At 72.4% G+C, this 57,671-nt stretch carries 47 protein-coding genes, 1 tRNA gene, 1 rRNA gene and 1 pseudogene (1 of these 50 running past the window's edge); 33 read left to right on the top strand and 17 right to left on the bottom strand.

What is annotated here, in order from left to right; translation table 11 throughout:
- Positions 1–157: 157 nt before the first annotated feature.
- The 3 genes from rrf to ACH499_RS11955 all read left to right on the top strand — a co-directional run bounded on the left by rrf (position 158) and on the right by ACH499_RS11955 (position 1,207).
- Positions 158–274, top strand: a 5S ribosomal RNA gene (rrf, locus tag ACH499_RS11945).
- A gap of 116 nt (positions 275–390) precedes the next feature.
- Entirely contained in the window at positions 391–1,053 is a 663-nt protein-coding gene (locus ACH499_RS11950; RefSeq protein WP_399015508.1) for a DegT/DnrJ/EryC1/StrS family aminotransferase, read from the top strand.
- 78 nt (positions 1,054–1,131) lie between these two features.
- Positions 1,132–1,207, top strand: a tRNA-Thr gene (locus ACH499_RS11955).
- Positions 1,208–1,263: 56 nt separating this feature from the next.
- Here ACH499_RS11955 and ACH499_RS11960 read toward each other — a convergent pair.
- Positions 1,264–4,023 (bottom strand): SpoIIE family protein phosphatase, encoded by a 2,760-nt coding sequence (locus tag ACH499_RS11960; protein ID WP_399015175.1) that lies wholly within the window; start codon positions 4,021–4,023, stop codon positions 1,264–1,266.
- 370 nt (positions 4,024–4,393) lie between these two features.
- Between ACH499_RS11960 and ACH499_RS11965 the strand changes: the two genes are divergently transcribed.
- The 10 genes from ACH499_RS11965 to ACH499_RS12010 all read left to right on the top strand — a co-directional run bounded on the left by ACH499_RS11965 (position 4,394) and on the right by ACH499_RS12010 (position 19,190).
- Complete coding sequence (locus tag ACH499_RS11965) at positions 4,394–9,874, top strand: HAMP domain-containing protein (protein ID WP_399015177.1); 5,481 nt, start codon at positions 4,394–4,396, stop codon at positions 9,872–9,874.
- Positions 9,875–10,195: 321 nt separating this feature from the next.
- The gene (locus ACH499_RS11970) at positions 10,196–10,870 is read left to right on the top strand and encodes a response regulator (RefSeq protein WP_365593854.1); all 675 of its coding nucleotides are present in this window, start codon (positions 10,196–10,198) and stop codon (positions 10,868–10,870) included.
- A gap of 141 nt (positions 10,871–11,011) precedes the next feature.
- Positions 11,012–13,747, top strand: a complete 2,736-nt coding sequence (locus tag ACH499_RS11975) for a DNA translocase FtsK (RefSeq protein ID WP_356203149.1) — start codon at positions 11,012–11,014, stop codon at positions 13,745–13,747.
- Positions 13,748–14,021: 274 nt separating this feature from the next.
- Positions 14,022–14,873, top strand: a complete 852-nt coding sequence (locus ACH499_RS11980) for a helix-turn-helix domain-containing protein (RefSeq protein WP_399015180.1) — start codon at positions 14,022–14,024, stop codon at positions 14,871–14,873.
- A 93-nt stretch (positions 14,874–14,966) separates the two neighbouring features.
- A complete protein-coding gene (gene rimO / locus ACH499_RS11985; RefSeq protein WP_399015182.1) occupies positions 14,967–16,439 on the top strand; it encodes a 30S ribosomal protein S12 methylthiotransferase RimO in 1,473 nt (490 codons plus the stop codon).
- On the top strand, positions 16,436–17,212 hold the full coding sequence (gene pgsA, locus ACH499_RS11990) for a CDP-diacylglycerol--glycerol-3-phosphate 3-phosphatidyltransferase (protein WP_399015184.1): 777 nt from the start codon (positions 16,436–16,438) through the stop codon (positions 17,210–17,212). The genes rimO and pgsA overlap by 4 nt, the downstream gene beginning before the upstream one ends.
- Positions 17,209–17,754 (top strand): CinA family protein, encoded by a 546-nt coding sequence (locus ACH499_RS11995; protein WP_356203156.1) that lies wholly within the window; start codon positions 17,209–17,211, stop codon positions 17,752–17,754. Before pgsA ends, ACH499_RS11995 begins: the two co-directional genes overlap by 4 nt.
- A gap of 109 nt (positions 17,755–17,863) precedes the next feature.
- On the top strand, positions 17,864–18,244 hold the full coding sequence (locus ACH499_RS12000) for a helix-turn-helix transcriptional regulator (RefSeq protein WP_356203158.1): 381 nt from the start codon (positions 17,864–17,866) through the stop codon (positions 18,242–18,244).
- 182 nt (positions 18,245–18,426) lie between these two features.
- Positions 18,427–18,897, top strand: coding sequence for a Dps family protein (locus ACH499_RS12005; RefSeq protein WP_399015187.1), 471 nt, complete (start codon positions 18,427–18,429; stop codon positions 18,895–18,897).
- Positions 18,894–19,190 (top strand): hypothetical protein, encoded by a 297-nt coding sequence (locus ACH499_RS12010; RefSeq protein WP_399015190.1) that lies wholly within the window; start codon positions 18,894–18,896, stop codon positions 19,188–19,190. Before ACH499_RS12005 ends, ACH499_RS12010 begins: the two co-directional genes overlap by 4 nt.
- A gap of 199 nt (positions 19,191–19,389) precedes the next feature.
- On the opposite strand, the gene ACH499_RS12015 is transcribed toward ACH499_RS12010, so the two are convergent.
- The gene (locus ACH499_RS12015) at positions 19,390–20,229 is read right to left on the bottom strand and encodes an Fpg/Nei family DNA glycosylase (protein WP_399015192.1); all 840 of its coding nucleotides are present in this window, start codon (positions 20,227–20,229) and stop codon (positions 19,390–19,392) included.
- 18 nt (positions 20,230–20,247) lie between these two features.
- A complete protein-coding gene (locus ACH499_RS12020) occupies positions 20,248–25,203 on the bottom strand; it encodes an ATP-dependent helicase (RefSeq protein ID WP_399015194.1) in 4,956 nt (1,651 codons plus the stop codon).
- A 93-nt stretch (positions 25,204–25,296) separates the two neighbouring features.
- Between ACH499_RS12020 and ACH499_RS12025 the strand changes: the two are divergent.
- The 3 genes and pseudogenes from ACH499_RS12025 to ACH499_RS12035 form a co-directional block, all read left to right on the top strand.
- Positions 25,297–26,046, top strand: a pseudogene (locus ACH499_RS12025) (AraC family transcriptional regulator); the annotation flags it as partial.
- 113 nt (positions 26,047–26,159) lie between these two features.
- A complete protein-coding gene (locus tag ACH499_RS12030) occupies positions 26,160–26,987 on the top strand; it encodes an AzlC family ABC transporter permease (protein ID WP_399015196.1) in 828 nt (275 codons plus the stop codon).
- Positions 26,984–27,292 (top strand): AzlD domain-containing protein, encoded by a 309-nt coding sequence (locus ACH499_RS12035; RefSeq protein WP_356203169.1) that lies wholly within the window; start codon positions 26,984–26,986, stop codon positions 27,290–27,292. The genes ACH499_RS12030 and ACH499_RS12035 overlap by 4 nt, the downstream gene beginning before the upstream one ends.
- A 15-nt stretch (positions 27,293–27,307) precedes the next feature.
- Here the strand turns inward: ACH499_RS12035 and ACH499_RS12040 are convergent, their stop codons facing one another.
- Complete coding sequence (locus tag ACH499_RS12040; protein WP_356203170.1) at positions 27,308–28,252, bottom strand: hypothetical protein; 945 nt, start codon at positions 28,250–28,252, stop codon at positions 27,308–27,310.
- An 80-nt stretch (positions 28,253–28,332) separates the two neighbouring features.
- Between ACH499_RS12040 and ACH499_RS12045 the strand changes: the two genes are divergently transcribed.
- Both ACH499_RS12045 and ACH499_RS12050 read left to right on the top strand, forming a co-directional pair.
- Positions 28,333–28,527, top strand: coding sequence for a DUF3046 domain-containing protein (locus ACH499_RS12045; protein ID WP_356203172.1), 195 nt, complete (start codon positions 28,333–28,335; stop codon positions 28,525–28,527).
- Positions 28,528–28,626: 99 nt separating this feature from the next.
- The gene (locus tag ACH499_RS12050; protein WP_356203173.1) at positions 28,627–29,901 is read left to right on the top strand and encodes an AI-2E family transporter; all 1,275 of its coding nucleotides are present in this window, start codon (positions 28,627–28,629) and stop codon (positions 29,899–29,901) included.
- A 70-nt stretch (positions 29,902–29,971) separates the two neighbouring features.
- Here ACH499_RS12050 and ACH499_RS12055 read toward each other — a convergent pair whose 3' ends face one another.
- Positions 29,972–30,172, bottom strand: coding sequence for a DUF2191 domain-containing protein (locus tag ACH499_RS12055; RefSeq protein WP_399015199.1), 201 nt, complete (start codon positions 30,170–30,172; stop codon positions 29,972–29,974).
- 276 nt (positions 30,173–30,448) lie between these two features.
- On the opposite strand from ACH499_RS12055, the gene recA reads away from it, so the two are divergent.
- The gene (gene recA, locus ACH499_RS12060) at positions 30,449–31,570 is read left to right on the top strand and encodes a recombinase RecA (protein ID WP_356203177.1); all 1,122 of its coding nucleotides are present in this window, start codon (positions 30,449–30,451) and stop codon (positions 31,568–31,570) included.
- 3 nt (positions 31,571–31,573) lie between these two features.
- A complete protein-coding gene (gene recX / locus ACH499_RS12065; RefSeq protein WP_399015203.1) occupies positions 31,574–32,440 on the top strand; it encodes a recombination regulator RecX in 867 nt (288 codons plus the stop codon).
- Positions 32,441–32,565: 125 nt separating this feature from the next.
- Here the strand turns inward: recX and ACH499_RS12070 are convergent, their stop codons facing one another.
- The 8 genes from ACH499_RS12070 to ACH499_RS12105 all read right to left on the bottom strand — a co-directional run bounded on the left by ACH499_RS12070 (position 32,566) and on the right by ACH499_RS12105 (position 38,988).
- Positions 32,566–32,970: a rhodanese-like domain-containing protein gene (locus ACH499_RS12070; protein WP_399015205.1), complete on the bottom strand. Its 405-nt coding sequence runs from the start codon at positions 32,968–32,970 to the stop codon at positions 32,566–32,568.
- The gene (locus ACH499_RS12075) at positions 32,967–33,506 is read right to left on the bottom strand and encodes a cysteine dioxygenase (protein ID WP_399015207.1); all 540 of its coding nucleotides are present in this window, start codon (positions 33,504–33,506) and stop codon (positions 32,967–32,969) included. The genes ACH499_RS12070 and ACH499_RS12075 overlap by 4 nt, the downstream gene beginning before the upstream one ends.
- A 76-nt stretch (positions 33,507–33,582) precedes the next feature.
- Positions 33,583–33,669: a putative leader peptide gene (locus ACH499_RS12080; RefSeq protein WP_311605579.1), complete on the bottom strand. Its 87-nt coding sequence runs from the start codon at positions 33,667–33,669 to the stop codon at positions 33,583–33,585.
- Between the two features lie 142 nt (positions 33,670–33,811).
- On the bottom strand, positions 33,812–35,443 hold the full coding sequence (locus tag ACH499_RS12085; RefSeq protein ID WP_399015209.1) for an FAD-dependent monooxygenase: 1,632 nt from the start codon (positions 35,441–35,443) through the stop codon (positions 33,812–33,814).
- 176 nt (positions 35,444–35,619) lie between these two features.
- Positions 35,620–36,498, bottom strand: coding sequence for an amino acid ABC transporter permease (locus ACH499_RS12090; RefSeq protein WP_399015212.1), 879 nt, complete (start codon positions 36,496–36,498; stop codon positions 35,620–35,622).
- Entirely contained in the window at positions 36,495–37,160 is a 666-nt protein-coding gene (locus ACH499_RS12095) for an amino acid ABC transporter permease (RefSeq protein WP_356203186.1), read from the bottom strand. The genes ACH499_RS12090 and ACH499_RS12095 overlap by 4 nt, the downstream gene beginning before the upstream one ends.
- 85 nt (positions 37,161–37,245) lie before the next feature.
- Positions 37,246–38,082, bottom strand: coding sequence for a glutamate ABC transporter substrate-binding protein (locus tag ACH499_RS12100; RefSeq protein ID WP_356203188.1), 837 nt, complete (start codon positions 38,080–38,082; stop codon positions 37,246–37,248).
- Between the two features lie 129 nt (positions 38,083–38,211).
- Complete coding sequence (locus tag ACH499_RS12105; RefSeq protein ID WP_356203189.1) at positions 38,212–38,988, bottom strand: amino acid ABC transporter ATP-binding protein; 777 nt, start codon at positions 38,986–38,988, stop codon at positions 38,212–38,214.
- Positions 38,989–39,289: 301 nt separating this feature from the next.
- Between ACH499_RS12105 and ACH499_RS12110 the strand changes: the two genes are divergently transcribed.
- Positions 39,290–39,976 carry a response regulator transcription factor gene (locus ACH499_RS12110; protein WP_356203191.1) on the top strand — a complete coding sequence of 229 codons (687 nt, stop codon included), beginning with the start codon at positions 39,290–39,292 and terminating at the stop codon, positions 39,974–39,976.
- 9 nt (positions 39,977–39,985) lie between these two features.
- Positions 39,986–41,410 (top strand): HAMP domain-containing sensor histidine kinase, encoded by a 1,425-nt coding sequence (locus ACH499_RS12115; RefSeq protein ID WP_356203193.1) that lies wholly within the window; start codon positions 39,986–39,988, stop codon positions 41,408–41,410.
- Between the two features lie 12 nt (positions 41,411–41,422).
- On the opposite strand, the gene ACH499_RS12120 is transcribed toward ACH499_RS12115, so the two are convergent.
- On the bottom strand, positions 41,423–42,418 hold the full coding sequence (locus tag ACH499_RS12120; RefSeq protein WP_399015215.1) for a TAXI family TRAP transporter solute-binding subunit: 996 nt from the start codon (positions 42,416–42,418) through the stop codon (positions 41,423–41,425).
- A gap of 90 nt (positions 42,419–42,508) precedes the next feature.
- Between ACH499_RS12120 and ACH499_RS12125 the strand changes: the two genes are divergently transcribed.
- Complete coding sequence (locus tag ACH499_RS12125; RefSeq protein WP_356203195.1) at positions 42,509–42,955, top strand: MazG nucleotide pyrophosphohydrolase domain-containing protein; 447 nt, start codon at positions 42,509–42,511, stop codon at positions 42,953–42,955.
- A gap of 18 nt (positions 42,956–42,973) precedes the next feature.
- On the opposite strand, the gene ACH499_RS12130 is transcribed toward ACH499_RS12125, so the two are convergent.
- Both ACH499_RS12130 and ACH499_RS12135 read right to left on the bottom strand, forming a co-directional pair.
- Positions 42,974–44,200, bottom strand: coding sequence for a cation:proton antiporter (locus ACH499_RS12130; RefSeq protein ID WP_356203196.1), 1,227 nt, complete (start codon positions 44,198–44,200; stop codon positions 42,974–42,976).
- Positions 44,201–44,204: 4 nt separating this feature from the next.
- On the bottom strand, positions 44,205–44,690 hold the full coding sequence (locus ACH499_RS12135) for a TrkA C-terminal domain-containing protein (RefSeq protein WP_356203197.1): 486 nt from the start codon (positions 44,688–44,690) through the stop codon (positions 44,205–44,207).
- 164 nt (positions 44,691–44,854) lie between these two features.
- On the opposite strand from ACH499_RS12135, the gene ACH499_RS12140 reads away from it, so the two are divergent.
- The 4 genes from ACH499_RS12140 to ACH499_RS12155 all read left to right on the top strand — a co-directional run bounded on the left by ACH499_RS12140 (position 44,855) and on the right by ACH499_RS12155 (position 48,982).
- Positions 44,855–45,958 (top strand): HAMP domain-containing sensor histidine kinase, encoded by a 1,104-nt coding sequence (locus tag ACH499_RS12140; protein ID WP_399015218.1) that lies wholly within the window; start codon positions 44,855–44,857, stop codon positions 45,956–45,958.
- Complete coding sequence (locus tag ACH499_RS12145; protein WP_356203200.1) at positions 45,958–46,617, top strand: response regulator transcription factor; 660 nt, start codon at positions 45,958–45,960, stop codon at positions 46,615–46,617. Before ACH499_RS12140 ends, ACH499_RS12145 begins: the two co-directional genes overlap by 1 nt.
- Before the next feature lie 77 nt (positions 46,618–46,694).
- The gene (gene miaB, locus ACH499_RS12150) at positions 46,695–48,212 is read left to right on the top strand and encodes a tRNA (N6-isopentenyl adenosine(37)-C2)-methylthiotransferase MiaB (RefSeq protein WP_399015220.1); all 1,518 of its coding nucleotides are present in this window, start codon (positions 46,695–46,697) and stop codon (positions 48,210–48,212) included.
- A gap of 50 nt (positions 48,213–48,262) precedes the next feature.
- Positions 48,263–48,982, top strand: a complete 720-nt coding sequence (locus tag ACH499_RS12155) for a class III extradiol dioxygenase subunit B-like domain-containing protein (RefSeq protein ID WP_399015222.1) — start codon at positions 48,263–48,265, stop codon at positions 48,980–48,982.
- Between the two features lie 244 nt (positions 48,983–49,226).
- Here the strand turns inward: ACH499_RS12155 and ACH499_RS12160 are convergent, their stop codons facing one another.
- Positions 49,227–49,502 carry an antitoxin gene (locus ACH499_RS12160; protein WP_356203205.1) on the bottom strand — a complete coding sequence of 92 codons (276 nt, stop codon included), beginning with the start codon at positions 49,500–49,502 and terminating at the stop codon, positions 49,227–49,229.
- 480 nt (positions 49,503–49,982) lie between these two features.
- Between ACH499_RS12160 and miaA the strand changes: the two genes are divergently transcribed.
- The 6 genes from miaA to hflX all read left to right on the top strand — a co-directional run.
- Positions 49,983–50,921, top strand: a complete 939-nt coding sequence (gene miaA / locus ACH499_RS12165) for a tRNA (adenosine(37)-N6)-dimethylallyltransferase MiaA (protein ID WP_399015224.1) — start codon at positions 49,983–49,985, stop codon at positions 50,919–50,921.
- Positions 50,922–51,028: 107 nt separating this feature from the next.
- Positions 51,029–51,529, top strand: a complete 501-nt coding sequence (locus tag ACH499_RS12170; protein WP_356203326.1) for a hypothetical protein — start codon at positions 51,029–51,031, stop codon at positions 51,527–51,529.
- A 98-nt stretch (positions 51,530–51,627) separates the two neighbouring features.
- Entirely contained in the window at positions 51,628–52,497 is an 870-nt protein-coding gene (gene dapF, locus ACH499_RS12175; RefSeq protein WP_399015226.1) for a diaminopimelate epimerase, read from the top strand.
- 216 nt (positions 52,498–52,713) lie between these two features.
- Positions 52,714–54,882 carry a RelA/SpoT family protein gene (locus ACH499_RS12180; protein WP_399015228.1) on the top strand — a complete coding sequence of 723 codons (2,169 nt, stop codon included), beginning with the start codon at positions 52,714–52,716 and terminating at the stop codon, positions 54,880–54,882.
- A gap of 87 nt (positions 54,883–54,969) precedes the next feature.
- The gene (locus ACH499_RS12185; protein ID WP_399015230.1) at positions 54,970–56,505 is read left to right on the top strand and encodes a M1 family metallopeptidase; all 1,536 of its coding nucleotides are present in this window, start codon (positions 54,970–54,972) and stop codon (positions 56,503–56,505) included.
- Positions 56,506–56,651: 146 nt separating this feature from the next.
- On the top strand, positions 56,652–57,671 hold the 5' portion of the coding sequence (gene hflX, locus ACH499_RS12190; protein ID WP_356203212.1) for a GTPase HflX. Its footprint extends 474 nt past the window's final position; 1,020 of the gene's 1,494 nt are visible here — the first part of the coding sequence; its start codon is at positions 56,652–56,654; the stop codon falls past the right edge of the window.

The following is a 57,671-nucleotide window of genomic DNA, read 5'->3' on the forward strand; positions in this document are numbered from 1 at the left end:
GTTGATAGGCCGGATCTGGAAGCACCGTGAGGTGTGGAGGTGACCGGTACTAATAGGCCGAGGGCTTGTCCTCAGTTGCTCGCGTCCACTGTGTTGGTTCTGAAACCACGAACAATCTGACCGTGTTGGTCCCGGTTGGTTGTCTGTTTCATAGTGTTTCGGTGGTCATAGCGTAGGGGAAACGCCCGGTTACATTCCGAACCCGGAAGCTAAGCCTTACAGCGCCGATGGTACTGCAGGGGGGACCCTGTGGGAGAGTAGGACGCCGCCGAACAATTCTTCAAAAAGGGTTGGACCCCGGACTTCGGTTCGGGGTCCAACCCTTTTTTGTTGTGCGTCACTTGACGTTCACATTGCGCAACCACCATCGTCGGCATGGGTACTGCTGCAATGCTCAGGGCCGCCGGCGTCGGGCTCGGTGACGAGATCGTCGTCCCCGCCTTCGGGAACGCGGAGATCGCCGAGGCCGTGGTGCAGGTCGGTGCGACGCCGGTGTTCGCCGACATAGATCCGGCGACGTACTGCCTCGACACCTCCGCGGTGGAGGCGGCGCTGACTCCACGGACCGCGGCCGTCGTCGTCGTACACCGCTTCGGGCGGCCGGCGGACATGGCCCGGCTGCACGAGGTCGGACAGCGGCACGGCCTGCTCGTACTGGAGCACGGGGAGTCCGAGGCGCCCTACGACGAGATAGCGCAGCGCAGGCAGCGGGCGGCTTATCTGGACGGCAAGTTGAAGGGGGTGCGCACCCCGGACGGGGGCGACGGGCACACCTACCAGCAGTACGTCGTGCGTGTTCCCGGCAACGGCCGGCCCGACCGGGACGCGTTCGCCCGCGCCGTACGGGGCAGGGGAGTCGAGTGCCGCGTACCGGTGAAGACGCCTGTGCACCGCATGCCCGGCTTCCGGGCCTGTGTCTCGCTGCCGGAGACGGAACGGGCGGCCGACGAAACGCTCGCGCTGCCCGTGGAAGCGGCGCTGACGAAACGGGACATGCAGAGGATCGTGTCGGCGTGCAACGCGCTGGGCGGGCTTCTTCAGCCGGCGCTCTGAGAACCGTGTTGGGAGCACCCCGGTGTTCGGGGTATGATCTATTCCGTTGCCGCGAGGGAAACCTCGAAAAGGCGACAGGCCCCTATAGCTCAGTCGGCAGAGCGTCTCCATGGTAAGGAGAAGGTCAACGGTTCGATTCCGTTTGGGGGCTCCACAGCGGAAAGGCCCCGCCCATTCGGGCGGGGCTTTCTCATGCCCTGATCCGGTGGCTCAGTCCGTGTGGGGCTCCGGTACGCGCATGGCGAGGATCGCCATGTCGTCCGACGGGGCGTCCGACGCGAAACGCTCCACGGCGCGCATGATGCGGGCCGCCACCGCGCCCGCCGTCAGGCCCGTGCAGGTGGTGAGGACGTCGGCGAGGCCGTCGTCGCCCAGCATGCGGCTGCCCTCACGGCGCTCCGTCACGCCGTCCGTGACGCAGAGCAGGACATCGCCCGGGTCGAGGGTGACCGTCTGCTCGTAGAGCTCCAGGTCCTCGATCACGCCGAGCAGCGGCTGGGGTTCGGCTGCCGGTTCCACCGTGCCGTCCTGGCGCAGGCGCAGCGGCAGGGGGTGGCCGGCGCAGACGACCTTCAGCTCGGCGCTGCCGTCCTCCTGCGGGCGCATCTCGCCGTAGAGCAGGGTGAGGAAGCGGCTGCGTGCGCCCTCGTCGAGGATGGCCGAGTTGAGACGCTCCAGGACAGCGGGACCGCTCAGGCCCTCCCGGGCGAGCAGGCGCAGGGCGTGCCGGGCCAGGCCCGTGACGGCCGCCGCGTTCGGGCCCGTACCGCAGACGTCGCCGATGGCGAAGCCGTAGGCGCCGTCGCTGATGGGGAACAGGTCGTAGAAGTCGCCGCCGACCTCGTTGCCCTCGCCGGCCGCGCGGTAGATGACCTCCACCTCGACGCCGTCGATCAGGGGCAGCTCGGGCGGCAGCAGGCTGCGCTGGAGGGACTGGCTGATCGCCGTGCGCTCCGAGTACAGGCGGGCGTTGTCCAGGGCCAGGGCGGCGCGGCGGGACAGATCCTCGGCCAGCTCCAGGATCTCCTGGCGGAAGTGCTCGTCGGCGGGCTTGCCGAGAGTGAGCATGCCGATGACGCGGTTGCGGGCCACCAGGGGGAGGACCACCGTCTCGCCGCCGACGGCGGAGGCCGTGGCCAGCGTCGGGCCGATGCCGGAGCTGACCTGCCCGGTGGGGCCGCCGCTCAGGCCCAGGCTGCGCATGGACGTGCGCAGCGCCGCCTGGTGGGCGACCTCGCCGGGCGCCGACCAGACCCGGGCGCCCGGGGTGGGCACCGGATCGGGCGGGGAGATCTTGGAGAGGAGGGACTTGATGCCGTCGATCAACTCCTCGTCCTCGTGCAGGACGTACGAGAGATACGGCTCCGAGGCCTGGTCGGCGATCGTGTAGACGGCACACCAGGTGGCCAGGGTCGGGACCGTCATCTGTGCCATCAGGGCCAGCGTCTGATCGCGGTCCAGGGTGCCGGCGAGGAGGTCGGACGCCTCGACGAGGAAGCTGAGCGAGCCGCGGCGCAGGCGCTCCAGCTCGCCCAGGCGGGCGGACTCGACGGCCAGGGCGATGCGGTCCGCGGCGAACTGGAGGCGCAGCGCCTCCTCGTTGGAGTAGCGGCCCGCGGACTCCGCGGCGACACCGAGGGAACCGGTGAGACGGCCCTCGACCTTGAGCGGGACGGTGACGACGGAGCGCATCCCCGTGCCGTTCAGCAGCGGGACGGCACCGGGGACCGCCGTGAGGTCGTCGTGGACGGCGGGCATGCGCGCCGAGCCGTAGCGGCCGGGGCCCGCCTCGACGGGGACGCGGGCGAAGCGCTGGCGGGCGGAGGGCAGACCGGTGGAGGCGCGGACCTCCAGCTCCGTCTCGTCGTCGGTCGCCAGCAGCAGGAACGCCGCGTCGGCGTCCAGCATGTCGCGGGCGCGTTCGACCGTGCGCTGGAGGAGGCCGTCGAGGTCGTCCGGGGCGGGTGAGCCGATGAACACCTCGAACGGGTCGGTGCTCTGGCCCTCGGAGGAGGAGCCGGTGTCGGAGGCGGGCACCCGCAGGGGCGTCTGCAGCACGGCGCGCTCGTGGTCCCGCACGAGGAGGCAGACCGTGGAGGGCTCGCCGCCGGCGTCCCGGACGCGCAGGTGGGAGGCGTAGACCGGCGTGACCCGGCCGTCGGCTCGCCTTATGCCGTAGCTGCCCTCCCAGCGGGAGAGCTCGAGCGCCTCGACGACGCCGGTGCTGGTGCCCGGGGTGTGCGGCCAGGCGGCGAGGTCGGTCAGGGGCTTGCCGGTGACCTGCTCGGCCGGGTAGCCGAAGAGTTCCTCGGCGTCCTCGTTCCAGGCGGTGATGGCGCCGGTGCGGTCGATCTGGACGACGGCGACGCGGACGCGGCCGTCGGCGACCGGCAGCAGCTCCGCGGGGAGGGAGGGGCCGGCGCTGCGGGTGCCGACCGGGCGGTCGGGCAGGGCGAGCTGGAACCAGACGTTCTTGTGCGTGGGCGTGTACTCGACGCCCCAGCGGCCGGCCAGGGCGGCGCAGAGCTGGAGACCGCGGCCGCCCTCGCGGTCGGGGCTGCCCATGTTGACGGCCGAACCCTGGATCGGCACCTCGCGCTCCGGGTAGCGGTCGGCCACCTCGATGCGTACGCCGTCGTCGCTGCGCAGGCAGACGACGTCGGCGGAAGTGCCCGCGTGCACCACCGCATTGGTCACCAGCTCGCTGGTGAGCACCACCGCGTCGTCCACGACGTCGGCGTGGCCCCAGCCCTGGAGCGTGTCGCGGACGAAGGAACGTGCGCTCGCCACCGATCGTCCGACGGGCTCGAAACTGGCGGCCGCGCGCGCGGTGATCACAGAACTCCTCGACCCTCTCTCCACGTGCACGTGCACACCTTCGTGGCCGGCCGGCTCGTGCCGCTGCTGCGGCAGGCCGTCCGTCGGCCCGGGATCCGGGGGCTGCTCCCCCGGGATCAGTCCGGTGGTCATGTGTCCGGCCGCCCCTCCGTGCCCGCTCGTCTCCGTACCACCGTCCAGGCCGGACAGAACCGGCACGGCTGGACAGCCGCATGCAAGGTTACTTACCTACACCGCCCTCGCGGATGCCGGTCTGCAGTGTTTCCGCCCAGAGGGTGTGCGGACGATGTGCGAAGCTGCCGAACTGTTATGGCCTGGTTCGGCCGGGGTGAAACACTGGGCAGGCTTCCTGTGTGCGTCCCGGCAGGCCGCATGCCGGCCGGGCAGGACGGGCAGCAGCCCTGGCGGCGGTCCGGCGGCACGGGAAGCACACGGTAGTAACCGGGCACCGTGAGGTGCACCGGGCACAGCGGTAACGGTCGACCCCTGCGGGAGGGACACAGTGGAGTCTGGCGCAGCGACGCGGGCCACGAAGACGCGCGCGAAAGGCGGACAGTCCCTGAGTAAGCAGGGCAGGACACGCGGTGGGACGACCACGGTCGACACCGCGGCGCTCAACCGGCTGCTCGCGGCCCTCGTGGCCATGCGGGAGGGCAATTTCCGCAAGCGGCTCACGGTGTCCGGGGACGGCGTGATGTCGGAGATCGCCGCGGTCTTCAACGAGGTGGCCGCGCGCAATCTGCACCTCACCGGCGAACTGGCGCGGGTGCGCCGGATGGTCGGACGCGAGGGCAAGCTCACCGAGCGGCTGGAGACGGGGGCCTGCGAGGGGTCCTGGGCGGCGGCCATCGACAACTCGAACGCGCTCGTGGACGACCTCGTACGTCCCGTCTCCGAGGTCGGCCGGGTGCTGTCGGCGGTGGCGGACGGCGATCTGTCGCCCCGCATGGAGCTGCGGGCGCAGGCGCCGGACGGGGCGGGGCACCCGCTGCGCGGCGAGTTCCTGAAGGTCGGGCGGACCGTGAACAACCTGGTCGACCAGTTGTCGACGTTCACGGACGAGGTCACGCGCGTGGCCAGCGAGGTCGGCACCGAGGGCAAGCTCGGCGGGCAGGCGCAGGTGCGCGGCATGTCCGGCTCGTGGAAGGACCTCACGGACTCCGTCAACACTATGGCTTACCGGCTGACGGCGCAGGTGCGGGACATCGCGTTGGTGACGACGGCGGTGGCCAAGGGCGACCTGTCGCGGAAGGTCACGGTGCACGTGGCCGGCGAGATGCTGGAGCTGAAGAACACCGTCAACACGATGGTGGACCAGCTGTCCGCCTTCTCCTCGGAGGTGACACGCGTCGCCCGGGAGGTGGGCACCGAGGGCGCCCTCGGCGGTCAGGCCCAGGTGCCCGGGGTGGCCGGGGTGTGGAAGGAGCTCACCGACTCCGTCAACACCATGGCCGGCAATCTCACCGCCCAGGTGCGCGGGATCTCCGAGGTGACGACCGCGGTCGCCAACGGTGACCTGTCGCGGAAGGTGACGGTGCCGGCCCGCGGCGAGGTCGCGCAGCTCGCCGAGACGATCAATCAGATGACCGAGACACTGCGGATCTTCGCGGACGAGGTCACGCGCGTGGCCAACGAGGTCGGTGCCGAGGGGCGGCTCGGCGGCCAGGCGAACGTGCCGGGCGCGGCGGGTACGTGGAAGGACCTCACCGATTCGGTGAACACGGTCTTCCGGAACCTGACCACGCAGGTGCGGGACATCGCCGCCGTGACGACGGCGGTGGCCAACGGTGATCTGTCGCAGAAGGTCACCGTCGACGTGGCCGGCGAGATGCTGGAGCTGAAGAACACCGTCAACACCATGGTGGACCAGCTCTCCGCCTTCGGTGCCGAGGTCACGCGGGTGGCCCGGGAGGTCGGTGTCGAGGGCGAGCTGGGCGGCCAGGCGCAGGTGCCGGGCGCGGCGGGCACCTGGAAGGACCTCACGGACTCCGTCAACACGGCGTTCCGCAACCTCACCGGTCAGGTGCGGAACATCGCCCAGGTGACGACGGCGGTGGCCAACGGTGATCTGTCGCAGAAGGTCACCGTGGACGTCTCCGGCGAGATGCTCCAGCTCAAGAACACCGTGAACACGATGGTGGACCAGCTCTCCAGCTTCGCCGACCAGGTCACGCGGATGGCGCGGGACGTGGGCACGGAGGGCCGGCTCGGCGGTCAGGCCCGGGTGGACGGCGTGTCGGGCACGTGGAAGGAGCTCACGGACTCCGTCAACTCGATGGCGGGGAACCTGACGTCCCAGGTGCGCAACATCGCGCAGGTGACGACGGCCGTGGCGCGCGGTGACCTGTCCCAGAAGATCGACGTCGACGCGCGCGGGGAGATCCTGGAGCTCAAGAACACCATCAACACGATGGTGGACCAGCTCTCGTCGTTCGCCGAACAGGTCACCCGCGTCGCGCGCGAGGTGGGCACGGAGGGGCGCCTCGGCGGTCAGGCGCAGGTGCCCGGGGTCGCCGGTGTGTGGCGTGACCTGACCGACTCGGTGAACGGCATGGCCGGCAACCTCACCGCGCAGGTCCGCAACATCGCGCAGGTCGCCACGGCGGTCGCCCGCGGTGACCTGTCCCAGAAGATCACCGTGGACGCGCGCGGGGAGATCCTGGAGCTGAAGAACACGCTGAACACGATGGTGGACCAGCTCTCGTCGTTCGCCCAGGAGGTCACGCGCGTGGCCCGTGAGGTGGGCACCGAGGGCATCCTGGGCGGCCAGGCGGAGGTGCAGGGTGTCTCCGGCACCTGGAAGGACCTCACGCAGTCCGTGAACGGCATGGCCAACAACCTGACCATGCAGGTCCGCAACATCGCCGAGGTGACCACGGCCGTCGCCAAGGGCGACCTGTCGAAGAAGATCACCGTCGACGCCAAGGGCGAGATCCTCGAACTGGTGACGACGGTCAACACGATGGTCGACCAGCTCTCGTCCTTCGCGGAGCAGGTCACGCGGGTGGCCCGTGAGGTGGGCACCGAGGGCATCCTCGGCGGTCAGGCGCACGTGCCGGGCGTCGTGGGCATCTGGAAGGACCTCAGCGACAACGTCAACCTGATGGCGAAGAACCTCACCGTGCAGGTGAGGAACATCTCCCAGGTGGCCGCCGCGGTCGCCAACGGCGACCTGACGCGGACGGTGACGATCGAGGCGCGCGGTGAGGTCGCGCAGCTCGCCGAGACCTTCAACACCATGGTGAAGACGCTGAGTTCGTTCGCCGACCAGGTCACCAAGGTGGCCCGCGAGGTGGGTACGGACGGCATCCTCGGCGGTCAGGCGCACGTGCCGGGTGTCTCCGGTACGTGGAAGGACCTCACCGAGTCGGTGAACCAGATGGCGTCCAACCTGACCGGTCAGGTGCGCAACATCGCCATGGTCACGACCGCCATCGCCAAGGGCGACCTGACCAAGAAGATCGACATCGACGCGCGCGGTGAGATCCTCGAGCTGAAGACCACGATCAACACGATGGTCGACCAGCTCTCCTCCTTCGCGGAGGAGGTGACCCGGGTGGCCCGCGAGGTGGGTACGGAGGGCCAGCTCGGCGGGCAGGCGCGGGTGCGGGACGTGGACGGCACCTGGCGGGACCTGACCGAGTCCGTGAACGAGATGGCCGGGAATCTGACCCGGCAGGTGCGTGCCATCGCGCGCGTGGCGACCGCGGTGACGCGAGGCGACCTGAATCTGAAGATCGACGTGGACGCCTCCGGGGAGATCCAGGAGCTCCAGGACTACATCAACAAGATGATCGCCAACCTGCGCGACACCACGATCGCCAACAAGGAGCAGGACTGGCTCAAGGGCAATCTCGCCCGCATCTCGGCGCTGATGCAGGGACGCAGGGACCTCCAGGACGTGGCCTCGCTGATCATGAGCGAGCTGACGCCGGTGGTCTCCGCGCAGCACGGCGCGTTCTTCCTCGCCATGCCGCTGGTGGACGGCCAGGAGCTCGCCGCCGACCACGACGACCAGTACGAGCTGCGGATGCTGGGGTCGTACGGCTACTCGATGGGCTCGATGCCGACGTCGTTCCGTCCGGGGGAGGCGCTGGTCGGGACGGCCGCCCAGGAGAAGCGCACGATCCTCGTGGAGAAGGCGCCGACCGGCTATCTGAAGATCTCCTCCGGCCTCGGGGAGGCGCCGCCGGCCCAGGTGATCGTCCTGCCGGTGCTGTTCGAGGGGAAGGTGCTCGGCGTCATCGAGCTGGCGTCCTTCACCCCGTTCACGCAGATCCAGAAGGACTTCCTCAACCAGATCGCCGAGATGATCGCGACGAGCGTCAACACGATCTCCGTCAACACCAAGACGGAGGTGCTGCTGAAGCAGTCGCAGGAGCTGACCGAGCAACTGCGCGAGCGGTCGGCGGAGTTGGAGCAGCGGCAGAAGGCCCTCCAGTCGTCCAACGCCGAGCTGGAGGAGAAGGCCGAGCTGCTGGCGCAGCAGAACCGCGACATCGAGGTGAAGAACACCGAGATCGAGGAGGCCCGGCAGGTCCTGGAGGAGCGCGCCGAGCAGCTCGCGGTCTCCATGCGCTACAAGAGCGAGTTCCTGGCCAACATGTCGCACGAGTTGCGTACGCCGCTCAACTCCCTGCTCATTCTGGCCAAGTTGCTCGCCGACAACGCCGACGCGAACCTCTCCCCGAAGCAGGTCGAGTTCGCGGAGACCATCCACGGCGCCGGATCCGACCTGCTCCAGCTCATCAACGACATCCTCGACCTGTCGAAGGTCGAGGCGGGCAAGATGGACGTCTCCCCGACACGGATCGCGCTCGTCCAGCTCGTCGACTACGTGGAGGCCACCTTCCGGCCGCTGACCGCGGAGAAGGGCCTCGACCTGTCGGTGCGGGTGTCGCCGGAGCTGCCCGCCACCCTCCACACCGACGAGCAGCGGCTCCTCCAGGTGCTGCGCAACCTGCTGTCCAACGCGGTGAAGTTCACCGACTCCGGAGCGGTCGAGCTGGTCATCCGGCCGGCGCGGGACGACGTGCCGCAGGCCATCCGGGAGCAGTTGCTGGAGGCCGGTTCGATGACCGACCCGAACGGCGAGCTGATCGCGTTCTCCGTGAGCGACACGGGTATCGGGATCGCGGCCAGCAAGATGCGGGTGATCTTCGAGGCGTTCAAGCAGGCCGACGGCACCACCAGCCGCAAGTACGGCGGCACGGGCCTCGGGCTGTCCATCTCGCGGGAGATCGCGCAGCTCCTCGGCGGTGAGATCCACGCGCAGAGCGAGCCGGGCCGCGGTTCGACGTTCACGCTGTACCTGCCGCTGCACCCGAGCGAACTTCCCCCGCACGGATACCAGCAGTCCGCCGCCCTGGAGGCGGGTGAGCTGCTGGCGGCCGCGAACGCTCCCGAGCGGCTGCCCGAGCTGCCGGCGGCGACGGGGGAGACGCAGACCGAGGCGCAGTCGTACCAGGACGCGCGGCACGGTGCCGGCGCGCTGTTCCGGCGCCGGCGCAGGTCCGTGCCGGAGTCCGGGGAGCAGATCGCCGCGCCGGAGCAGCGGCCCGAGGGCGAGCGGGAGCCGGCGCCGCGCCCGCACCGCGGTATCCGGTTCGGCGGCCAGAAGGTGCTCATCGTCGACGACGACATCCGCAACGTCTTCGCCCTCACCAGCGTCCTGGAGCAGCACGGTCTGTCCGTGCTGTACGCCGAGAACGGCCGGGAGGGCATCGAGGTCCTGGAGCAGCACGAGGACGTCGCGGTGGTCCTGATGGACATCATGATGCCCGAGATGGACGGGTACGCGACAACCACGGCGATCCGCCGGATGCCCCAGTTCGCGGGGCTGCCGATCATCGCGCTGACCGCCAAGGCGATGAAGGGCGACCGGGAGAAGGCGATCGAGTCGGGGGCCTCCGACTACGTCACCAAGCCCGTCGACCCCGACCACCTGCTGACGGTGATGGACCAGTGGATGCGGGAGGGGTGAGCGGCACGTCCGGGCGGTGTGCGAACGTGGTGTGGGGGAGCACGGCGGGAACCCCGCCGTTCACCCGAAGTCGCCGTCCCGGTGTGCCCGGAGCCGTGTAGAGGCGCGGAATCGGGGGAACCTTCTGGTCTCCCGCCGCGTTTCTGCTATGTGCACAGTGACATCGCGGTGACAGGGTGTGGCGACGGGCGGGGTGCGGCTACGATGACCGGCACAAGGACGGGCGGCGCAAGGGAGTCGTCCCCTGGGGCGGCGCCCGCCGGTGCTGTCCCAAGTCCTGCGGACAGGGGAGGCCCCACGCCGGGGCGAGGAGGGCGGGCCATGGTGCAGAAGGCCAAGATCCTCCTGGTCGATGACCGGCCGGAGAATCTGCTGGCGCTGGAGGCGATCCTCTCGGCGCTCGATCAGACGCTGGTGCGGGCATCGTCCGGGGAGGAAGCGCTCAAAGCGCTGCTCACGGACGACTTCGCGGTGATTCTGCTGGACGTCCAGATGCCGGGCATGGACGGTTTCGAGACCGCGGCCCACATCAAGCGGCGGGAGCGGACGCGGGACATCCCGATCATCTTCCTCACGGCGATCAACCACGGCCCGCACCACACCTTCCGCGGGTACGCGGCCGGCGCGGTGGACTACATCTCCAAGCCGTTCGACCCGTGGGTGCTGCGCGCGAAGGTCTCCGTCTTCGTCGAGCTGTACATGAAGAACTGCCAGCTCCGCGAGCAGGCGGCGCTGCTGCGCCTCCAGTTGGAGGGCGGCGGCAGGGCCGCGGGCACCGAGCCCAAGGAGCCGGCGGGGCTGCTCGCCGAACTGTCGGCGCGGCTGGCGGCCGTCGAGGAACAGGCCGAAGCGCTCTCCAAACAGCTCGGTGACGAGTCCGCGGACGCGGCGGCGGTGGCCACGGCCGCGCATCTGGAGCGCAAGCTCACGGGCCTGCGGCGAGCGCTGGACGCCCTCGAGCCGGGTTCCTCCGAAGGCCCGGCAGCGGTCACCTGAGTCGCGCGGCGCGTCGTTCCGTGAGGGCGTGTCAGCGCCCGTACCCGCGCCGTCAGTTCCGTACCCACGGGCCGGCGACACGAACGGGTGAAGCGGCAGGCACACGTGTCGACAGCCGTCTCCCCCGGTAACCTCACACCTATGGCCTCACGTCCCTCCGCAGCCAAGAAGCAGCCCGCCAAGAAGGCGGCGGCTCCCGCGAAGGCCCCGGCGAAGAAGGCCGCAGCGAAAAAGGCCCCCGCCAAGAAGGCGCCCGCCAGGAAGACCGCGGCGAAGAGGGCCCCGGCCGCCCCGGCACCCAGCCCCACCGGCGGTGTCTACCGCATCGCACGCGCCCTCTGGCTCGGCATCGCGCACGCCGTCGGCGCGGTCTTCCGAGGCATAGGCCAGGGCGCGAGGAACCTCGACCCGGCCCACCGCAAGGACGGCGTCGCCCTGCTGCTCCTCGGTATCGCGCTGATCGTCGCCGCCGGTACCTGGGCCGACCTGAAGGGCCCCGTCGGCGACCTCGTCGAGATCCTGGTGACCGGGGCCTTCGGCCGGCTCGACCTGCTCGCCCCGATCCTTTTCGGTGCCGTCGCCGTCCGGCTGATCCGGCACCCCGAGAAGCCCGAGGCCAACGGCCGGATCGTCATCGGCCTGTCCGCCCTCGTCATCGGCGTGCTCGGCCAGGTCCACATCGCCTGCGGATCCCCGGCCCGCAGCGCCGGCATGCAGGCCATAAGGGACGCCGGCGGCCTGATCGGCTGGGGCGCGGCGACCCCCCTGTCGTACACGATGACCGACGTGCTGGCCGTGCCGCTGCTGGTGCTGCTCACCGTCTTCGGGCTCCTGGTCGTCACCGCCACCCCCGTCAACGCCGTCCCGCAGCGGCTGCGGCAGCTCGGCGTGCGGCTCGGCCTCGTCAGCGACCCCGTGGCGGAGGACTTCACCGACGACGACGAGCGCTACGACGAGCAGTGGCGCGAGGCGCTTCCCGCGCGTCCCCGCAGGCGCGGTGCCCCGGCCGCCGAGCCGTACGACCCCGACGGCGTCGAGCAGGAGGCGCTCGCCCGGCGCCGCGCCCGGCCCCGCCGGTCCGCCGCGCCGCAGCCCGACGGGAACCGGCCGATGGACGCCGTGGACGTCGCCGCCGCGGCGGCAGCCGCGCTCGACGGCGCCGTGCTCCACGGGATGCCGCCGTCGCCGCTGGTCGCCGACCTCACCCAGGGCGTGGGCACCGGGGACCGCGAGCCCACCACCCCCACGCCGGTGCCGGCCGCGCGGCCGCAGCCGGGCAAGCTCAGGAAGGACGCCGCCGAGCGGACCCCGGCCGCCGGAGGCGTTCCCGACCTCACCAAGACCCCGCCCCCGCAGGAGCGCGAACTGCCGCCGCGCGCCGAGCAGCTCCAGCTCTCCGGGGACATCACGTACTCCCTGCCGGCCCTGGACCTCCTCACGCGCGGCGGGCCCGGGAAGGCGCGCAGCGCCGCCAACGACGCCGTGGTCGACTCACTGACCACCGTCTTCACCGAGTTCAAGGTCGACGCGGCCGTCACGGGCTTCACCCGGGGCCCGACGGTCACGCGGTACGAGGTCGAGCTCGGCCCCGCCGTGAAGGTCGAGCGGATCACGGCGCTGACCAAGAACATCGCGTACGCCGTCGCCAGCCCCGACGTGCGGATCATCAGCCCGATCCCCGGCAAGTCCGCGGTCGGCATCGAGATCCCCAACACCGACCGGGAGATGGTCAACCTCGGCGACGTGCTGCGACTCGCGGAGTCCGCCGAGGACGACGACCCGATGCTGGTCGCCTTCGGCAAGGACGTCGAGGGCGGCTACGTGATGCACTCCCTGGCGAAGATGCCGCACATGCTGGTCGCCGGCGCCACCGGTTCCGGCAAGTCGTCCTGCATCAACTGCCTGATCACCTCGATCATGATGCGGGCGACCCCGGAGGACGTCCGGATGATCCTCGTCGACCCCAAGCGGGTCGAGCTGACCGCGTACGAGGGCATCCCGCACCTGATCACGCCGATCATCACCAACCCGAAGCGGGCCGCCGAGGCCCTCCAGTGGGTGGTGCGCGAGATGGACCTGCGTTACGACGACCTCGCGGCCTACGGCTACCGGCACATCGACGACTTCAACCGGGCCGTGCGCGAGGGCAGGGTCAAGCCGCCCGAGGGCAGTGAGCGCGAGCTCCAGCCGTACCCGTACCTGCTGGTGATCGTGGACGAGCTGGCCGACCTGATGATGGTCGCGCCGCGGGACGTCGAGGACGCGATCGTGCGGATCACGCAGCTCGCGCGCGCGGCCGGCATCCACCTGGTGCTCGCCACGCAGCGGCCGTCCGTCGACGTGGTCACCGGTCTGATCAAGGCGAACGTGCCCTCGCGGCTGGCCTTCGCCACGTCCTCGCTCGCCGACAGCCGCGTCATCCTCGACCAGCCCGGCGCCGAGAAGCTGATCGGCAAGGGCGACGGCCTCTTCCTGCCGATGGGCGCGAACAAGCCGACCCGTATGCAGGGCGCCTTCGTGACGGAGGAGGAGGTCGCGGCCGTCGTCCGGCACTGCAAGGAGCAGATGGCGCCCGTCTTCCGGGACGACGTCGTCGTCGGCACCAAGCAGAAGAAGGAGATCGACGAGGACATCGGCGACGACCTCGACCTGCTGTGCCAGGCGGTCGAACTGGTCGTCTCCACGCAGTTCGGGTCGACGTCCATGCTCCAGCGCAAGCTGCGCGTCGGCTTCGCCAAGGCGGGACGGCTGATGGACCTGATGGAGTCGCGGAACATCGTCGGACCGAGCGAGGGCTCGAAGGCGCGGGACGTCCTGGTGAAGGCGGACGAGCTCGACGGTGTGCTGGCGGTGATCCGGGGCGAGTCCGAGGGGTAGGTCCGAGGGGCCGGCGAGGGGGCGCGCGGGGCCCTCGCGCGGCCGGTCACCGCGGTCGGCGGGCCGGCCCCGCCCCACCCGCCGGGGTTCCCCGGGCAACCGTTTCCCCACCCCGTACGTCAACTTGGGGGAAGGGGCAAAGAGGTACACCGCCGTCGGGACACGAACGCATACCGATGGCGTACAAGTCCCCCCGTCCGGTTGCCCCACCCGTTCGTACCCCCCCTAGACTGAACGTCCAGCACAGGCGGCTAAACGCTCGAAAGGCGCCCCCGTGTCCATCGGCAACTCCCCTGAAGACGAGCGTCCGACCGAAGACGTGTCCCACGACGTATCCGAGGAAGCCCGCCCCTCCGTCGGCCGCGCCCTGCAACAGGCCCGCGTCGCCGCCGGGTTGACCGTCGACGACATCAGCGGCGCCACCCGCGTGAGGGTCGCCATCGTGCAGGCCATCGAGGCGGACGACTTCACGCCCTGCGGCGGCGACGTGTACGCCCGCGGGCACATCAGAACGCTGGCCAAGGCCGTCCGGCTCGACCCTGCCGAGCTCGTCGCGCAGTACGACGCCGAGCACGGCGGACGTCCGGCGGCCACGCCGGCCGCGCCCCTGTTCGAGGCGGAACGGATCCGTCCCGAGCGGCGCGGCCCCAACTGGACCGCGGCCATGGTCGCCGCGATCGTCGTCGTGATCGGCTTCGTCGGGTTCACGCTCGTCAAGGGCGGCGACGAAGGCGGCTCCGAGGCGAGCGTCGCCGAGGGCGCCCGGCCGACGGCCGGGAAGTCGGCCCCGGCGACGGCCCAGCCCAAGAAGCCCACCGACCCGAAGCCCGACCCGACCGACAGCGCGATCGCCGCCGCGCCCCGCGACAAGGTGACCGTCAAGGTCAGCGCCCCCGAGGGACGCAGCTGGATCTCGGCCAAGGACCACAGCGGCCGGCTGCTCTTCGACGGCCTGCTCGAACGGGGCGATTCCAAGACCTTCCAGGACAACGAGAAGGTCGACCTCGTCCTCGGTGACGCCGGTGCCATCGAGCTGTACGTCAACGGCAAGAAGATCGAGGACGACTTCCGGCCGGGTGCCGTGGAGCGCCTGACGTACACGAAGGGCGATCCGCAGGTCGGATGAGCGGCCCGGGAGGGACGAGCGCGTACGGGGTTGGCCGGGATCGGCCAACCCCGTCGACGTGGGGCGTCGGCGGGACGAAGTAGTCTTGAGCCCATGCCTGAAAGCCGTACCGTCGCACTCGTCACCCTTGGCTGCGCCCGTAACGAGGTGGACTCGGAGGAGCTCGCAGGCCGTCTGGAGGCGGACGGCTGGAAGCTCGTGGAGGACGCCGAGGAAGCGGACGTCGCCGTCGTGAACACGTGCGGCTTCGTCGAGGCCGCCAAGAAGGACTCCGTGGACGCCCTCCTGGAGGCCAACGACCTCAAGGGCCACGGAAGAACCCAGGCCGTGGTCGCCGTGGGCTGCATGGCCGAGCGGTACGGCAAGGAACTCGCCGAGGCCCTCCCGGAGGCCGACGGCGTCCTCGGCTTCGACGACTACGCCGACATCTCCGACCGGCTCCAGACCATCCTCAGCGGCGGCGTCCACGCCGCCCACACCCCGCGCGACCGGCGCAAGCTCCTGCCGATCAGCCCCGCCGAGCGTCAGGAGGCCGGCGTCTCCGTCGCGCTGCCCGGGCACGGCCCGGCCGACCTGCCCGAGGGCGTCGCCCCCGCCTCCGGTCCGCGCGCACCCCTGCGCCGCCGCCTGGACGGCTCCCCGGTCGCCTCGGTGAAGCTGGCCTCCGGCTGCGACCGGCGCTGCTCCTTCTGCGCCATCCCCTCCTTCCGCGGCTCCTTCATCTCGCGCCGCCCCAGCGACGTCCTGAACGAGACGCGGTGGCTGGCCGAGCAGGGCGTCAAGGAGATCATGCTGGTCTCCGAGAACAACACCTCCTACGGCAAGGACCTCGGCGACATCCGCCTGCTCGAGTCGCTGCTGCCCGAGCTGGCCGAAGTCGACGGCATCGAGCGGGTGCGGGTCAGCTACCTCCAGCCGGCCGAGATGCGCCCCGGCCTCATCGACGTGCTGACCTCCACGCCGAAGGTCATGCCCTACTTCGACCTGTCCTTCCAGCACTCCGCGCCGAACGTGCTGCGCGCGATGCGCCGCTTCGGCGACACCGACCGCTTCCTGGAACTGCTGGACACCATCCGGAGCAAGGCCCCCGAGGCCGGTGTGCGCTCCAACTTCATCGTCGGCTTCCCGGGCGAGTCCGAGGCCGACCTCGCGGAGCTGGAGCGGTTCCTCAACCACGCCCGGCTCGACGCCATCGGGGTCTTCGGCTACTCCGACGAGGAGGGCACCGAGGCCGCCACGTACGACGGCAAGCTGGACGAGGACGTCGTCGCCGAGCGGCTGGCACGCGTGTCCCGACTCGCCGAGGAACTCGTCTCGCAGCGGGCCGAGGAGCGCGTGGGATCGACCGTGCGGGTACTCGTGGAGTCCGTGGACGAGGAGGAGGGTGTCCACGGGCGCGCGGCGCACCAGGCGCCGGAGACGGACGGCCAGGTGCTCCTCACGAGCGGCGAAGGTCTCCGTCCCGGTCGTATGGTCGACGCGAAGGTGGTCGGTACGGAGGGTGTCGACCTGGTGGCCGAGCCGCTGCCGGGCACGCCCCCGCGGAGCGAGGAGGCGGCCAGATGACCGGAGTCCCGGCGTCCGCGGCGGGCGGCTCCTCCAGCACGCCGCGGACCGGGCCGCGCGGCGCCACGGGAGCGTCCTCGCAGGAAGCGGCGGACCGCAGGGCTCCGGGTGCCTCCGCGGAGCGGGGCGCGACCGAGGGCGGTGCCGCCGGGCGGAGCGGGAAGATCGCGGCTGCGGCCGTCAACCAGGCGAGCGTGTGGAACGTCGCCAACCTGCTGACGATGCTGAGGCTGCTCCTGGTGCCGGCGTTCGTCGCGCTGCTGCTGGGCAACGGCGGGTACGACCCGGCCTGGCGTTCGTTCGCCTGGGCGGCCTTCGCCATCGCCATGATCACCGACCTCTTCGACGGGCATCTGGCCCGCACCTACAACCTCGTCACCGACTTCGGGAAGATCGCCGACCCCATCGCCGACAAGGCGATCATGGGGGCGGCGCTGATCTGTCTGTCCGCGCTGGGCGACCTGCCGTGGTGGGTGACGGCCGTCATCCTGGGCCGGGAGCTGGGGATCACCCTGCTGCGTTTCCTGGTCATCCGGTACGGCGTCATCCCCGCGAGCCGCGGCGGCAAGCTGAAGACCCTCACCCAGGGCGTGGCCGTCGGCATGTACGTCCTGGCCCTGACGGGGCCGCTGGCCACCCTGAGGTTCTGGGTGATGGCGGCGGCGGTCGTGCTGACCGTGGTGACCGGGCTGGACTACGTGAAGCAGGCCATCGTCCTGCGCCGGCAGGGAATGGCGGAGCGCAGAGCGGCGTTGAGGGAGACTGAAGGGTGAGTTCCACAGCCGCCGACGTGGTGCGACTGCTCACGGCGAAGGGGCAGACCCTTGCGATCGCCGAGTCGCTGACCGGTGGGCTGGTGGCGGCCGGGATCACCTCGGTCCCCGGGGCGTCGAAGGTCTTCCGCGGTTCGGTGACCGCCTACGCCACGGAACTCAAGCGGGAACTGCTCGGCGTCGACGCCGAGCTGCTGGCGGCCAGGGGAGCGGTGGACCCGCGGGTCGCCGCGGAGATGGCGGCCGGTGTGCGCGAGGCGCTGGGGTCCGACTGGGGCATCGCGACGACGGGTGTCGCCGGCCCCGACCCCCAGGACGGGCAGCCGGTGGGGACGGTCTACGTGGCCGTCGACGGACCTTTGGCATCATCTGACCGATCCGCCCCTGGCGGAAAAGTGGAGGCGCTGCGGTTGAACGGCGACCGCGCGGAAATTCGTATGGAGAGTGTACGGAGCGTGCTGGCACTCCTTTTGAGGGAGCTTGCGGGCGAACAGACCGGGAATGAGCGGGCACAGGATACGGAACGGAACGGGGGGTTTTGATGTTTGCAGCCCTGAGTGAACACGACATCGCTCCCCGCACGGCCGCGGCGCGAGGCGGTACGGTGGGGCGTGAAGGATGCGGCTACGCGGTCCGAGGAGGGAGCCACCGATGATTCTGCTCCGTCGCCTGCTGGGTGACGTGCTGCGTCGGCAGCGCCAACGCCAGGGCCGTACTCTGCGCGAAGTCTCCTCGTCCGCCCGAGTCTCACTCGGCTATCTCTCCGAGGTGGAGCGGGGGCAGAAGGAGGCGTCCTCCGAGCTGCTGTCCGCCATCTGCGACGCGCTGGACGTACGGATGTCCGAACTCATGCGAGAAGTGAGCGACGAACTCGCCCTCGCGGAGCTGGCCCAGTCCGCAGCGGCCACTCCCAGCGAGTCCGTGCCCGCGCCGGTGCGCCCCATGCTGGGTTCCGTGTCGGTGACCGGTGTGCCACCGGAACGGGTGACCATCAAGGCGCCCGCGGAAGCGGTGGGCGTCGTCGCCGCCTGAGCGACGGCACACGAACGTACGAGGCCCCGGCCAGGGCCTCTCCGGGCGACCGGAGGGGTGCGGTCGGGGTTTTTGCGTGCCCGGGCAGGCGCCGGCGGGCGGCGTGTGCGCCGGTTTGCCGGTCACCGGCGCGGCGGTCATCGTGGAGGGGATGAGCGGGGGGCGAACCGACGGAGGTGCGGATGTACGTCGTCAAGAGCCCGTTGACCGATGCGGATCTGAAGATCGTCTCCGAGGCGTTGCAGGGCGCCCTCGTCGACCTGGTGGACCTCGGCCTGGTGGCCAAGCAGATCCACTGGAACGTCGTCGGGCCGCGCTTCCGCTCCGTGCACCTCCAGCTCGACGAGGTCGTCGCCACCGCGCGTACCCACTCCGACACAGTGGCCGAGCGTGCCTCGGCGCTCGGTGTGTCACCGGACGGCCGGGCCGCCACGGTGGCCGTGGGCAGCGGTATCGGGGTGACGCCGGAGGGCTGGGTCGACGACAGCGCGGCGGTGCAGTCGATGGTGGACGCCCTGGGCGCGGTGATCGCCCGGATGCGGGAGCGGATCACGACGACCGGTGAGCCGGATCCCGTGAGCCAGGACATCTTCATCCAGATCACCGCCGATCTCGAGAAGCAGCATTGGATGTTCCAAGCCGAAAACGGATGACGTCGGCGACCGTGCGCCGGGCGGCCGGGCTGGGGCTCGGCGCGCTCTGGTGGTGGGCCGTGCTGCGTCTCGCGCTGGTGCCCGCCGCGGGCCCGGTCGAGGGCGCCGTCGCGGTCGGCGGGTGGGGGCTGAGCGTGCTGCCCGTGCACTGTGTGCCGCGCAGCCGGGCGGTGGGTGCCGTGGGGCCGGGACGGTGGCGCCGGGCCCTTCGGACGACGGTGCGTCCCGCGGTGTCACGGGGTTCCCGGGACGGGGCGGAGGCCGGGCGGTCCGGGGCGGGGCCGGGGGAGTGAGGGGCGGGGGCTCGGTGGTGTGCCGCAGTCGCTCCGCAGGGGGTGCGGCGGGGGTGTTCCTGCCGTCCTGCCGGGGCTCGGCTCGTCTGCCGCCGTTGTTCTGCCGGGCCTTCGGCGTGGGTGCAGGCTCTTCTCGGTCGGAGCTACGCCCGTGGTCGTCCCGGCGGTGCGGCCCCTGTGCCCTTGGCCGGTGGGGGTGTCATGTGCCCGTCCTTCGACGCCCGGCACCCGTGAAGCCGCCCCGGCGTGGGGCGGGGCCCGTCTGGCAGGCGGGGCACCAGTAGGTGGGCCGCTCGCGGGATCCGTCGCCCTGGTCGGCGACGCGGACGGACGTCCCGCAGCGCAGACACGGGCGCGGGGCGCGGCCGTAGACGAACAGGTCGTGGCCGCGCAGGCCCGTCGTGCGGCGGACCGGCCGGTCGCGGTTGGCCTCCAGGAGTCTCCTGGCGAGCGCGGGGAGCCTGGCGGTCCGGTCGGCGGGCAGCTCGCCCACCGGGAGCCAGGGGGTGACGCCGAGCAGGAAGCACAGCTCGCACTTGTAGACGTTGCCGATCCCGGCGAGATTGCGCTGGTCGAGCAGGGCCTCACCGAGGGGACGCGCCGGGTCCGCCCGGAGGTTGGCCAGGGCCTGCCCGGGGTCCCAGTCGGGGCCCAGCAGGTCCGGGCCGAGATGGCCGACGGCGCGCTGTTCGTCGGCGGTGCGCAGCACCTCCAGCACCGGCAGGCGGTAGCCGACGGCCGTGTGGTCGGCGGTGCCGAGGACGACGCGGATCTGGTGGGCGGGTCCGCCGCTCCAGCGCTGCCCCGCGGCGAACACCTTCCAGGAACCGTCCATCCTGAGGTGCGAGTGCACCGTCAGACCGCCCTCGACGCGGGTGAGCAGGTGCTTGCCCCGGGGGGTGACGTCCAGGACGGTGCGGCCGGTGAGGTCGACCGTCGCGTACCGGGGCACGCGGAAGTCGCTGAGGGTCAGCACCTGGCCGGCCAGCGCGTCGTGCAGCCTCTTGGCGGCCTGCCAGACCGTGTCTCCTTCGGGCATGGGTCAAGGGTGACAGGCTCACGCCCTGATGCGCAGGCCGCGCGGGGTCGCGATGAACCCGGCCTCCTCCAGCAGCGGGCCGAGGGGGGACGTCAGGGCGGTCTCGCCGTTGACGCGTTCCACCGTGACCGTGCCGAGGGAGCCCGCGCGGGCGGCCTCGGCGAGCGCCTCCGTCGCCGCGCGCAGAGCGGGATCCCCGGCCGGCGGGCCGTCCGGGGCGGAGGGCCACAGCAGCAGGGTCTTGCCGCCGCGCTCCATGTAGAGCGCCGGCTCCCCGTCCACCAGCACCACCAGGGAACCCGCCTTGCGGCCCGGCTTGTGCGTGGCCCCGGGCGGCGGCTCGGGCCAGCTCAGGGCGGCGCCGTAGGCGTTCGCCGGGTCGGCGGCGGCCAGTACGACGGCCCGGGAGGCGGGGGAGGGGCGTCCGCGCCGGCCGGGGAAACCGACGTCGTACGCGCCGCGGGAGACACCGAAGCCGCCCTGGACGCCCCCGCCCCGCGGGCCGCCGGCGCCGGGCTCGTCGTAGTCGCCCCCGTACGAGGAGTACGGCGAGGAGGACCCCGCGGGGGCGAGACCGTCGCCGAGACGGCCGGGAGCGCCGTCGTCTCCGTAGCCGCCGGCCGGGAAGTCGTCGAAGGCGGAGGTCCAGTCGTCCGGCGGGGTGCCGTCGGGCGAGCCGGCACGGCCCCGGCCGCCGTCGCCGAAGTCCGGGCGGCCCGGTGGACCGTCGCCGCGCTCGCGGGCGTTGGCGACCGCGCGCACCCGGTCCACGGCGCCCTCCATGGCGAACTGGGCCGCGCCGAGCCCCTCCACGACATACCCGCGCCGGGCCTGCCCGCTCTCCTCGAAGGCGGCCAGGACGCGGTACACCGCGGAGAAGCCGCCCTCGACGCCCTCGGCTGCGACGGCGCCGCGGGTCACCACGCCGTGCCGGTCGAGCAGGGTGCGGGCGAGGGCGTGGGCGCGCACCGTGGTGTCGGCCTCGCGGGCCGGGAGCAGCGACCACCGACCCGCCACCGTCGGAGGGCCGGTGCGGGAGGTGGCGCGGGCGGCGGCCGTCAGCGAGCCGTAGCGTCCGCGTGGCACCGCGCGCTTGGCGCGGTGGGCGGTGGAGCCCGCGGTGCGGCCCGAGCCCAGCAGGGAGCGCAGGGGCGAGAGGGTGTCGTTCGTCAGCCGGCCGGACCAGGCCAGGTCCCACAGGGCGTCGGCCAGTTGCGGATCGGTGGCGTCCGGGTGCGTGGTGGCGCGGACCTGGTCGGCGATCTGGCGGAAGAACAGGCCGTAGCCGCCGGAGAGGGCGTCCAGCACGGACTGGTGGAGGGCGGTCGTCTCCAGGGGGAGCGGGGGCGGCAGGAGCAAGGGGGCCGAGTCCGCCAGATAGAGCGAGACCCAGCCGTCCTTGCCGGGCAGGGAACCCGCTCCGGCCCACACCACCTCGCCGGCCGCCGTGAGCTCGTCCAGCATCGCCGGCGTGTAGTTCGCCACGCGGGACGGCAGGACCAGCTTCTCCAGCGCCGACGCGGGCACGGCCGCGCCCTGCAACTGCTCGACCGCCCGCACCAGCCCGTCGATGCCGCGCAGCGCGTGGCCCTTGCCGATGTGCTGCCACTGGGGCAGGAACTGGCCGAGCGCGGCCGGCGGCACCGGCTCCAGCTCGTGCCGCAGCGCGGCCAGGGAACGGCGGCGCAGCCTGCGCAGGACGGTCGCGTCGCACCACTCCTGGCCGATCCCGGCCGGGTGGAACTCGCCCTGCACGACCCGGCCCGCCGCCGCGAGCCGCTGGAGTGCGCCCTCGGTCACGGCGACGCCCAGTCCGAAGCGGGCCGCGGCGGTGACCGAGGTGAAGGGGCCGTGGGTGCGGGCATGGCGGGCGAGGAGGTCGCCGAGCGGGTCCTTGACCGGCTCGGTGAACGCCTCGGGCACACCGACGGGCAGCGCCGTGCCCAGCGCGTCCCGCAGCCGGCCCGCGTCCTCGATCGCCGCCCAGTGGTCCGCGCCGGCGATCCGGACCCTGATCGCGCGGCGGGCCGAGGCCAGCTCCCGCGCCCACGGTGGTTCCGCGCCGCGCTCCGCCAGTTCGGCGTCCGTGAGCGGGCCGAGCACCCGCAGCAGGTCGGCGACGCCCTCGGGGTCCTTGACGCGCCGGTCCTCGGTGAGCCACTGCAGCTCGCGCTCCAGCTCGGTGAGCACGTCCGCGTCGAGCAGTTCGCGCAGCTCCGTCTGGCCGAGCAGCTCGGCCAGCAGCCGCGAGTCCAGCGACAGGGCGGCCGCACGGCGCTCGGCCAGCGGAGAGTCGCCCTCGTACAGGAACTGGGCGACGTACCCGAACAGCAGGGAACGGGCGAAGGGGGACGGCTCCGGGGTGGTGACCTCCACCAGGCGTACCTTGCGGGACTCCAGGTCGCCCATCAGCTCGACCAGGCCGGGCACGTCGAAGACGTCCTGGAGGCACTCGCGGACCGCTTCCAGCACGATCGGGAACGAGCCGTACTCGCTCGCCACCTCGAGCAACTGCGCGGCGCGCTGACGCTGCTGCCACAGCGGGGTGCGCTTGCCGGGGCTGCGGCGGGGCAGCAGCAGCGCGCGGGCGGCGCACTCGCGGAAACGGGACGCGAACAGGGCCGATCCGCCCACCTGGTCGGTGACGACCCGGTCGACCTCGCCCTTGTCGAAGACGACGTCGGCCGCGCCGACCGGCGCCTGCCCGGCGTCGTACTCCCGGCCGAGCCCGGCCGGGTCCTGGTCGAGCAGGTCGAGGCTCATCAGGTCGGCGTCCGGCAGGCGCAGCACGATGCCGTCGTCGGCGTGCATGACCTGGGCGTCCATGCCGTACCGCTCGGACAGGCGGGCGCCGAGCGCGAGCGCCCAGGGGGCGTGGACCTGGGCGCCGAAGGGGGAGTGGACGACGACGCGCCAGTCGCCGAGCTCGTCCCGGAAGCGCTCCACGACGATGGTGCGGTCGTCGGGGACGTGGCCGCAGGCCTCGCGCTGTTCGTCGAGGTAGGACAGCACGTTGTCCGCGGCCCAGGCGTCCAGGCCCGCGGTGAGCAGGCGCAGCCGGGCGTCGTCCTTGCCGAGGGAGCCGACCTCGCGCAGGAAGGCGCCCAGCGCGCGGCCCAGTTCGAGGGGGCGGCCGAGCTGGTCGCCCTTCCAGAACGGCAGCCTGCCCGGCACACCCGGAGCGGGGGAGACCAGCACGCGGTCGCGCGTGATGTCCTCGATGCGCCAGGAACTGGTGCCGAGCGTGAAGACGTCCCCGACACGGGACTCGTACACCATCTCCTCGTCCAGCTCGCCGACCCGGCCGCCGCCCTTCTTGGGGTCGGCCCCGGCGAGGAAGACGCCGAAGAGCCCGCGGTCGGGGATCGTGCCGCCGGAGGTGACGGCGAGGCGCTGGGCACCCGGGCGGCCGGTGACGGTGCCCGCGACCCGGTCCCACACCACGCGCGGGCGCAGTTCGGCGAACGCGTCGGACGGATACCGGCCGGCGAGCATGTCGAGGACGGCGGTGAACGCCGACTCCGGGAGCGAGGCGAAGGGGGCGGCGCGGCGGACGGTGGCGAGCAGGTCGTCGACCTGCCAGGTGTCCAGCGCGGTCATCGCGACGAGCTGCTGGGCCAGGACGTCCAGCGGGTTCGCGGGGATCCGCAGGGCCTCGATGGCGCCGCTGCGCATCCGCTCGGTGACCACGGCGGCCTGCACCAGGTCACCGCGGTACTTCGGGAAGACCACGCCGGTCGAGACGGCGCCGACCTGGTGACCCGCCCGGCCCACGCGCTGGAGGCCGGAGGCGACGGAGGGCGGGGACTCGACCTGGACGACGAGGTCGACGGCGCCCATGTCGATGCCGAGCTCCAGGCTGGACGTGGCGACCACGGCGGGCAGGCGGCCCGCCTTGAGGTCCTCCTCGACGAGGGCGCGCTGCTCCTTGGAGACCGAGCCGTGGTGGGCGCGGGCGATCACGGGCGGGGCGCCCTGCGCGGCACCCGAGCCGCCCATGAGCTGCGCGGGGGAGTGGTGCTCGTCCAGGGGTTCGCCGGTCGCCCGCTCGTAGGCGATCTCGTTGAGCCGGTTGCACAGGCGCTCGGCGAGGCGCCGGGAGTTCGCGAAGACGATCGTGGAGCGGTGCGACTGGACGAGGTCGGTGATGCGTTCCTCGACGTGCGGCCAGATCGACGGGCGTTCGGCGCCCTCGTTGCCGTCGGCGACCGGGGAGCCGCCCAGCTCGCCCAGGTCCTCCACCGGGACGACGACGGAGAGGTCGAACTCCTTGCCCGAGGCCGGCTGGACGATCTCCACCTTGCCGCGGGGGGCGAGGAACCTGGCCACCTCGTCCACCGGGCGGACCGTCGCCGACAGGCCGATGCGGCGGGCCGGCTTCGGCAGCAGCTCGTCCAGGCGCTCCAGGGTGAGCGCGAGGTGGGCGCCGCGCTTGGTGCCCGCCACCGCGTGCACCTCGTCCAGGATGACCGTCTCCACACCGGTCAGCGCGTCGCGGGTGGCCGACGTGAGCATCAGGAACAGGGACTCCGGCGTCGTGATCAGGATGTCCGGAGGGCGGGTGGACAGGGCCCGGCGCTCGGCGGCCGGGGTGTCGCCCGAGCGGATGCCGACCTTCACCTCGGGCTCGGGCAGACCGAGCCGGACGGCTTCCTGGCGGATGCCGGTCAGCGGACTGCGCAGGTTCCGCTCGACGTCGACGGCCAGGGCCTTGAGCGGGGAGACGTACAGCACACGGCAGCGCTTCCTGGGGTCGGCCGGCGGGGGCGTGGAGGCCAGCTCGTCCAGGGCGGCGAGAAAGGCGGCCAGCGTCTTGCCGGAGCCGGTGGGGGCGACCACCAGCACGTCCGAGCCCTCACCGATGGCCCGCCACGCGCCCGCCTGGGCGGCGGTGGGCGCGGAGAAGGCGCCCGTGAACCAGCCGCGGGTCGCGGGGGAGAAGCCGTCGAGGGCCCGGTGTGCGGAGCTGACCATGGATCCATCGTGCACCCGGGCACTGACAATCGGCCCGAGCCGGGCGAACGGGCCGGGGCGGGCGGCTCGCCGGGCGTGGCGGAGAATGGACCCATGGCGGGATCGGGTGAGCGGGCACGGCACTGGCAGTACGCCGAGCTGCCCGGTGTCGACCTGCTGCGGGCCCAGTACATACGGAAGACCTTCGTCCGTCACACGCACGAGCACTTCGTCATCGCCGCCATCGCCGACGGCGCGGAGATCTTCCACCACGGCGGGAGCGACCAGTACGCGGCCGCCGGATCGCTCGCCCTGGTCAACCCCGACACCCCGCACACGGGACGCGCGGGGACACCGGAGGGCTGGCGATACGGGGCCGTGTATCCCGCACCCGAGGTGGTGGCCGCGATCGCGGCGGAGACGACCACCCTGCGCGGGACGCCGGGGTTCGTCCGGCCGGTGCTCGACGACCCGTACAGCGTCGAGCTGGTGCACCGGGTGCTGCGGGCCACCGACGAGGGCAACGCGCTCGCCGCCGACACCCTGCTGCGCGTGGCCGTGACCCGGCTGCTGCGGCTGAACGGAGGCCCGCTGCCGAGGCGGGACGTGCGGACCGCCGGCGCCCGCGTCGCGGCACGCGCGCATGCCGCGCTGGAGGAGCGCATGGCCGACCCGCCGAGCCTGGAGGCGCTGGCCGCGGAACTCGGCAGCAGCCCGTTCGCACTGCTGCGGGCCTTCCGGGACGCGTACGGGATGCCGCCCCACACCTGGCTGACGGACGCCCGGGTGCGCCGGGCCCGGCGGATGCTGGACGCCGGGACGACCCCGGCCGAGGCGGCCGTCGCCGTGGGGTTCACCGACCAGCCCCACCTGAACCGGCACTTCACCCGCATCGTGGGGGTGCCTCCCGGCGCCTACCGGCGGGAGCGCAAGAACGTACAAGACGCGCGGCGGCGACTTCTCCTACCGTCCGACATGTGGCAGATCAGACAGTCGTCCCGGTCACGGACAGGGACGGGAACAGGGAAACGGACACCGCACGCAAACCGGACTCCGCGGTCGTACGGGACGCCCTCGGAGTGGGCGTCGCCGTCGGACTGTCCGGGTTCGCCTTCGGGGTGACCTCGGCGGGCAGCGGACTCACGCTGCTCCAGACGTGCGCGCTCAGCCTCCTCGTCTTCACCGGGGCGTCCCAGTTCGCGCTCGTGGGGGCGCTCGCGGCCGGCGGCAATCCGCTCACGGCCGCGGCGGGGGCCTTCTTCCTCGGCGTGCGCAACGCCTTCTACGGACTGCGTCTTTCGCAGTTGCTGGCCCTCCCGCGCGCGGTGCGGCCGTTCGCCGCGCAGTGGGTGATCGACGAGACGACCGCCGTGGCGCTCGCGCAGCCAACGCGGCGCGCGGTGCGGATCGGGTTCACCGTCACCGGACTCACCCTGTACGTGCTGTGGAACCTCACCACCCTGCTCGGCGCGATGGGCGCGGAGGCCATCGGGGACACCGACGCCTGGGGCCTGGACGCGGCCGGACCGGCGGTCTTCCTCGCTCTGCTCGCGCCGATGCTGAAGACCACCACCGAGCGGGCGGTCGCCGCCCTGGCCGTGCTCCTCGGGCTCGGTCTGCTGCCCGTCCTGCCCGCCGGCGTGCCCGTCCTGGTGGCGGCCCTGGCGGCGCCGGCCGTCCTGTGGGCGCGGGGACGCCGCGGAAGCGAAACCGTGGCGGCATCCCCGCGCAAGGACGCAGAGGACGATGGGCGGGACGGCGCGCGGGGCCCCGTCCAGGGCTCCGGCCGGGAGGGAGAGCGGTGAACATCTGGATCGCGATCGGCGTGACCGCAGTCGGCTGCTACGCCGTCAAGCTCATCGGGCTGCTGGTGCCCGCGGGCGCCCTGGAGCGGCCGGTGGTCAGGCGGCTCGCCGCCCTGCTGCCCGTCGCCCTCCTCGCCGCGCTCACCGCCCAGCAGACCTTCGCGGACGGACACGCGCTCGTCCTCGACGCGCGGGCCGCGGGAGTCGCCGCGGCCGCCGTGGCCCTGCTGCTGCGGGCACCGTTCCTGCTCGTGGTCGCGGCGGCCGTCGCCGTGACCGCCGGCGTGCGGGCCCTGGGCGGCTGAGGAGGGCCGGCCCGGTCAGCCGAGGGGGCGGCCGTAGGCCCGCAGGGTGCGCAAGGCGTCCAGCGTCACCCGGGGGCGCGCCTCCAGCGCCGGAGCGGGTGCCCACCGGCGCCACCGCACGGGCCAGCCGCCGTCCTCGTGCTGCTCCGCGGAGAGGAAGTCGAGGGACCGGGCCATCTCGGCGTCCGTGAACCACGCGCGCGCGAGGGAGAGCGGATCCCTCGCGTAGTCGTGCGGGAAGTGGTGCTCGCCCGGCGCGTAGCCCGGCGGGACCGGGTACGCGTCACGGTCGTCGGGGTCCAGCACCGCGAGGCGCTGCTCGCGCACGAGGCGGCCCAGCCTGTCGGCCGCCGCCCGCGCGCGCGGGCGGTCGGGGACGGAGTCCAGGAAGGTGACGGCGGCCTCCACCTCGTACGGGTGCGTGGTCCCCAGCGACTCGACCGCCCGCCAGCAGAAGTCCGTGGCCCGGAACAGCCAGGCGTGCCAGACCTCGTTGCGGTGCAGCAGACCGGCCACCGGACCGGTGGCGAGCAGGTCCCCGGGCGGGTCGTCCACCACGGGCACGAAGGGCGCGGTCGGGTAACCGCGCTGGCTGGGAAGGAGGGCCGGCAGGGCACCGTCGGCGGTGGAGACGGAGGTCAGGTAGCGGCACACGCGTTCCACGCGCTGCCCGCCGCACCGTCCGACGGCGTCCAGGACGGCCAGGGCGTGCGCGGTGTGCAGCGGCTGGCTGACCGGGCCGCGCAGATCGGGCTCCAGCGCGTGGCCGTATCCGCCGTCCTCGTTGCGGTAGGCGTCCAGCGCGGTCTCCACCGGGTCGGCGCCGCCGCCGCGGAAGTGGTGGGCGAACAGGCGCTGCTCCAGCACGCGCGCGGTGAGCCAGACGAAGTGCTCCGCGCGCGCGAGCGGGGTGCGCGCCGGGGGCGTCGGGGGGAGTGGGGAAGCTCCGTTTTCGGCCATGCGTCAGACCGTAGGACGGAAAGCGCCCCGGCACCCGGTCCCGGCGCCGGGCCCACTCTCAGGGGCGGGATACTGGAGTCATGCGGTTGACGGTCTTCTGGGAGCGGATGACGGAGCACTTCGGCCGGGGGTACGCCGAGACCTTCGCGCGCGATCACGTCATGACGGAACTCGGCGGTCGTACGGTGCACGAGGCACTGGACGCCGGCTGGGACGCCAAGGACGTGTGGCGTGTGGTCTGCACCGTCATGAACGTGCCACAGGAGCAGCGCTGACGGGTCACGGAGACCGGGGACCGGGGAATCGCTGTCACGTCGGTCACGAACACCGGCGACCGGGGAATCGCCGTCACGCGCGTGGGTGAGACTTGGTGCGTGGCATCCACAGACGAGACCGGGCGGACGACCCGGCACGACTCCCCGTCCGGCACGACGCCGCCCGCTCCTCCCCCCAACGGTGGCAGCGCGGGACCGGGTGCGCGCATGCCGCGGTGGCTGCCGCGGGCCATGGTGCTGGCCCTCTCCCTGGTCGCCGTCTTCCAACTGGGGAGCTGGGCCTTCCACCAGCTCACCGGCCTGCTGATCAACATCCTCATCGCGTTCTTCCTGGCGCTCGCCATAGAACCCGCGGTGAGCTGGATGGCCGCGCGCGGCATGCGCCGCGGACTGGCGACCTTCCTCGTCTTCCTCACCGTGCTCATCGCCGCCGCGGGGTTCGTGACGCTGCTCGGCTCGATGCTCGCGGGCCAGATCGTCAAGATGGTCGAGGACTTCCCGGACTACCTCGACTCCGTGATCAACTGGATCAACGGCCACTTCCACACCGAACTGAGAAGGGTGGACGTCCAGGAGGGCCTGCTCCGCTCCGACTGGCTGCGCAACTACGTGCAGAACAGCGCCACCGGCGTCCTGGACGTGTCCGCCCAGGTCCTCGGAGGCCTCTTCCAGCTCCTGACGATCCTGCTGTTCTCGTTCTACTTCGCCGCCGACGGCCCCCGGCTGCGGCGCGGGCTGTGCTCCGTCCTGCCGCCCGCCCGGCAGGCCGAGGTGCTGCGCGCGTGGGAGATCGCCGTCGACAAGACGGGCGGCTACCTGTACTCGCGCGGGCTGATGGCGCTGATCTCCGGCGTCGCCCACTACATCCTGCTGGAGATCCTGGCGGTGCCCTACGCGCCCGCGCTCGCCGTGTGGGTGGGCCTGGTGTCGCAGTTCATCCCCACCATCGGCACCTATCTCGCGGGCGCCCTGCCCATGCTGATCGCCTTCACGGTCAACCCCTGGTACGCGCTGTGGGTGCTGGTCTTCGTGGTGATCTACCAGCAGTTCGAGAACTACGTGCTGCAGCCCAAGCTGACGTCGAAGACCGTGGACATCCATCCCGCGGTCGCGTTCGGCTCGGTCATCGCGGGCACCGCGCTGCTCGGCGCCGTCGGTGCCCTGATCGCCATCCCGGCGGTCGCCACGCTGCAGGCGTTCCTCGGGGCGTACGTCAAGCGGTACGACGTGACGGACGACCCTCGTGTCCACGGGCACCGCGACCGCCGCGGGGGCGGTCCGGGGGCCTTCATGCGCGCGCGCAAGCTGTGGGCGCGGCGGCGTGGTGAGGAGTCCACCGGCGAGGAGGGCTCCGGGCAGGGGGGCTCCGTCTGAGGAGCCGGCGCGGCACCGGCGGCACCGTGCCGTCCGGCAAGGACGGCACCGTGCCGCGTCACCGGCGGGCTCAGCCCTGCGCGTCCTGCGGCTTGACGTCGGCCTCGCGCAGGTTGCGGTCCGTGGCGCCCGTACGGGTCTCCGTGCGGTGGCCGCGCGCGATGTAGTCGCGGACCACCGCCTCGACGGCGTCCTGGGGCGAGCCGATGCCGGCCAGGACCATCACCTCCACCACCAGTTCGGCGTCGAGACTGATGCTGACCTTGGCCATGGTGCCCCCTCTTCGCGCGGCGTCCCGTCCGCGCACTCTAGCCCCAGGACGGGGCGGCGTACGCTCGGAGGTGCCGCGTGGTGCGCTTGACACAAAAATCGAACATCCATTCTTATGGAGGCTCCGGCGAGGCTCGTGACGGGCGATTCGACTGGGTTTGGACGGAGAAGTGCCCGAGTTATCCACAGGCCGGACCCGCATCGAGGCGCATTGTCAGTGGCAGGCATTAGCGTCTTTGACGTGAAGCGATCGAATCAAGCAAACCGGGTGGAACCCATGGCAGGAACCGACCGCGAGAAGGCCCTGGACGCCGCGCTCGCACAGATTGAACGGCAATTCGGCAAGGGCGCGGTCATGCGCATGGGCGAGCGGTCGAGGGAGCCCATCGAGGTCATCTCGACCGGGTCCACCGCCCTCGACGTGGCGCTCGGCGTCGGCGGCCTCCCGCGCGGCCGTGTCGTGGAGATCTACGGCCCCGAGTCCTCGGGCAAGACGACCCTGACCCTGCACGCCGTGGCCAACGCGCAGAAGGCCGGCGGTCAGGTCGCGTTCGTGGACGCGGAGCACGCCCTCGACCCCGAGTACGCGAAGAAGCTCGGCGTCGACATCGACAACCTGATCCTGTCCCAGCCGGACAACGGCGAGCAGGCCCTGGAGATCGTGGACATGCTGGTCCGCTCCGGCGCCCTCGACCTCATCGTCATCGACTCGGTCGCCGCGCTCGTCCCGCGCGCGGAGATCGAGGGCGAGATGGGCGACAGCCACGTGGGTCTCCAGGCCCGTCTGATGAGCCAGGCCCTTCGGAAGATCACCAGCGCGCTCAACCAGTCCAAGACCACCGCGATCTTCATCAACCAGCTCCGCGAGAAGATCGGCGTGATGTTCGGCTCCCCGGAGACCACGACCGGTGGCCGCGCGCTGAAGTTCTACGCCTCGGTGCGCATCGACATCCGCCGCATCGAGACCCTGAAGGACGGCACGGAGGCGGTCGGCAACCGGACCCGCTGCAAGGTCGTCAAGAACAAGGTCGCGCCGCCCTTCAAGCAGGCCGAGTTCGACATCCTCTACGGCCAGGGCATCAGCCGCGAGGGCGGCCTGATCGACATGGGCGTGGAGCACGGCTTCGTCCGCAAGGCCGGTGCCTGGTACACGTACGAGGGCGACCAGCTCGGCCAGGGCAAGGAGAACGCGCGCAACTTCCTCAAGGACAACCCCGACCTCGCCAACGAGATCGAGAAGAAGATCAAGGAGAAGCTGGGCGTCGGCGTGCGTCCCGAGGAGCCGGCCGCCGAGCCGGGCACGGACGCCGCGGTCTCCGCCGCCGACGCCGCACCGGCGGTGCCCGCCCCCGCGACGGCCAAGGCCACCAAGTCCAAGGCCGCGGCAGCCAAGAGCTGATCCGTGACACGACGTACCGACTGGGCCGAGTACACCGCCCGTCCGGACGGCGCCGCGCGGGAGCGTGAGCGGCCGCGACCGGGCGACGAGGGTTCCGCCGGGGCGGCGGGGGACGGCGCGTACGGAGCGGCGGCGGCTCCGTACGGGACGGACGCGTTCGCCGCGGCGGACGGCCCCTCCGCGGCGTACCTCACCACAGAGCCGTGGCCCGAAGAGGACGCGGGCCGTGACGGCGGCTCACGCCGGGGCGGCGGCCGGGCTCGCGGGGCGGGCGGCCCGCGCGGGCGCCGTCGCCGCGAGGACGCGGAGCCGTTCACCGAGGACGGAGGTGCCACTTCCTCGTCGAGGGCCGAGAAGGGGGAACCTCCGCGGGACCCGGTGGAGCAGGCGCGGGCGATCTGCCTGCGCCTGCTCACCGGGACCCCGCGCACGCGCAAGCAACTCGCCGACGCCCTGCGCAAGCGGGAGATCCCGGACGAGGCCGCGGAGGAGGTGCTGTCCAGGTTCGAGGAGGTCGGCCTGATCAACGACAGTGCCTTCGCCGACGCCTGGGTCGAGTCCCGGCACCACGGCCGGGGGCTGGCCCGTCGTGCCCTCGCCCGGGAGCTTCGGACCAAGGGAGTCGACTCCACGCTGATCGACGCGGCGGTCTCCCAGTTGGACTCCGAGCAGGAGGAGGAGACCGCACGCGAACTCGTCGCCCGGAAGCTGAGCGCCACCCGCGGACTCGACCGCGACAAGAGACTGCGCCGCCTCGCCGGCATGCTGGCCCGCAAGGGCTACCCCGAGGGCATGGCCCTGAGAGTGGTACGGCAGGCGCTGGAGGAGGAGGGCGAGGACACGGACTTCCTCGGCGACGAGGGGTTCTGACCGCGCCGGAACACCTCGCGCCCCCGAGGGGTGGGCGTCTTTCGCATGCCCCACCGTCCTCGCCGTCACGCGGCATGCCGAACTCGCCGGTCCGGGTCCCGCCGGCGCAGGACCCGTCGGCTCCGTCAGCCCGGTGCCGTCACGGCCGTCACCGGCAGGCCCGCCGCGCGCCACGCCTGAAAACCGCCGACCAGATCGGTGGCCCGGTGGAGACCCAGGCGGTGCAAGGACTCCGCGGCGAGGCTGGAGGCGTAGCCCTCGTTGCACACCACGACGACACGCAGGTCGTGGCCGGTGGCCTCGGGCAGGCGGTGGCTGCCCCGCGGGTCCAGGCGCCATTCGAGTTCGTTGCGCTCGACCACCAGCGCGCCCGGGATCAGCCCGTCGGCATCACGCAGGGCGGCGTACCTGATGTCGACGAGCAGCGCGTCGCCGGTCTCGGCGGCGCCGTACGCGGCGCGCGGTTCGATGCGGGCGTACCCCTCGCGCACCCGCTCCAGCACCGCGTCGATCCCGATCGGTTCGCTCACTGCCAGTCCTCCGGACGCTCGACCTCTTCCAGGCGCAGGACCTGGCCCGTGCGACTGTAACGGCGGATCCGCGGCAGGGGCGGGTAATAGGCGTGCACGGAGACGGCGTGCCGGTCGGGCGACTCGTTGAGCACCTCGTGGACATGGTGCCGCCCGAAGGCGCGTCCCTCCCCGGCGGGCAGCCGGCGTTCGCGGTCCACACCGTCGGTGAGTTCCAGGGTCTTCCAGCCGTCGGTGGGCAGGCGGGCGGCGAGCGCGTTCTCCCTGAGTTCTCCGGCGGCCGTCACGAAGGCACCCACCGAGTCGGCGTGGTCGTGCCAGCCGGTGCCGGTGCCGGGCGGCCAGCCGATGAGCCAGGCTTCGCTGCCGCCGGGGCCGGCCAGCCGCACCCACGTACGGCCCTCCGGGTCGAGCGGGAGGGAGGCGATCAGCCCGGCGTCGGCGGCGACGCGCCGGACGAAGCCGAGGAGGTCGGCCTTCGTCGGCGCGGGAGCGCGGGAAGCCGTCGAGGAGGGGACAGGGGAGGAGACAGACACGGGTACCGTCCTGAAGGTTCGCGTGGAGCGCGCGGCGGCACGAGCGGCGGCGCGCACGAAGAAAAGGGAGGCGAATTCAGCAGGACGGACGACACACGCAGCCCGCGTAGCGGACGAGGTCCATGTGGACCCTCCGCCACAGGCGCACATCGGTGTCGGTCACGGTCCGGAGTAGACCATGACGGCGACGGCCGGTCAACCGACCGTCACCCTGCGGACGGCGGCGGTGGGCACGACACAGTCGGCGGGCGGCCGGCCCCCGCCCACCGGCCCCGCGCCGGAAAGACCGCCGCCGGCACCGCCACTCACCGGGCCCCGGCCGCGGCCTCCGCCCCTGCCCTGGCCTCCGCCTTCTCCTCCGAGGACGCCTCCACCGCCCCGCCGAGCGCCGCCTCGGCCGCCGCGTACAGGTCGGCCGGGCGCACCCCGTTCAGCGCCGTGACCAGGTGGCCGTCGGGACGGACCAGCAGCACGGTGTGCGCCGCGGCGCCCGGATAGCTCTCGGCGACCAGCAGCTCGGCACGGTGCGGCAGCGCCGTCACCGCCGCCGCCAGCCGCGGCATGACGCCGGCCGTCACCCAGTGCTTGCGGTCCCACACCCCCGTCCCCGGCGCGACCAGCACCACCAGCAGCGCCCCGCGCCCCAGTCGGTCCCGCAGCCGCACGAACGTGCCGTCCTCCGCCGTGACCCTCACGTCGGTGACGGGGCTTCCGGGCGGTGTGCCGACGGACACCTCCCCGTCGAGGCGCGCCGGCGTGAGCGGCGAAGCGGCGTACACGCCCGGCGCACCCAGTGTCCCGCGCCCCAGGTGACCGTCGGCGAGCAGCGCGTCGTTGCCCCGGGCCGAGCCGGGGACGTAGGACCGCAGCCCCCCGCCGCCGCGCAGCAGCGGAAGCACCTGGTCGGCGGCGCGCAACCGTCCGGCGACGGCCGTGCGCCGTTCCTCCTGGTAGCTGTCGAGCAGCGCCTCGTGCGGCCCGTGGTGCCAGGCCAGGGCGAGTTTCCAGGCGAGGTTGTCGGCGTCCCGCAGCCCCTCCTCGAGCCCCTGCGTGCCCAGCGCGCCGAGGAGATGCGCCGCGTCCCCGGCGAGGAACACGCGGCCCACCCGCCAGCGCCGGGCCAGCCGGTGGTGGACCGTGTGGACGCCGGTGTCGAGGAGCTCGTACGGCGCAGCGGTCCCGTCGCCCCAGCCCGTCAGGGTCTCCCGGATCCGGTTCACCAGCAGTTCGGGTGTGACCAGGTCCTTGCCGGGCGGCAGCAGCCAGTCCAGGCGCCACACGCCGTCCGGCAGGGGGCGGCCGACGATCTCGCCCGCCGACGGGCCCGACGTCCGCCACGGCGGCGCACGGTGCAGCAACGCCCGGTCGTTCCAAGGGAGTTCGGTGCGCAGCGCGGCGACGGCGTATCGTTCCACCGCCGTGCGGCCGGGGAAGCGGATGTCCTGGAGCTTGCGCACGGTCGAGCGGGGACCGTCGCAGCCGACCAGGTAACTGCCGCGCCACCACGTGCCCTTGGGGCCGCGGGTGTGGGCGGTGACCCCGGACGACTCCTGCTCGACGCCGTCAAGGCGGCTGTCCACCGCGATCCTCACCAGGGACTTGCGGGCCAGCGCCGCGCGCAGGGCGCCGGTCAGCAGGTGCTGGGCGATGTGCAGCGGCGCGGGATCGGCGTCGCCGAACGCGACCTCGCGCGTCACCTGCTTGCGCCGCATCGACCGCCATCCGGCCCAACGGGCACCGGCCCCGTCCAGCGGGATCCCGGTCAGTCTCCCGATCAGGGCGACCGTGTCCTCGCGCAGCACGACGGTGCGCGCGTGGCGCGGTTCGTCCGTGCCCGGTCCTTCGCCGAGGACGACACAGGGCACCTCCTGACGCGCCAGCGCCAGGGCGAGCGTGAGCCCGACGGGCCCCGCTCCGGCGATGATCACCGGGTCCACGGTGCGGCGCCCCCTGCCCGTCGCGGCGTCCCGGGGGACGTGGGTGAACAGAACGTTTGAGCAGGGTGCACGGTCACATAACGTATGCAACCCATTGCCGGTGCCCGCGTCAAGCGACGGAGGCAGTGGCGATCATGCCACTGCCTCCATTGACGGTCACCCGAACTGACCAGCCGTCAGACTGCCGCTCCCGCGCTCTGCTGGGTGTCATCGGCCTTCAGCACCGCACCGGTCGACTTCTTGGCCCGGCGCAGCCGCCGCTCCAGCCAACTGGCGAAGCTGGTGAGGGCGAAGTTGAGCGCGATGTAGATGACCGCGACCACGGTGAAGCTGGCGATGGTGTTGGCACCGTAGTAGCTGCTCATGGTGTTCGCGGAGGCGAGCAGCTCGGAGAAGGTGAGGACCGCGCCGCCGAGCGCCGTGTCCTTGAGGATCACGACGAGCTGGCTGACGATGGCCGGCAGCATCGCGGTGACCGCCTGCGGCAGCAGGATCAGCCGCATGACCTGGCCCTTGCGCAGGCCGATCGCCATGGCGCCCTCGGCCTGGCCCTTGGGCAGGGCCAGGATGCCGGAGCGGACGATCTCCGCGAGGACGGAGGCGTTGTAGAGCACCAGGCCCGTGACCACCGCGTACAGCGGGCGGTCGTCCGAGCTGACGTCGGTGTACTCGGCGAACAGGGCGAGGCCGAAGATCATCAGGACCAGCACGGGGATGGACCGGAAGAACTCGACGACGACCGCGGCCGGCACCCGGACCCAGGCGTGGTCGGACAGCCGGGCGATACCGAGGACGGCGCCGAGCGGCAGGGCGATGATCACCGCGAGAGCGGCGGCCTTCAGGGTGTTCTCCAGGCCCGGCCAGATGTACGTCGACCAGGGCTCACTGCTGGTGAAGAACATCTCCCACTTGGCCCAGTCGAGCTGGCCCTTCTCGTCGAGGGCGTCGTACACCCACCACACCAGGGCCGCGACGGCGACCAGGAAGACGATCGTGAACAGGACGTTGCGCCGCTTGGCGCGCGGGCCCTGGGCGTCGTAGAGAACGGAGCTCATCGCTTCACCGCCACCTTCTTGCCCACCCAGCCGAGGATCAGGCCGGTCGGCAGCGTCAGAATCACGAACCCGGCGGCGATGACCCCGGAGATCAGCAGGAGCTGCGCCTCGTTCTCGATCATCTCCTTCATCAGCAGGGCCGCCTCGGCGACACCGATGGCGGCGGCCACCGTGGTGTTCTTGATGAGGGCGATCAGCACGTTCGCCAGGGGGACGACCGACGAGCGGAACGCCTGGGGCAGCACCACGAACCGGAGCACCTGGCCGAAGCTGAGGCCGAGCGCACGGGCCGCCTCCGCCTGGCCGACGGGCACCGTGTTGATGCCGGAGCGCAGCGCCTCGCAGACGAAGGACGAGGTGTAGAGGATCAGCCCGAGTACGGCGAGCCGGAAGTTGATCGTATCGAAGTCGTCGGCGCCGAGGCTGACGCCCAGGGTCTGGTTCAGGCCCAGCGACGCGAACAGAATGATGACGGTGAGCGGAATGTTCCGCACGATGTTCACGTACGCGGTCCCGAAGCCGCGCATCAGCGGCACCGGACCGACCCGCATGGCGGCCAGGACGGTACCCCAGATCAGGGAGCCGACGGCCGAGAGCACAGCGAGCTGTACCGTCGTCCAGAAGGCTCCCAGCAGGTCGTAATCCTCAAGAAAGTCGAACACGATCTCCCGCGCTTTCGCGTGTTAGGGAAGCCCGCCCCGGTGCGCCGCCCCTTCCGGAGGGCGGCGCACACTGTCAGGCGCTGCCTCAGCTCTTGACGTCACCGATCTTCGGCGCGGGCTCGTTCTTGTAGTTGGCCGGACCGAGGTTCGTGTCCACGGCCTTCTGCCACGAGCCGTCGGCGACCATGGCCTCGAGGGCCTCGTTGATCTTCGCCTTGAGGTCGCTGCCCTTCTTGACGCCGATGCCGTAGTTCTCGTTGGTCATCTTGAAGGCGCCGAGCTTGAACTTGCCCTTGAACTGCGACTGCGCGGCGTAACCGGCGAGGATCGAGTCGTCCGTGGTCAGCGCGTCGATGGCGCCGTTCTGCAGACCGGTCAGGCAGGCCGAGTACGTCGGGTACTTCTGCAGGTTGGCCTTGGGCGCCAGCTTGTCCTTGACGTTCTGCGCCGAGGTCGAGCCGGTGACCGAGCAGAGCTTGGCGTCGTTCAGGTCCTCCGGCTTCTTGATCTTGTCGTCGTCGGCGCGGAGCAGCACGTCCTGGTGGGCGAGCAGGTACGGGCCGGCGAAGTCGACCTTCTCCTGGCGGGCCGGGGTGATCGAGTACGTGGCGGCGATGAAGTCGACGTCACCGCGCTGCAGCATGGTCTCGCGGTCGGCGCTCTTCGACTCCTTCCACTCGATCTGGTCCTCGGTGTAGCCGAGCTTCTTGGCGACGTACTTGGCGACGTCCACGTCGAAGCCCTCGTAGCCGCTCGGCGTCTTCTGGCCGAGACCGGGCTGGTCGAACTTGATACCGATGGAGATCTTCTTGCCGCCGCCGGAGGAGCCGTTGTCGTCCTTGTCGTCGCCGCCGCACGCGGTGGCGGTCAGGGCGAGGGCGAGGACGGTGGCCGAGGCGGCGGTGACCTTGCGGAGCTTCATGGTGAACATCCTTTGGCTGTGATCGAACTGCGATCGGACGATCGAGGTCGAACGATCAAGATGCGGGCCGTCAGGGGGGTGGCGAGGGAGCGCGCGGCGCGGTGTGCGCCGCGGCAGCGCCGCGAGCCGTCAGTGGTGGAGGATCTTCGACAGGAAGTCCTTGGCGCGGTCGCTGCGCGGATTGCTGAAGAACTGGTCCGGCGCGGCCTCTTCGACGATGCGGCCGTCCGCCATGAACACCACGCGGTTGGCGGCGGACCGGGCGAACCCCATCTCGTGCGTGACCACGATCATGGTCATGCCGTCCTGGGCGAGCTGGCGCATGACCTCCAGGACCTCGTTGATCATCTCGGGGTCGAGAGCCGACGTCGGCTCGTCGAAGAGCATGACCTTCGGGTCCATGGCCAGCGCCCGCGCGATGGCGACGCGCTGCTGCTGACCACCGGAGAGCTGCGCCGGGTACTTGTCCGCCTGGGCGCCCACGCCGACCCGGTCGAGCAGCGCCCGGGCCTTCTCCTCGGCCTTCTTGGCGTCGACCTTGCGGACCTTGGTCTGGCCCAGGGTGACGTTCTCGAGCACGGTCTTGTGCGCGAACAGGTTGAAGGACTGGAAGACCATACCGACGTCGGCGCGCAGCCGGGCCAGTTCCCTGCCCTCGGCGGGGAGCGGCTTGCCGTCGATCGCGATCGTGCCGGAGTCGATGGTCTCCAGGCGGTTGATGGTGCGGCACAGCGTGGACTTGCCCGACCCGGAGGGCCCGATGACCACGACGACCTCGCCGCGGGTGATCGTCAGGTCGATGTCCTGGAGCACGTGCAGCGCGCCGAAGTGCTTGTTGACATTCCTCAGCACGACCAGTTCGCCGGTCGCGGCCACGTCTTCCTTGGCCACCGATACTTCGGTCATCGTTTTCGTGCTCCGTCCTCCTCGGGTTTCGGAGGACAGTAGTAACGCCTGCCGACCTGCGTCTCTACATCTGAGGGGAATCTGAGCATCACGATCCGGTAGCAGTCGGACGCATGCCGTGGCTCGGCTGAGCTGGGAGCATATCGGCCGGATAACTTCGAGCGGCCCGGACCCGAACCCTCTTGACGCGGCACCCCTCCATCGGCGTCACTGCACTGGGCACACGCGCGCGTGCGCACTCTCCGCACCCGCCCGTTGTACCCGTCCCGCACGTACGGCCGATGAACCGGAGGAGGCCCGCATGAGACTGCTGCTCGTCGAGGACGACAACCACGTCGCCGCCGCACTGTCCGCGGTCCTCGCCCGGCACGGCTTCGACGTCACCCACGCCCGCAACGGTGAGGAGGCGCTCCAGGCGCTCGTCCCCGAGGGCGACTGCTTCGGTGTCGTCCTGCTCGACCTCGGCCTGCCCGACCAGGACGGCTACGAGGTCTGCGGCAAGATCCGCAAGCGCACCGGTACCCCGGTGATCATGGTCACCGCCCGCTCCGACGTCCGTTCCCGCATCCACGGCCTCAACCTCGGAGCCGACGACTACGTGGTCAAGCCGTACGACACCGGGGAACTGCTCGCCCGGATCCACGCCGTCAGCCGGCGCACCGCCCACGAGGACGTGCCGGGCGCCGCCGAGACCGTGGTGCGCCTCGGCGCCGTGCACATCGAGCTGCCGACCCGCCAGGTCAGCGTCGACGGCACGGCCGTTCAGCTCACCCGCAAGGAGTTCGACCTGCTCGCCCTGCTCGCGCAGCGCCCCGGCGTGGTCTTCCGCCGGGAGCAGATCATCAGCGAGGTGTGGCGCACGAGCTGGGAAGGGACCGGGCGCACCCTGGAGGTGCACGTCGCCTCGCTGCGCGCCAAGCTGCGCATGCCGGCACTCATCGAGACCGTCCGCGGCGTCGGCTACCGCCTCGTCGCCCCCGCCGCCTAGCGGGGCCGGGTGCGCACTCGCCTGCTCCCGCTGCTCATCGTCCTGATGGCGGCCGTGCTGCTCGCCCTCGGCGTCCCCCTCGCCGTCAGCGTCGCCCGCGCCGAACAGCAGCAGGTCGTCGTCGACCGCATCGACGACACGGCACGCTTCGCGGCGCTCGCCCAGTTCGTCACCGAGTCCCCGCCGGGCGGCTCCCGGCAGACCACGACCGACGAGCGGCTGGAGACCCTGCAGACGGAACTCACCAGCTACTACGAGGTCTACGGCATCCAGGCGGGCGTCTTCTACCGCTCCCACATCCCCATGGCCAACGCGCCGACGACCTGGTTCCTGCCCCGGACGGGCGAGGTGCGCGAGGCCTTCGACGAGGCGCTGCTCAGCCGCCGCAGCCACGACCCGCAGCAGGTGTGGCCCTGGCAGGACGGCCGGCTCGTGGTCGCCTCGCCGGTCATCCGGGACGGGGACGTCGTCGCCGTCGTGGTCACCGATTCGCCCACCGACGCCATGCGCTCGCGCACCCTGCGCGGCTGGCTCGTCATCGCGGCCGGCGAGATCGCGGCCATGCTGCTCGCCGTGGGCGCCGCGCTCCGGCTGACCGGCTGGGTGCTCCGACCCGTGCGCGTCCTGGACGCCACCACCCACGACATCGCCACGGGACGGCTGAAGTCCCGCGTGGCCGCGGCCGGGGGACCACCGGAACTCCGCCGCCTGGCCAGGTCGTTCAACGAGATGGCCGACCACGTCGAGGACGCCCTGGAGCAGCAGCGCGCCTTCGTCGCCGACGCCTCGCACCAGCTCCGCAACCCCCTGTCCGCCCTGCTGCTGCGCATCGAGCTGCTCGCGCTCGAACTGCCCGAGGGCAACGAGGAGATCGCCTCCGTCCAGGCCGAGGGCAAGCGCCTGGCACGCGTCCTGGACGACCTGCTCGACCTGGCGCTGGCCGAGCACAGCCAGGCCGACCTCAAGGTCACCGACATCGGCGCGCTGGCCGCGGAACGGGTCGCGGCCTGGGCACCGGCCGCGGGCGCCAAGGGCGTACGGCTGGAGGGGGACTGCCCTCCCACCACGGGCTGGGCGGACCCGGTCGCGCTGTCCAGCGCGCTGGACGCGGTCATCGACAACGCGGTGAAGTTCACGCCGGCCGGCGAGACCGTTCATGTCACCGCCGGCTCCACCGGCACCGCCGCCACCGTCGTCGTCACCGACAACGGACCCGGCCTCACCGACGAGGAGCTGGACCGGGTCGGCGACCGCTTCTGGCGCAGCGGACGGCATCAGAACATCAAGGGCTCGGGGCTCGGCCTGTCCATCTGCCAGGCGCTGCTCGCCGCCGGCGACGGGTCGATCTCCTTCGGCCACCACGAACCCCACGGGCTGGTGGTGACGGTCACCGTGCCGAGGTCGGGAACCCGCGGCGGCCCCGAGCGGCACTGAGCCCCGGCGGTCCTACGGCTTGACCGACCGGTAGTAGCGCCGGGCGCCCTCGTGCAGCTCCAGCGGGTCGGTGTAGATCGCCGTGCGCAGGTCCACGAGCTGCGCCGAGTGGACGTGCGCCCCGATGCCGTCCCGGCTGTCGAGCACGGCCCGGGTCAGCCACTCGGTGAGCCGCGGATCCATGTCCGCGCGGGTGATCAGCAGGTTCGACACCGCCATGGTGGGCACCACGGCGCCGTTCTGGACGGTGGGGTACGCCGACTCGGGGATGTTCGTCGAGCGGTAGTAGCGGGTCGCGCCGCCGGCCTCGTGCAGCTTGGCGACGAGGTCTCCGCCTATCGGCACGAACCGGAACGTGGCGGACTCGGCTATCTCCCTCAGCCCGTCCGTCGGCAGCCCGCCCGACCAGAAGAACGCGTCCAGCTCGTCTCCCAGTCGCCCGGGACCGGTGTCGATCCCGTCCGACCGGGGCGTGATGTCGCGCTCCGGGTCGATGCCCGCGGCCCTCAGCAGCCGGGTGGCGATCAGCCGCACCCCGGAGTTCGGCAGCCCGATGGCCACCCGCTTGCCCCGCAGGTCGGCGACCGACTGGATGTCCGAACCGGTCGGGACCACGAGCTGCACGTAGTCGTCGTAGAGCCGGGTGACACCGCGCAGCCGGTCGGCACCGGCCCCGTCGGCGATCTTGTACGTCTCCACCGCGTCGGCCGCCGCGATGGTGAAGTCGGCCTTCCCGGACGCCACCCGCTCGACGTTCTCCTGCGATCCGGCACTGGTCATCAGCCGCACCTTCAGGCCCGGCATGTCCTTGCGCAGCTCGGTGCGCAGCAGCTCGCCGTACTTCTGGTACACCCCCGCGCGCGTGCCGGTGGTGAACGTGATCGTCCCGCTCGGCGGCTTCTCGCCGAGCGGCAGCAGCCACCACAGCAGCAGCGCCAGGGCGACGACGCCGGCGGCCCCGCCGGTGAGGACACCGCGCCCGCCGGCACGGGGGAACTTCGAGGACATGGGCGCGATCCTGCCAGCCCGCATCGCCGCTGACCAGGGCCGAGCGCCGGAGAGGAGGCGCTGTCGGTGCCACTGGCTACAGTCGTCGGCATGAGCACCACCTCGCCCGCCGACCTCGTCCGCGCCTTCCACCTCGCCTTCGGCCTCGACGCCCGCAGCACGCCGGCAAAGGTCCCGCCCGCCCTCGCCGCCCAGCGCCGCGAACTGCTCACCGAGGAGGCCGCGGAGGTCGCCGAGGTGTCGGTCACCGGCCCGCTCGACCGGCTCGCCCACGAGCTGGCCGACGTGGTCTACGTCGCCTACGGCACCGCCCTCGTCCACGGCATCGACCTCGACGCGGTGATCGCCGAGGTCCACCGCTCCAACATGACCAAGCTGGGCCCCGACGGCCGGGTCAGCCGCAGGGCCGACGGCAAGGTGCTCAAGGGCGACCACTACGAGGCGCCGGACGTGGCGGGCGTGCTGCGGCGGCAGGGGTGGGTGCCCGGGGCACGGGACGGGGCGGCGGACACCCCGCGGGCGGGCGACGCCGGGTGACGGCGGCCCGGACCGGGATCAGTCGCCCACCGACGCCTCCGTGGCCCGGGGCGTGCCGTCGGGCATGTCCGCCGGCCGGTCGGGGTTGCCGCGCCGCGGGAACAGGCGCATCGCCAGCGGCTCCGTGAAACGGGCGGTGAGCGGGCCGAGGACGACCAGGATGAGGACGTAGGCCGTGGCCAGCGGACCCAGGGACGGTTCGATCCCGGCGGACACCGCCAGACCGGCGATGACGATGGAGAACTCGCCGCGCGCCACCAGCGCGCCGCCCGCCCGCCAGCGGCCCTTGACGGAGATCCCGGCGCGCCGCGCCGCCCAGTAGCCGGTGGCGATCTTCGTCCCGGCGGTGAGCAGGGCCAGCGCCAGCGCGGGCAGCAGCACCGGCGGGATGCTGGCCGGATCGGTGTGCAGGCCGAAGAAGACGAAGAAGACGGCGGCGAACAGGTCCCGCAGCGGGCTCAGCAGCGTGTGCGCGCCCTCGGCGACCTCACCGGACAGCGCGATGCCCACCAGGAACGCCCCGACCGCGGCCGACACCTGGAGCTGCTGCGCGACACCCGCGACCAGGATCGTCAGGCCCAGCACCACCAGCAGCAGCTTCTCCGGGTCGTCGCTGGAGACGAACCGGGAGATCAGCCTGCCGTAGCGGACCGCCACGAACAGGACCAGTCCGGCCGCCGCCAGCGCGACCGCCAGGGTGATGCTGCCGGTCATCAGCCCGGCGCCGGCCACCAGCGCGGTGACGATCGGCAGGTACACCGCCATCGCCAGGTCCTCCAGGACCAGCACGCTCAGGATCACCGGGGTCTCCCGGTTGCCGACCCGGCCCAGATCGCCGAGGACCTTCGCGATGACTCCGGACGACGAGATCCACGTCACGCCGGCCAGCACGACGGCGGCCACCGGGCCCCAGCCCAGCAGCAGCGCGGCCACCGCGCCGGGCACGGCGTTCAGGGCGCAGTCGACGAGACCGGCCGGATAATGCGACTTGAGGTTGGTGACCAGGTCACCGGCCGTGTACTCCAGGCCGAGCATCAGCAGCAGCAGGATGACGCCGATCTCGGCGCCGGTCGCCACGAACTCCTCGCTCGCGCCGAGCGGCAGCAGCCCGCCCTCGCCGAAGGCCAGGCCGGCCAGCAGGTACAGCGGGATGGGGGAGAGGCGGTAGCGGCCGGCGAACCGGCCGAGCAGCCCCAGCCCCAGGATGATGGAACCGAACTCGATCAGCAGAACCGCGGAGTGCACGGGCTCACTCCTGCCCGAGGATCGCCGCGGCCGAGTCGACGCCCTCACGGGTGCCGATGACGATCAGGATGTCACCACCAGCCAGCCGGAAGTCCGGTGCGGGCGACGGTATCGCCTCGGCCCGGCGCAGCACCGCCACGACCGACGCGCCCGTGTCGGTGCGCATCCGCGTGTCGCCCAGCACCCGCCCGTTCCAGCGGGACGTCGCGGACACCTCGATCCGCTCCGCGACCAGCCCCAGGTCGGACGTGTACAGCAGGCTCGCGCTGTGGTGGGACGGCTTCAGCGTGTCGATCAGCGCGACCGCCTCCTGGCCGGTGAGCCGGAGGGAGTGGGCGCACGAGTCGGGGTCGTCGGCCCGGTACACGTTGACCGTGCGGGCGCCGTCGCGGTGCGCCACCACCGACAGGTGGCCGTGTTCCCGGGTCACCAGGTCGTACTGGACCCCGATACCCGGCAGCGGCGTCGCCCTCAGGCGTGGAGCGGACACGGGTCTTCCCTCATTCCATTCGTCTTCGCGTTCTCGCGGGTCCCGCCGGGCTCGCCGGTCCTGCCCGCGTCTGCCGGCCCGGCAGGCCCCGCAGCACTGCGCGCGCACGTTCCGTGACATGCGCGCGACCTCGCCATGCTGTCACCCGCACGTACCGTGGCGGTATGGGTGTCGTGACGGATATACGGAATCGGTCCCGGGCGGCCAGACTGGTTCCGGCCGTGTTGTGGGCGAAGTCCGGGAGGAGCGGGAAGCGGACCGTGTCGCTGTTCTGGCGGATCTTCTCGCTCAACGCGGCGGGCCTGTTCGCGGCCACCGCGCTGCTGCTGGGACCGGTCACGGTGTCGACACCCGTACTGCCGCACGAGGCACTGATCCTGCTCGGCGGCCTCACCGCCCTGCTGGCCGGCAACGCGTTCGTGCTGCGCCTCGGACTCACCCCGCTGCGCCGGTTGGGCCGCGCCATGAGCACCGCCGATCTGCTGGTGCCCGGCGCCCGCCCCGAGGTCGCCGGACCCGCCGAGGCGGCCGAGCTGATCGCCACGTACAACACGATGCTCGACCGGCTCCGCGCCGAACGCGCCGCCGGTGCCGGCCGCGCCCTGCACGCCCAGGAGCGCGAGCGCCACCGCATCGCCCGCGAGCTGCACGACGAGGTCGGCCAGACCCTCACCGCCGTGCTCCTCCAGCTCAAGCGCGTCGCCGACCGGGTGCCCGGCGAACTGCGCGAGGAGGTGGCCCTCGCCCAGGAGGCCACCCGCGCCGGTCTGGACGAGATCCGCCGCATCGCCCGCCGGCTGTGCCCCGGCGTCCTCGAGGAACTCGGCCTCGCCAGCGCCCTGCGCGCCCTGGCCGCCGAGTTCACGCACCACGGGCTGACCGTCGCCCCGCACGTCCCCGGCGACCTGCCCCCGCTCACCCCGGAGGCGGAACTGGTGATCTACCGGGTCGCCCAGGAGGGACTGACCAACACCGCCCGCCACGCCGCCGCCACCCGCGCCGACCTCACCCTGCGCCCGCTGCCCGGCGGCATCGAACTGCTCGTCCGCGACAACGGCACCGGCCTCGGAACCGCCCCCGAGGGCGCCGGAATCCGCGGCATGCGCGAACGGGCCCTGCTGATCGGAGCCGAGATCCACCTCGCACCCGCCCCCACGGGGGGCACCGACGTACGCCTGCGCGTCCCCCTCCCGGCCGGGGACCCCCACGTTCCGGCCGGGATCCCCCGCCAGGAGCGCACCGCCGACCGCCCCGGAGACCGCCCCTGATGCACGCACGGCCCCCGATCCGCGTCCTGCTCGCCGACGACCACACCCTCGTACGCCGCGGCGTACGCCTCATCCTGGACGGCGAACCGGACCTGACGGTCGTCGCCGAGGCCGGTGACGGCGCCGAGGCGGTCGCCGCGGCACGGGCCACCGAGGTCGACCTCGCGGTGCTGGACGTCGCCATGCCCCGCATGACCGGCCTCCAGGCGGCCCGCGAACTCTCCCGCCGCCTGCCCGGGCTGCGCATCCTCATCCTGACCATGTACGACAACGAGCAGTACTTCTTCGAGGCGCTCAAGGCGGGCGCCTGCGGATACGTCCTCAAGTCCGTCGCCGACCGGGACCTGGTCGAGGCGTGCCGGGCGGCCGTGCGCGACGAGCCGTTCATCTACCCGGGTGCGGAACGGGCCCTGGTCCGCTCCTACGTGGAGCGCCTGCACAGCGGCGACGGCCTGCCCGAGCGGCCCATCACCGAACGCGAGGAGGAGATCCTCAAGCTCGTCGCCGAGGGGCACACCTCCAAGGAGATCGGCGAGCTGCTGTTCATCAGCGCCAAGACCGTCGAACGGCACCGCGCCAACCTCCTCCAGAAGCTCGGCGTCCGCGACCGGCTGGAACTCACCCGGTACGCGATCCGCGCCGGCCTCATCGAGCCCTGACCAGCCCTGACCTGCCGGGACCCCGGTTGTCCACAGGCGGCCCGGGACACCGCCGCGGACCGCCTACCCTTATTGCCATGAGCAGCATCGACCGGAGCCAGTCAGTGGGCGGCACGCGCACCTACGAAGTACGCACCTACGGGTGCCAGATGAACGTCCACGACTCCGAGCGATTGTCCGGGCTGCTGGAGGACGCGGGCTACGTCCGCGCCCCCGAGGGCTCCGACGGCGACGCCGACGTCGTCGTCTTCAACACCTGCGCCGTGCGCGAGAACGCCGACAACAAGCTGTACGGCAACCTCGGCCACCTCGCCCCGAAGAAGGCGAGCCGACCCGGGATGCAGATCGCGGTCGGCGGCTGCCTGGCGCAGAAGGACCGCGACACCATCGTCAAGCGCGCCCCCTGGGTCGACGTCGTCTTCGGCACGCACAACATCGGCAAGCTGCCCGTCCTGCTGGAGCGCGCCCGCGTCCAGGAGGAGGCGCAGGTCGAGATCGCCGAGTCCCTGGAGGCGTTCCCCTCCACGCTGCCCACCCGGCGCGAGAGCGCCTACGCGGCCTGGGTCTCCATCTCCGTCGGCTGCAACAACACCTGCACCTTCTGCATCGTCCCGGCGCTGCGCGGCAAGGAGAAGGACCGCCGCCCCGGGGACATCCTCGCCGAGGTCGAGGCACTGGTCGCCGAGGGCGTCTCCGAGATCACCCTGCTCGGACAGAACGTGAACGCCTACGGCTCGGACATCGGCGACCGCGAGGCGTTCAGCAAGCTGCTGCGCGCCTGCGGCTCCGTCGAGGGCCTGGAGCGCGTCCGCTTCACCTCCCCGCACCCGCGCGACTTCACGGACGACGTCATCGCCGCCATGGCCGAGACGCCGAACGTGATGCCGCAGCTCCACATGCCGCTCCAGTCCGGCTCGGACCCGGTGCTGAAGGCGATGCGCCGCTCCTACCGGCAGGAGCGCTACCTGGGGATCATCGAGAAGGTGCGGGCCGCCATCCCCCACGCGGCGATCACCACCGACATCATCGTGGGCTTCCCCGGCGAGACCGAGGAGGACTTCCAGCAGACCCTGCACGTGGTGCGCGAGGCCCGCTTCGCCCAGGCCTTCACCTTCCAGTACTCCAAGCGGCCCGGCACCCCGGCCGCCGAGATGGACGGCCAGATCCCCAAGGCGGTCGTCCAGGAGCGCTACGAGCGTCTCGTCGCCCTCCAGGAGGAGATCTCCTGGGAGGAGAACAAGAAGCAGGTCGGCCGCACCCTGGAGCTGATGGTCGCCGAGGGCGAGGGCCGCAAGGACGGCGCCACCCACCGCCTCTCCGGCCGCGCCCCCGACAACCGCCTGGTGCACTTCACCAAGCCCGACCAGGAGGTCCGTCCCGGCGACGTGGTGACCGTCGGGATCACCTACGCCGCCCCGCACCACCTCCTGGCCGAGGGCGCGGTGCTCGACGTGCGCCGCACCCGCGCGGGCGACGCCTGGGAGAAGCGCAACGCCGCCGAGCAGGCCAAGCCGGCCGGGGTCATGCTGGGCCTGCCGAAGATCGGCGTGCCCGAGCCGCAGCCCGCCGTGGCGAGCGGCTGCGGCTGCGACTGACCGCAGGGCGCGCTGCCGTCCGGCGGTAGTACGGGGCTACGCTGCCGATCATGCTTGTCGCCGCCGCAGTATGCCCCTGCCCGCCGCTCCTCGTGCCGGAGGTCGCCGCGGGAGCCGCACCCGAGCTGGACGCCGCACGCGCCGCGTGCGGTGACGCGCTGGGCGTGCTCGCCGCCGCCCGGCCCGACCGGCTCGTGGTCGTCGGTCCCGCGCCGGACGCCGGTCCCGAGAGCTACCCGGCGGGCACGCCCGGCTCGTTCCGCGGCTTCGGCGTGGACCTGGACGTCCGCCTCGGCGACGGCACCGGTCAGGCCCCGGGGGCCGGCCGCCCGCTGCCCCCCGGCCTCGCCGTGGGCGCCTGGCTGCTGGCCCGCGCCGGGTGGGTCGCCGCCCCCGTCGAGGGAGTCGGCGTCGGCGAGGACCTGCCGGCCGAGCGGTGCGCCGCCCTGGGCCGGGACCTCGCCGAGCGGGCGGCGCGAGTGGCGCTGCTGGTGCTGGGCGACGCCAGCGCGTGCCGCACGCTCAAGGCGCCCGGCTACCTGGACGAGCGGGCGGCGCCCTTCGACGCGGAGGCCGGCCGGGCGCTGGGCACGGCGGACACGGCCGCCCTCGCCGCGCTGGACGCCGGACTCGCCCGCGAGCTGAAGGTGTCCGGCCGGGCGCCCTGGCAGGTCCTCGCGGGCGCGGCCGGGGACGCGGCCCTCACCGGCGCGCTGCTGTACGAGGACGCGCCGTACGGCGTGGGCTACGTGGCGGCGACCTGGTCGTGAGGGGCGCGCCGCCGGGCGCGGGGCCCGGGACGCGCGGTTCGAGGGCCCGGGCGGGCGCTGCGTGGGCCTGCGGGCGTTCCGCTGCGGGCCTGTCGTGAGCACGGGTGGAGCATGGGCTCCGGCGCGCCACGAGCCCGCCGTACGCGCGGGGAGACGGACGACGGACGGCCGCGGAGCCGATGCGCTCCGCGGCCGTCCGTCGGTGTGCCATTGGTCCTCCCGCTCGCGCCGGGGCGCGCGCGGCTCACGAAGCCGGCGGTGGCCCGGCCGGAGGCGTGTCCCCGGGAGCGGTGCCCGGGGTGCCCTTGTCGTCGTGGTGGGCGAGGCGGTCCATGGCGTGTTTGGCCTTGCCCGTACCCGACCGGATCCGGTCGCTGTACTTGCCCTTCGTCTTCTCGTCGACGGTCCTCGCCATCTTGTCGAGACCGCGATCGATCTTGTCCCCGTGCTGCTGGGCGAGGTCGGAGACCTTGCCCTTCGCAGGTTCCAGTCTGGCCTTCAAGTTGTCCATCAGACCCATGGTTCGCCTTCCCTCACGGCGCCGTCAGGTGCGGGCGCCCTTGTCGGCCTCGTTGTCGACGGCCTCCCCGGCGGACTGCTGCTTGGGGATGCCGACGCCTTCCGGATCGGCGGCCTCGGCGGTCTCCGTCACCGCCGGTGCCGGCTCCCCGGTCCCGGCGCCGGCCGGTCCCGTCGCCTCCGCCGTACTCTCGTCCGCCGCCGCGCTGCCGGCTTCCGGTGTCCCGGCCCGCGCCCCGGCGACCGACGCCTCTTCCGTGGCCCTCGACCTCCGAAAAAGTCGTGCAAAAACGCCCATATCAACTCCATACGTTACTCGTGCGGGCGACATCCCGCGGCACCCGGTACGTCCGTTCGCACCGTCGCGGCCACCGCCCCGCTGCGCCGGGGGTTGGGAACCCCGCATCGGGCAACGACCCCGGCCCCGCACTGTCACGTAACTCGTTCGGGGGCAGCCCGGGAGGTTTGGGAGACTGGGGCCGTGAGCAGCGCACCCCACGCCCCCCGCGTCATCGCCGTCGTAGGTCCCACCGCGGCCGGAAAGTCCGATCTGGGCGTTTTCCTGGCCCAGCGGCTCGGCGGCGAGGTCGTCAACGCCGACTCCATGCAGCTCTACCGAGGGATGGACATCGGCACCGCCAAGCTGACGCCCGAGGAGCGCGGCGGCGTCCCGCACCACCTCCTCGACGTCTGGGACGTGACCGTCACGGCCTCCGTCGCCGAGTACCAGCGCCTGGCGCGGGAGCGGATCGACGCGCTGCTCGCCGCGGGGCGCTGGCCGGTCCTGGTCGGCGGCTCCGGGCTCTACGTCCGCGGCGCCGTCGACAACCTGGAGTTCCCCGGCACGGACCCCGAGGTCAGGGCCCGGCTGGAGGAGGAGCTCGCGCTGCGCGGGCCGGGGGCGCTGCACGCGCGCCTGGCCGCCGCCGACCCCGAGGCCGCGCGGGCGATCCTGCCCGGCAACGGCCGCCGGATCGTCCGGGCGCTGGAGGTGATCGAGATCACCGGCAAGCCCTTCACGGCCAACCTCCCCGGCCACGACTCCGTCTACGACACCGTGCAGATCGGCGTGGACGTGGCGCGCCCCGAACTGGACGAGCGCATCGCCCGCCGCGTCGACCGGATGTGGGAGGCCGGCCTGGTGGAGGAGGTGCGCGCGCTCGAGGCGCGGGGGCTGCGCGAGGGGCGCACGGCCTCACGCGCGCTGGGCTACCAGCAGGTGCTCACGGCGCTCGCCGGCGAGTGCACGCTCGACGAGGCCCGGGCCGAGACGGTCCGTGCCACCAAGCGCTTCGCGCGCCGTCAGGATTCGTGGTTCCGGCGCGACCCGCGGGTGCACTGGCTGAGCGGGGCCGTCGCGGACCGCGCGGAACTTCCGGGGCTCGCGCTGTCGTTGGTCGAACGACCGGTTACAGCCTGATCACGTGATGGCATCGGGACGCCCCGGCCGTCATCGCGGCCTTCGGCGCCGTGCCATCATCAAGCTTCGATCGACCGAGTGAGTCCTAGTTGGGAGGGCGCGTGGCGATGGAGGCCGGCCCTCGCGACACCGCACCGAGCACCGAGCACGACACCGCCGGCCCCGGCGACGGGGAGCCCGGCGAAGGCCGCCTGAGCCCCGACGGCCCCGACGACACGCCGGACGGGGTGGCCGCCGACGGCCCCGAGCCCGAGGAGATGTACGGGGACGAGGTCGAGGTGGAGCTGCGCCCGCAGCGCCGGCTGCGGATCTGGCAGCTCGCCCCCATCGTCTGCCTGGCCGCCGTCGGCTCCCTGATGTTCGCCTTCCCGCTCGCCTTCGACTTCGGCGACAGCGGGGCCGTGATCGCGATGCTGGGGCTGCTGATCTGCTCCTGCGCGGCCGGCTGGGGCATGATGGCCGCCCGCCGGGTCGGCCACACCTGGCCCGGCCTGCCGCAGCGGGGCTCGGGCCGGCGCGCCGACTGGCGGGTGACGCTCGCCTACGCCCTCACGGTCGCCGCCGTGGTCGTCCTGGCCGTGTGGCGGGTGGCCCGCCTGCGCGGCTGACCGGCGCCCCGCGGGACCGCGGGGCCCGCGCCGCCGGCCCCCGTCCCGAGGACCGGAAGCCTCGTCGTCCTGCCGCACCGACCCCGTACGATCGAGGGATGAGCACGCGGATCGCCTTCCTCAAGGGACACGGCACCGAGAACGACTTCGTGATCGTTCCCGACCCGGACAACGCCATCGACCTGCCCCCCGCCGCCGTCGCCGCCCTGTGCGACCGCCGTGCGGGCATCGGCGGTGACGGCGTGCTGCACGTGGTGCGGTCCGCGGCGCACCCCGAGGCCAGGCACATGGCGGCCGAGGCGGAGTGGTTCATGGACTACCGCAACAGCAACGGATCGGTCGCCGAGATGTGCGGCAACGGTGTGCGGGTCTTCGCGCGCTACCTCCAGCGCACCGGTCACGTCACCGAGGGCGACCTCGCCGTGGCCACCCGCGGAGGCGTCAAGCGCGTGCACCTCGCCAAGAACGGCGACGTGACCGTCGGCATGGGCCGCGCGCTGCTCCCCGAGGGCGACGTCGAGGTCGGCGTCGGCGAGCGGAGCTGGCCCGCGCGGAACGTGAACATGGGCAATCCGCACGCCGTCGCCTTCGTCGCCGACCTCGACCACGCGGGGGACCTGTACTCCCCGCCGCCGTACCGGCCGGCCTCGGCCTACCCGGACGGGGTGAACGTCGAGTTCGTCGTCGACCGGGGCCCCCGTCACGTGGCGATGCGGGTGCACGAGCGCGGCTCCGGGGAGACCCGCTCCTGCGGCACCGGCGCGTGCGCCGTCGCCGTCGCCGCCGCCCGCCGGGACGGCCTCGACCCCGCGGTCACCGGCACCCCGGTGACGTACACCGTCGACCTGCCCGGCGGGACCCTGGTGATCACCGAGAGGCCCGACGGCGAGATCGAGATGACCGGCCCCGCGGTGATCGTGGCCGAGGGCGAGATCGACGCCGCATGGCTGGAGGAGGTCCTGACCTGAACCACAGCCCGGACCAAGACACTCAGTGCGAAAACGTAAACCTACGGACCTTCGCTCGAATGGGTGATCCGTTTCACGCTGGGCGAGAGGCGGTCGGAGGTACGTGATGGGCTCGATAGCATCAAGCACCGGCCCGGACGGGGGATCGACGCCAACCCCCGAGCCGTGTCCGCCCTGGGGCACCCCGTCCGCCGGTCCGTGCAGCCGGAGGTGCCCATGAATGCGGAGGCCGTGAATCCCGCGAGCCCAGGCCCCGTCACGCCGCAGGTCTCCGGCGCCGCCACCCCCGCGGCGCCCCGCAGGAAGGCCCGCCCCCGGATCGACCTGCGCCGGCTCGGCCGCGCGGCGCTCCTGGGCTCCGCCGCACGGGGCCGGCTGCCCGACGCGATCAGTCACGTCGCCGAGGCCCACCGCGCCCACCACCCGGACGCCGACCTCGAGCCGCTGCGCCGCGCCTACGTGCTGGCCGAGTCCTCGCACCGCGGCCAGATGCGCAAGAGCGGCGAGCCGTACATCACGCACCCCCTCGCCGTCACCCTGATCCTCGCCGAACTCGGCGCGGAGACGACGACCCTGACCGCCTCCCTCCTCCACGACACGGTCGAGGACACGGACGTCACGCTGGACCAGGTCGGCGATCAGTTCGGCGCCGAGGTCCGCTACCTGGTCGACGGCGTCACCAAACTGGAGAAGGTCGACTACGGCGCCGCCGCCGAGCCCGAGACCTTCCGCAAGATGCTCCTCGCCACCGGCAACGACGTCCGCGTGATGTCGATCAAACTCGCCGACCGGCTGCACAACATGCGCACCCTCGGTGTGATGCGCCGGGAGAAACAGGAGCGCATCGCCAAGGTGACGCGGGACGTGCTCATCCCGCTCGCCGAACGGCTCGGAGTCCAGGCGCTCAAGTCCGAGCTGGAGGACCTCGTCTTCCAGGTGCTGCACCCCGAGGAGTACGCGCACACCCGGGAACTGGTCGCCGAGAACGCGGCCCGCGCCGACGACCCGCTGGCCGCCGTCGCCGACGACGTCCGCAAGGTGCTCCGCGACGCCGGGCTCACCGCCGAGGTCCTCATCCGGCCCCGGCACTACGTCTCCCTGCACCGCGTCTCCCGCAAGCGCCACCCGCTCGGCGGCGCCGACTTCGGCCGCCTGCTGGTCCTCGTCCAGGAGGACGCCGACTGCTACGCCGTCCTCGGCGAACTGCACACCTGTATGACGCCCGTCGTCTCGGAGTTCAAGGACTTCATCGCCGTACCCAAGTTCAACCTGTACCAGTCGCTGCACACGGCCGTGGCCCGCGCCGAGGACGGGCAGGTCATCGAAGTCCTCATCCGCACCCACCAGATGCACAAGGTCGCCGAGGCCGGAGTCGTCGCGCTCGGCAACCCCTACGCCGCACCGGCGGAGGAGCAGGCCGCGGGCGACGGCGAGCGCGTCGACCCCACCCGGCCCGGCTGGCTCTCCCGCCTCCTCGACTGGCAGCGCGGAGCACCGGACCCCGACACCTTCTGGTCCACCCTGCGCGAGGACCTCGCCCAGGACCGCGAGATCACCGTGTTCCGGCCCGACGGCGGCACCCTCGGCCTGCCCGAGGGCGCCACCTGCGTGGACGCCGCCTACGCCCAGTACGGCGAGGACGCGCACGCGGCCATGGGCGCCCGCGTCAACGGGCGGCTGGCGACCATGAGCACGGTGCTGAAGGACGGCGACACCGTGCAGCTCCTGATGGGCCAGGACCCCGCCTCCGAGCCGTCGCGGGAGTGGCTGGAGCACGCCCGCACCCCCGCCGCCCGCATCGCCATCCAGCGCCGGCTCGCCGCCCACCCCACCCCCGCCCCCGCCGAGGCGACCGCCGCGCCCGAGGGCGACGGCAGCCCCGGCCAGCAGGCACCCCGACCCACGGGCGACGGACCGGCACCCCGCCCCGCCTCCGCCGACGTCCTCGTCGACCGGCCCGGCGCGACCGTACGGCTGGCCCGCTGCTGCACCCCCGTACCGCCCGACGAGATCACCGGCTTCGCCGTGCGCGGGGGAGTGGTCACCGTGCACCGCGCCGGATGCGCCGTGGTGGAGCGGATGAGGGGCGCAGGACGCCAGGAGGTCGGCGTGAGCTGGGGCGAGAGCAGCGAGTGCCGGGTCACCCTGCTCGCCGAGTCGTTCGGCAGGCCGCACCTGCTGGCCGACCTCACCGAGGCCATGGCCCTGGAGGGCGCCGAGATCGTCTCCGCCACCGTCGAGCCTCCCGACCGGCAGCGGGTGCGCCACACCTACACCGTCCTGCTCCCCGACGCCGCCCGGCTGCCCGCCCTCATGCGCGCGATGCGCGACGTCGCCGGGGTGTACGACGTGAGCCGCGCGCAGCCGCAGCCGACGGGTGCCTGATCCGCGGCGGTGCCCGGCGGGGACCGTTCGAGTGCCCCGGGCGCGCGCCGTCGCCGCGGCGCACGCGCGCGCTGATAGCCGTGAGGGATGCTGCACACCCCTCGCACCCCGGCCTCCCGGCCCCCCGCGCGCAGCCGCCGCCGGCTCAGGGCAGCGGCGCTGTTCGCCTCCGCCGCCTCCGTCTGCCTGGTTGCCGCGAACGCCCCGCCGGTCCCGCTCGGCGTCGGTGACCGCCTCTTCCCGCACCTGGGCAACCCCGGGTACGACGTGGCGGCCTACGACCTGTCCTTCACCTACTCCGGCAGCAACGGCCGGCCGCTGAAGGCCGTCACCGTCATCGACGCCCGCACGACGGCGGACCTGGACCGGATCAACCTCGACTTCGCCCACGGAAAGGTCGACTCCGTCGAGGTCGACGGCGAGCCCGCCGGGTTCGCCTTTGCCGGCGAGGACCTGGTGATCACCCCCGCGAAACCGCCGGCGGAGGGCGAGCTGACGCGGATCACCGTGCGGCACAGCAGCGACCCCGTGTACCGCGGGGCCCGGCAGGGCGGCTGGGTGCGCACCTCCGACGGGCTCGCCATGGCCAACCAGGCCGACGTCGCCCACCTGGTGTTCCCCTGCAACGACCACCCCTTGGACAAGGCGCGCTTCACCATCCGGGTCACCGCCCCCGACGGACTCACCGTCGCCGCGAACGGACTGCCGACCGCGGTGGAACGCTCCGGCGGGACCACCACCTGGACGTACCGGACCGCGCACCCCATGGCCACCGAGCTGGCCCAGGTCTCCATCGGCCGCTCCACCGTCCTGTACCGCACCGGCCCGCACGGCCTGCCCGTCAGGGACGTCGTGCCGACGAGGCACCGCGCCGTCCTCGAACCCTGGCTGGCGAAGACCCCCGGCCAGATCGCCTGGATGGAGAGCAAGGCGGGGCCCTACCCCTTCGAGACCTACGGCCTGCTCGTGGCCGACGCCACCACCGGCTACGAACTGGAGACCCAGACCCTCTCCCTCTTCGAGCGGGAACTGTTCACCGAGCGCGCCTACCCCAGGTGGTACGTCGAGTCGATCATGGTGCACGAGCTGTCCCACCAGTGGTTCGGCAACAGCGTCGGCCCGCGCTCCTGGTCCGACCTGTGGCTCAACGAAGGGCACGCCACCTGGTACGAGGCCCTGTACGCCGAGGAGAAGGCGGGCAAGTCCCTGCGGGACCGGATGAAGGCGGCCTACGGAGCCTCGGACCGCTGGCGCGCGTCGGGCGGCCCCCCGGCAGCGCCGAAGCCGCCGGGGAACGGCAGCAAGACCGGCATCTTCCGCGCCAACGTCTACGACGGCGCCGCGCTCGTCCTCTACGCCCTCCGCCAGGAGATCGGCGTCCCGGCCTTCGAACTCCTCGAACACGAGTGGGCCGGCCGGTACCGGGACGGCACGGCGACCACCGCCGACTTCGTCCGCCTCGCCTCCGAGGTCGCGGGCCGCGACCTCAACGGCTTCTTCCAGGGCTGGCTGTACGGCACGAAGACCCCGCCGATGCCCGGCCATCCGGACTGGAGGCGGACGTCCGCCGACCGCGCGCCCGGGGTTCCCGGAGTTCCCGTGCGCAAGGGGCGCGGCGAATAAGCCGGTGACGAGACGGCCCGTGCCGTGCGACCATCTTCGGGACGGCGCGGCACGGACCGCGGGAATCACCCGGGCGGCCCACGCGTTGTCCCCAGTGACGCGGCAGCACTGCCGCGCCCATCGAATCCCAGCTACGTAAGGATCCAATGACCTCCTCTTCTTCCCCCTCCCAGGACACCAAGCGTCTCGCGCAGACCTATCCCGAGGGCCTTCGGGCCGATGCCCTGATGGAAGAGGACGTCGCCTGGAGCCACGAGATCGACTCGGAATGGGACGGCGAGCAGTTCGACCGCTCCGACCGCGCGGCTCTGCGCCGGGTGGCAGGCCTGTCCACAGAGCTGGAGGACGTCACCGAGGTCGAGTACCGCCAGCTCCGCCTGGAGCGGGTCGTCCTCGTCGGCGTCTGGACCACGGGCACGGTCCGGGACGCGGAGAACTCCCTCGCGGAGCTCGCCGCCCTCGCGGAGACCGCCGGCGCGCTCGTGCTCGACGGCGTGATCCAGCGCCGGGACAAGCCCGACGCGGCCACCTACATCGGCTCCGGCAAGGCCCTGGAGCTGCGGGACGTCGTCCTCGAAACGGGTGCGGACACCGTCATCTGCGACGGTGAGCTGAGCCCCGGACAGCTCATCCAGCTCGAGGACGTCGTCAAGGTCAAGGTCATCGACCGTACGGCCCTGATCCTCGACATCTTCGCCCAGCACGCCAAGTCCCGAGAGGGCAAGGCGCAGGTCTCGCTCGCGCAGATGCAGTACATGCTGCCGCGGCTGCGCGGCTGGGGTCAGTCGCTGTCCCGGCAGATGGGCGGCGGCAAGGGCGGCGGCCTCGCCACCCGTGGTCCCGGTGAGACCAAGATCGAGACGGACCGGCGCCGGATCCGCGAGAAGATGGCGAAGATGCGCCGTGAGATCGCGGAGATGAAGACCGGCCGCGAGGTCAAGCGCCAGGAGCGCCGGCGCAACAAGGTGCCGTCCGTGGCCATCGCGGGCTACACCAACGCCGGCAAGTCCTCGCTGCTCAACCGTCTCACCGGCGCGGGCGTCCTGGTGGAGAACGCGCTGTTCGCCACCCTCGACCCGACCGTGCGCCGGGCCGAGACGCCGAGCGGCCGGCTGTACACCCTGGCGGACACCGTCGGCTTCGTCCGGCATCTGCCGCACCACCTG

This window comes from Streptomyces sp. NPDC018947, from assembly GCF_044390505.1.
Classification (GTDB): Bacteria; Actinomycetota; Actinomycetes; order Streptomycetales; family Streptomycetaceae; genus Streptomyces.

What these genes read in the sequence shown, in the direction of transcription:
- ACH499_RS11950 (WP_399015508.1), top strand. Translation starts at nt 391, where the DNA reads ATGCTCAGGGCCGCCGGCGTCGGGCTCGGTGACGAGATCGTCGTCCCC.
- ACH499_RS11960 (WP_399015175.1), bottom strand. Translation starts at nt 4,023, where the DNA reads ATGACCACCGGACTGATCCCGGGGGAGCAGCCCCCGGATCCCGGGCCG.
- ACH499_RS11970 (WP_365593854.1), top strand. Translation starts at nt 10,196, where the DNA reads ATGGTGCAGAAGGCCAAGATCCTCCTGGTCGATGACCGGCCGGAGAAT.
- ACH499_RS11975 (WP_356203149.1), top strand. Translation starts at nt 11,012, where the DNA reads ATGGCCTCACGTCCCTCCGCAGCCAAGAAGCAGCCCGCCAAGAAGGCG.
- rimO (WP_399015182.1), top strand. Translation starts at nt 14,967, where the DNA reads ATGCCTGAAAGCCGTACCGTCGCACTCGTCACCCTTGGCTGCGCCCGT.
- pgsA (WP_399015184.1), top strand. Translation starts at nt 16,436, where the DNA reads ATGACCGGAGTCCCGGCGTCCGCGGCGGGCGGCTCCTCCAGCACGCCG.
- ACH499_RS12000 (WP_356203158.1), top strand. Translation starts at nt 17,864, where the DNA reads ATGATTCTGCTCCGTCGCCTGCTGGGTGACGTGCTGCGTCGGCAGCGC.
- ACH499_RS12005 (WP_399015187.1), top strand. Translation starts at nt 18,427, where the DNA reads ATGTACGTCGTCAAGAGCCCGTTGACCGATGCGGATCTGAAGATCGTC.
- ACH499_RS12010 (WP_399015190.1), top strand. Translation starts at nt 18,894, where the DNA reads ATGACGTCGGCGACCGTGCGCCGGGCGGCCGGGCTGGGGCTCGGCGCG.
- ACH499_RS12015 (WP_399015192.1), bottom strand. Translation starts at nt 20,229, where the DNA reads ATGCCCGAAGGAGACACGGTCTGGCAGGCCGCCAAGAGGCTGCACGAC.
- ACH499_RS12020 (WP_399015194.1), bottom strand. Translation starts at nt 25,203, where the DNA reads ATGGTCAGCTCCGCACACCGGGCCCTCGACGGCTTCTCCCCCGCGACC.
- ACH499_RS12040 (WP_356203170.1), bottom strand. Translation starts at nt 28,252, where the DNA reads ATGGCCGAAAACGGAGCTTCCCCACTCCCCCCGACGCCCCCGGCGCGC.
- ACH499_RS12045 (WP_356203172.1), top strand. Translation starts at nt 28,333, where the DNA reads ATGCGGTTGACGGTCTTCTGGGAGCGGATGACGGAGCACTTCGGCCGG.
- ACH499_RS12055 (WP_399015199.1), bottom strand. Translation starts at nt 30,172, where the DNA reads ATGGCCAAGGTCAGCATCAGTCTCGACGCCGAACTGGTGGTGGAGGTG.
- recA (WP_356203177.1), top strand. Translation starts at nt 30,449, where the DNA reads ATGGCAGGAACCGACCGCGAGAAGGCCCTGGACGCCGCGCTCGCACAG.
- ACH499_RS12090 (WP_399015212.1), bottom strand. Translation starts at nt 36,498, where the DNA reads ATGAGCTCCGTTCTCTACGACGCCCAGGGCCCGCGCGCCAAGCGGCGC.
- ACH499_RS12100 (WP_356203188.1), bottom strand. Translation starts at nt 38,082, where the DNA reads ATGAAGCTCCGCAAGGTCACCGCCGCCTCGGCCACCGTCCTCGCCCTC.
- ACH499_RS12105 (WP_356203189.1), bottom strand. Translation starts at nt 38,988, where the DNA reads ATGACCGAAGTATCGGTGGCCAAGGAAGACGTGGCCGCGACCGGCGAA.
- ACH499_RS12110 (WP_356203191.1), top strand. Translation starts at nt 39,290, where the DNA reads ATGAGACTGCTGCTCGTCGAGGACGACAACCACGTCGCCGCCGCACTG.
- ACH499_RS12120 (WP_399015215.1), bottom strand. Translation starts at nt 42,418, where the DNA reads ATGTCCTCGAAGTTCCCCCGTGCCGGCGGGCGCGGTGTCCTCACCGGC.
- ACH499_RS12125 (WP_356203195.1), top strand. Translation starts at nt 42,509, where the DNA reads ATGAGCACCACCTCGCCCGCCGACCTCGTCCGCGCCTTCCACCTCGCC.
- ACH499_RS12140 (WP_399015218.1), top strand. Translation starts at nt 44,855, where the DNA reads ATGGGTGTCGTGACGGATATACGGAATCGGTCCCGGGCGGCCAGACTG.
- ACH499_RS12145 (WP_356203200.1), top strand. Translation starts at nt 45,958, where the DNA reads ATGCACGCACGGCCCCCGATCCGCGTCCTGCTCGCCGACGACCACACC.
- miaB (WP_399015220.1), top strand. Translation starts at nt 46,695, where the DNA reads ATGAGCAGCATCGACCGGAGCCAGTCAGTGGGCGGCACGCGCACCTAC.
- ACH499_RS12155 (WP_399015222.1), top strand. Translation starts at nt 48,263, where the DNA reads ATGCTTGTCGCCGCCGCAGTATGCCCCTGCCCGCCGCTCCTCGTGCCG.
- ACH499_RS12160 (WP_356203205.1), bottom strand. Translation starts at nt 49,502, where the DNA reads ATGGGTCTGATGGACAACTTGAAGGCCAGACTGGAACCTGCGAAGGGC.
- ACH499_RS12170 (WP_356203326.1), top strand. Translation starts at nt 51,029, where the DNA reads ATGGAGGCCGGCCCTCGCGACACCGCACCGAGCACCGAGCACGACACC.
- dapF (WP_399015226.1), top strand. Translation starts at nt 51,628, where the DNA reads ATGAGCACGCGGATCGCCTTCCTCAAGGGACACGGCACCGAGAACGAC.
- ACH499_RS12180 (WP_399015228.1), top strand. Translation starts at nt 52,714, where the DNA reads ATGAATGCGGAGGCCGTGAATCCCGCGAGCCCAGGCCCCGTCACGCCG.
- ACH499_RS12185 (WP_399015230.1), top strand. Translation starts at nt 54,970, where the DNA reads ATGCTGCACACCCCTCGCACCCCGGCCTCCCGGCCCCCCGCGCGCAGC.